The organism is Meiothermus granaticius NBRC 107808, from assembly GCF_003574355.1.
GTDB classification, from domain to species: domain Bacteria; phylum Deinococcota; class Deinococci; order Deinococcales; family Thermaceae; genus Meiothermus; species Meiothermus granaticius.
On sequence record NZ_QWLB01000008.1, the window covers coordinates 1 to 55651 of the forward strand.

Here is a 55651-nt window from a genome sequence, read left to right on the forward strand (position 1 = left end):
CCCCCGAAGAGGCCCAACCCCTGACCCCCGCCTCTCCTGTAGTCTAGGGGGAGGGCCTCGAGCCCTATTCCAAAACCATGACCTACCGTGATTTTGAAGAGTTCGACTTTCCTGCCCTAGCCCGGCTCGAGCAGCGCCTCTTGGAGGGTCAGCCCCCTCATCTCTACCGCGCAACCCCCGCCGCTTTGCGCTTTTTCTCCCGCAGCGGACACTCCTTCTTAGCCCACTTCGCGGGCGAGGTACACGGGTTTGTGCTGGCCCAGACCGTTTGGCAAGGGGACCGGGTCACCGTGCTCATTACCCGCCTCCTGGCCGATTCCGATGAAGCCTACCGGGGTCTGCTGGCCGCGGTGGTGAAATCGGCCTATGACGCCGGGGTTTACGAAGTGGCCCTCCATGTGGATGCCGGGGATGCCCCGGTCGTCCGGGCCCTGAGCGAAAATGGCTTTACCCTCGGCCCGCTTCTCCTGGCCGTACGGGTGCTGGGCAGTCGGGGGATGCGGGGGGAGACCACGGGCGTGCTGAAATAGCCCCACACCCACCGGGTAAAGCGTAGAATCAAAGGCGTGAACCGGGTGTTGCTGGGGGTGCGGGGTTTGGAGCATCCCGAACAGATCGAAAAGGTCACGGCGGCCCTGCAGCAGGTAGACGGGGTGGGCAGCGTGAAGCCAGGGGAGCCAGGGCAGCTCGAGGTCGAGTATGACCCCTTTAAACTCACCGTGATGGACTTGATCCGCAGCGTGCGCGAGCAGGGGTTTCTGGCGGGCATGCTTTAGCCCTCCAAGGGCAGCGCTAGGTCGGTGTCCGAGCCGGGCGGATACGGGTAACGCCCCATAGCCAGCATCTGGCCCTCTCCACTAAGGCGGTCTCGAGCATCCCGTCTACCTAGCGGAATTTCGCCCGTATGGCGGAGATATCTGGAAGGCTCGAGCCCCAGCCCGCGCTCCCCAATCCACACCCGGTAGCGGTCCGCAATACATAGACGAGGCGCAGATTGTCGTTCACGCGATTCTATCCAGGTCTCTTAGAAGCGGGTCAGGGTCAGCTTGAGGTATTCCTTGGGAAGGGGCTTTCGCCAAATCTCCCCCAAGCAGTCCTCCTGCCCCCCCTGCACCACCACCTTCCACATCACCATCACCTCTTCCCCATCCCATTCGGCAAAAGCCCGCAGATGCCCCTCATTGCCGTCGTATTCCAAGGTCGGGGGGCCCAGTTGCTGACTTAGGTGGGCCTTAACCCGCCCGTAGAGCTCCTCGAGGGCCTCGCCGGGCGCCCTCTGGAGGGCAAACTCAATGAGCCGCAAGCTGGGTTTGGGGGCATCGTGGGTTTCATCGCAAACGAACCTCCCGGAGATCGCGCAACTGAGCCCCCCCAGGCAGCGCATCCCGTTCCAGGTTAGGGTGTCTTTGTCTGGGCGGGCATCCTCTAAACCCAGCAGCATCCGGGCGGCCCGGTGCGAGGTATACCAGGGCAACAGGATATGGTGCTGCTCCAGGTATAGCCCCTGCTCGAGGCCAGGGGGGCCGTCTGCTGGTGGGTTCCGAGGCTCAGCCATAAGACCTATACCCCCATACTGTAATCCGCCCCCCTGGTCCTCCCCGTGACGGATAACCCTGCATCCGGGCTGGGGCTGACGGTGTAGGTATATCGTGGGCCCGCTCGGAATCTAAAGCCCAGTTTGGTGTACGCTAGAAGGTGCTTAGCGGAAGGCGCACCCTCCCAGGCACCGAAACCAGCCCCCAAAACCCAACCGGAGCCCCTCCGTTCCCAAAACCTTCGCGGCTTCAAGACGCGCGGGTACACTGGAAAAGCCCGGTCAACGCCGTGCCCGGCCCCTGGCGGGGCCTTTGTGGCTGGTTTCCCCTTCGAAAGGAGTCTTGTATGGCCTACAGAGATGAATTTGGTGCGTGCAAAACCCTCTCCACCCAGATGGGCGAGGTTCACTACTACGACATCGGGGAACTCGAGCGCCAGGGCATCGCCCAGGTCTCCAAGCTGCCCTTCAGCATCCGGGTGATGCTGGAGAGCCTGCTGCGCAGCCACGATGAGTACAAAGTCCTGCGCCAGGACGTGATCAAGCTGGCGCAGTGGCAGCCCGACCCTGGCGAGGTAGATGTGCCTCTGATGCTGGCGCGGGTGATCCTTCAGGATTTCACCGGGGTTCCGGCGGTGGTGGATCTGGCCTCGATGCGAGACGCCATCGCCAAAAACGGCGGGGATCCCGAGGCCATCAATCCGGGCGTACCGGTGGATCTGGTCATTGACCACTCGGTTCAGGTGGATTACTTCGGAACCTCTTACGCCTTTGCCCAAAATGTGGAGCTCGAGTACAAGCGCAACGAGGAGCGCTACCGCCTGATCAAGTGGGGCCAGAATGCGCTTAAGGGCTTCCGTGCGGTGCCCCCAGGAACAGGGATCGTCCACCAGGTGAACCTCGAGTACCTGGCCAGCGTGGTGATGACCCAGCGCGGCGAGGATGGCAAACTCTACGCCTTCCCCGACTCGCTGGTGGGCACCGACTCCCACACCACCATGATCAACGGCCTGGGCGTGCTGGGCTGGGGCGTGGGCGGCATCGAGGCCGAGGCGGTGATGCTGGGCCAGCCCTACTACATGCTGGCCCCTAAGGTGGTGGGGTTCAAGCTCTCGGGCGAGCTGCCCGAAGGGGCCACCGCCACCGACCTGGTGCTGCGGGTGACCGAGATGATCCGCAAACACGGCGCGGTAGGCAAGTTTGTGGAGTTCTACGGCCCCGGCGTTTCAAAGCTCCCCATCGCTGACCGGGCCACCATCGCCAACATGTCCCCAGAGTACGGGGCCACCATGGGGTTCTTCCCCATCGATGGGGAAACCCTGGCCTACCTGCGGCTTACCGGGCGCTCCGCCGAGCTTATCGATTTGGTGGAGAAGTATGCCAAGGCCACCGGGCTATGGCGGACCGACGAGGCCGCACCGGTGTACAGCGAGTACCTGGAGCTTGACTTGGGGACGGTGATCCCCTCGCTCTCCGGCCCCAAGCGCCCACAAGACCGCATCAATCTGGGCGAGGTGAAGAAAAGCTTCCTGCTCTCGCTGACCAAAGACCCCAAGGAGCGTGGGTTCGGCCTCGCTCCCAGCCAGCTCGAGGCCAAGGTCACGGTGCAGCGTGGGGGTGAGGAGTTTGAGCTCCGGCACGGCTCGGTGGTCATCGCGGCAATTACCTCCTGCACCAATACCTCCAACCCTTCGGTCATGCTAGGGGCGGGGCTCTTGGCCAAAAAAGCGGTCGAGGCCGGACTGGACACCCAGCCTTGGGTGAAATCCTCTCTGGCTCCCGGCTCCAAGGTGGTGACGGAGTACCTCAACGCGGCCGGGCTCACGCCTTTCCTCGAGGCCCTCAAGTTCCATACCGTGGGCTACGGCTGCACCACCTGCATCGGCAACTCTGGCCCCCTCCCAGAGGAAATTTCCAAGGCGGTGAAGGACGGGGACCTGGTGGTGGCTGCGGTGCTCTCGGGCAACCGTAATTTTGAGGGGCGGGTCAATCCCGATGTGCGGGCCAACTACCTGGCCTCACCGATGCTGGTGGTGGCCTATGCGCTGGCCGGTCGGATGGACATTGACTTCACCACCGAGCCGCTGGGCTACGATCCTAACGGCAAGGCGGTGTACCTGCGCGATATCTGGCCCAGCCAGGAGGAAATTCGCCAAGTGGTCCATCAGACCCTCGACCCGGAGATGTTCCGCCGCGAATACAGCAGCGTGTTCAGCGGGGATGAGCGCTGGAAGGCTCTGCCCGCTCCCACCGGCACCCTGTTCCAGTTCGACCCCAACTCCACCTATATCCAAAACCCGCCCTTCTTCCGCGACCTGCAAAATCAACGAGACCTCGGCGATATCAAGGGGGCCAAGGTCTTGCTCCTGCTGGGCGACTCCATCACCACCGATCACATCTCCCCTGCGGGCAACATCGCCAAGAACAGCCCTGCCGCCCGCTATCTGATGGAGCATGGGGTGCAGCCCGCGGATTTCAATTCCTATGGCTCGAGGCGGGGCAACCACGAGGTCATGATGCGGGGCACCTTCGCCAACATCCGTATCCGCAATCTGATGCTGGGGGGTAAGGAAGGCCCACTGGCTCTCTACAACGGGGAAGAGATGTCGGTCTACGACGCGGCCATGAAATATCAGGCCGAGGGCACCCCCCTGATCGTGATCGGCGGGGCTGAGTACGGCAACGGCTCCAGCCGCGACTGGGCGGCCAAGGGCACCTTCTTGCTCGGGGTCAAAGCCGTGATCGCCCAGAGCTTCGAGCGCATCCACCGCAGCAACCTGGTGGGGATGGGGGTGTTGCCCCTACAGTTCGAGAGCGGACAAAGTGCCACCAGCCTGGGCCTGACCGGGTTTGAACGCTACGACATCCTGGGTCTGGAGAACCTCCATCCCGGGATGGAGGTGACGGTGGTGGCGACTCGAGCCGATGGCAGCCAGCTCTCCTTCAAAACCAAAGCCCGAATCGACACCGCCGTAGAGGTGGATTACTACAAAAATGGGGGAATTTTGCACACGGTGTTGAAGAAGCTGCTCGCCGAGCAGGCCAAGGCCTGAGCCGGTTCTACCTACCGGACCCGACCCGCCCTGGGTCGGGTTTGTGTTGCGGGTTCTCGCCCCAGTTCACCGCAGGCTTTGAGCGTGTTAGACTGTTCTTCGCTTCATCGCTAGAAAAGCGCTTCCATTGACGCTGGGTCGGGTGGAAAGGAAATTCAAGTGCCGGGCAGACGCAAACCCACCATCAATGAAGTCGCCCACCTAGCCAAGGTCGGGATTGGGACCGTGAGCCGGGTGCTGAACAACCACCCCGCGGTGCGCCCAGAAACTCGAGCCCGGGTTCAGGCCGCCATGGAAAGCCTGGGCTACCGGCCCAACCCGCACGCCAGGCGGGTGGCCGGGGGCCGCAGCTATACCGTTTCGGTGATCCTGCCCTTTGTGGCCACCGAGTTCTACACTCGGCTCATCGAAGGCATCGAGCAGGTATTGCAGCAAGAGCGCTATGACCTGGCCTTGTTTCCCCTTTTGTCGCGCAGTCGCCTCGAGCGCTACCTCGAGTCCTCCACCTTTGCCTACCAAACCGATGGGCTGATCATTGCCTCCTACGATCTCACCGAGCTGTTTGGGGGGAACCTCCTCCCCACCGACCGACCGGTAACCTTGGTGGATGCCTACAACGAGCACTACGACTCCTCCTACATGGATAACCCCCTGGGAGGAGCCCTAGCTGCGGAGTACCTTGCACAGTTTCCGGGGGAGATCTTTGCCATCAAGCTCGAGGAGGACATTGACCGAGCCTTTGCCAAAACCACCTTTGGCGGTCGGCTGGCGGGGTTCCAGCATAAGCTGGCCGAGCTGGGGCGTAGCCTACCCCAGACCCACCTCTACACCACCCGTTTCTCGGCGGAAGGGGGCCAGCTGGCCCTGCGGCAGTTCATCGCCCAGAGCCCCCCACCCTATAACATCTTCGCCGGGGCCGACCTGATCGCCCTGGGGGTGCTCGAGGAGGCCGAGCGGCAGGGCCTGAAGATCGGGCACGAGGTGCGGGTGCTGGGCTACGATGGCCAGCCCTGGACCGAGGCCAGGGGCCTATCCACCTTGGCCCAGCCGGTAGAGGCTATGGGAGCCGAGGCTGCGCGGATGCTCCTGAAGCGGATCGGGGGGTATCGCGGGGCCCCGCGAGCCGTGCGCTTTACCCCCACGTTGCTCGAGCGGGCCTCTACCGCTCCACGCGCCCCTATCCCCGCCCATCCGTAAGCCAAGGAGCAAGTTCAGTTCCAGGGGGGTGTTAGGATTAAGCCTGATGCGCTGGATCCACGACCCCAAACTGTTCCCCATCGCCGAGAAGGTCGAGGCTGGGGAGCGGTTGAGCTTCGAGGAGGGGATGACCCTCTTCCACACCCCCGATTACAACACCCTGATGCGCCTGGCCAACCGGGTGCGCGAGCGCAAGCACGGCGATAAAACCTACTTCGTGCACTCCCTGCGGCTCGAGTTCACCAACATCTGCTACGTGGGCTGTACGTTCTGTGCGTTTGCGGCCAAAAAAGGTGAGGCGCGGGCCTGGGACTACAGCGTGGAGGATGTGGTGGCCAAGGTGCGCGAAAAGTGGGAGCCAGGCCTGACCGAGCTGCACATGTCCAGCGGCCACCACCCCAACCGCCCCTGGAGCTACTACCCCGAGATGGTGCGGGCCTTGAACCAAAACTTCCCCGGTATCCAGGTGAAGGCGTTCACCGCCGCCGAGATCGAGCACCTCTCCAAAATCAGCAAGAAACCCACCCTCGAGGTCTTGCGCGAGCTGAAGGAGGCCGGCCTGGTGGCCCTGCCCGGCGGCGGGGCGGAAATCTTCGCCGAGCGGGTGCGCCGCCAGATTGCTAAGAACAAGGTCAAGGCCGAGAAGTGGCTGCAAATCCACCGCGAGGCCCACAGCCTGGGAATCCGCACCAACGCCACCATGCTCTACGGGCACATCGAAACCCTGGAAGAGCGCCTCGACCACATGGATCGGCTGCGCAAGCTGCAAGACGAGACCGGGGGCTTTTACAGCTTCATCCCCCTGGCCTTCCAGCCCGACGCCAACGCCCTGGCCTTCAACCTGGGCAAAACCGAGTTCACCACCGGCCTCGACGACCTGCGCAACCTGGCCGTGGCCCGGCTCTACCTGGACAACTTCGACCACATCAAGGGCTACTGGGTGATGATCTCCTCCGACCTGGTGCAGGTAGCGCTGGACTGGGGCGTCTCTGACATTGACGGCACCATCCTCGAGGAGCACATTGCCCACGCCGCCGGGGCCACCTCGCCCCTGGGCCTCTCCCGCCAGAAGATGGTGCAGCTCATCCAGGCCGCTGGGCGCCTGCCGGTCGAGCGGGATGCCCTGTACAACGAGCTACGCATCTATACCGATAGCCAAAACCACCAGACCCCCATCCCTGCCCATCGCTAGTAGCCCCCCGCCATGAGCTATATTCTGGGTGTCCCCCGCTACGCCAACACCGCGCCGCTGTACCACTTTCTGGAGGAGGGCGAGGGCCTCGTCTTTCGCTACGGCGTGCCCACCGAGCTGAACCGCTGGCTTCTGGAGGGAGAAGTAGACCTGAGCCTGGTTTCTTCCTATTTCTACCTGAAAAACGCCGACCGCCTGCGGCCCCTGCCCGACTTTAGCGTGGCCGACCTGGGCCCGGTGTACTCGGTTAACCTGTTCCACCGCAAGCCCTGGAGCGAGCTCCGGCACATTGCCCTGACCACCGAGAGCGCCACCTCGGTGCGGCTGTTGCACTACCTGCTCGAGCGCGATGGCCTTGAGGTGCGCTACACCCACGAGCAGGGTGGGCTCGAGCTCTTGGAGCGCTACGACGGGGTGCTCCTGATCGGTGACCGGGCCCTCAGCACCTACGTGGGGCTGCTCTCGATCGTTCCGGAGTCGGTGCACCAGATTCCGGTGCAGCCGGGTGGGGTGTTTGTCAGCGACCTCTCGATGCGCTGGTTCACCCACACCCGGCTGCCTTTTGTGTTTGCGGTCTGGGCCACCCGCAGCCATGAACCCCCGCCGGCGGAGGTGGTGCGGCGACTGCGGGTGGCCCGCAGCCTGGGGCTGGGCAACCTGGCCGCTGTGGCCGGCACCGAGGCCCAGCGCCTGAACGTGCCCGAGCGGCTGATGCAACACTATCTGTGGAACTTCCGCTACCACCTCGAGGCTCCCGACCGGCTGGGCCTCGAGGCTTTTGCAAGCGCGGTGGGGCTTCGGTACCCCAATTGCTTCTGGGAAGTTTAGCTTGCGCTAGGGCATCGGGTGGGCTAAGGCCAGCATGCGCACCCGCTCGCGGAGCTCTTCGTTGGGCCCAAGGGTCAGGGCCTCATCGATCATCCCAGCGATGATGGGCATCTCCTCAGGGGTGAATGCGCGGGTGGTGATGGCCGGCGTACCGATACGAATGCCCGAGGTCACCCAGGGCTTCTCTGGGTCGTAGGGAACGGTGCTTTTGGAAACCGTGATGTTGACCTTGTCGAGGGCTGCACTGGCCTTGTTGCCCTTGATGCCCTTGTTCTGCAGGTCAATCACGAAAAGGTGGTTATCGGTTCCACCGGAGACCACCCGGTACCCACGTTCAACAAAGGCCTGGCTCATGGCCTTGGCGTTTTCGATGATCCGCTCGCAGTATCCCCGGAACCCCGGCTGTAAGGCCTCCCAAAACGCCACCGCCTTCCCCGCGATCACGTGCTCCAAGGGCCCGCCTTGGGTACCGGGGAAAATCATCTTGTCAATTTTGGCTCCCAGCTCGAGGTCATTGGAAAGGATCAGCCCCGAGCGGGGCCCCCGCAGGGTTTTGTGGGTGGTAGAGGTAACCACATGGGCATAGGGCATGGGGTCAGGGTGCAGCTTGGTGGCCACCAGTCCGGCGATGTGGGCAATGTCCGCCATCAGGTAAGCCCCCACCTCATCGGCGATCTCGCGAAACTTTGCGAAATCAATCTGCCGGCTATAGGCCGAGGCTCCGGCGATGATGAGCTTGGGCTTATGTTCCAAGGCCAGCTTGCGCACCACGTCGTAGTCGAGGTATTCAGTCTGGCGGTCTACCGGGTAGCCCACCACGTGGTAGTTAAGCCCGGAAAAGTTGACGGGCGAGCCGTGGGTCAGGTGCCCGCCCTGATCCAGGGCCATCCCCAGCACGGTGTCCCCCTTTTCCAAAAGGGCGAAATAGACTGCCAGGTTGGCCGAGGAGCCGGAGTGCGGCTGCACATTGGCCCAGGCCGCCCCGAAAAGCTGCTTGGCCCGGTCAATGGCCAGTTGCTCAACCTGGTCAATCACCTCACAGCCCCCGTAGTAGCGCTTGCCGGGGTAACCCTCCGCGTATTTGTTGGTCAACACGCTCCCCACAGCCTCTCGCACCGCCTTAGAAACAAAGTTTTCCGAGGCGATGAGCTCGAGGCCTTCGCGCTGGCGGGCTTCCTCTTTAGCGATAAGGCTAAACAGCAGCTCATCCCGAGCCGAGGTTTCAGGCGGGGTAATCACGCCTCCAAGTATACCGCTCGAGGCTCCTCCGCGACTGAGGCCTGCTGTGGGGTGGATTACGCCTCTGGGTTGGTTTGCGCTACACTGGGCTTATGCGGAGCTTTCTATCGGTGATTGGGGCATTGCTGTTGGTGGTTGCCATCATTTTGTTGGTCTACCTCTCAATAGACTATGTGCGGCTCTCAGCGGCGGCTTCCACCCTTAACCGGAGCTATCCAAACCCCATTGGCTATGTGGCGCTCACCATGATCGTCTCCTTGCTTTCGGGCCTCTTTTTCGGGCTGGGGCTGCGCTCGGGCCGACGGAACGATTCCGAGGGTGAGACCAACCCGCGCGCTTAACCGGTTGAACCGCCCGGTCACCAGGACGTAAAGTCCCAGGTGTGGGGTATCTCTATGTCCTGGTTGCCGCAACCCTGTGGGGCCTTTTGGGCTCGGTATCCAAGCTGGTCTTCGCCCAGGGGGTTTCGCCCTTAGAAGCCGCTTTCTGGCGAGCGGTGATGGGGACAGCGATCTTCGGAGTCCACGCCCTTGTCGCCCGTCAAACCCGTGTGGATCGCAAGGATTTGCCCGCGCTGGTTGGATTCGGTTTGGTGGGAATCGCCCTGTTTTACGGCAGCTATCAAAGCGCTATCGCAGCTGGGGGAGCGGCCCTAGCGGCGGTGCTCCTCTACACTGCACCGGCGATGGTAGCGGTGATGTCCTGGCTACTGCTCAAGGAATCCATGGATTTCACCAAGCTACTGGCCTTGCTCCTCACGCTGACCGGGGTCGCGGCGATCAGCCTGCAGGGAGGAGCGGTTCAAGTTACAGGAGCGGCGGTGTTTTGGGGACTGGTCGCGGCCTTTACCTACGCCACCTATTACATCTTCGGCAAGCTCTATCTGGGTCGCTATGCTGCACCCACGCTATTGCTCTACGCCCTGCCGGTAGGAGCCTTGGCCCTGGCCCCCCTGGTGCACTTTGCGCCCAAAAACCCCACAGCCTGGGCCGCAATGATTTTTCTGGCCCTGGCCTCAACCTATGCGGCGAATCTGTTCTATTATGCCGGTCTGAAGCGCCTCGAGGCCACCCGCGCCTCGGTTGTGGCCACCCTCGAGCCGGTGGTCGCGGCCCTAGTGGCCTGGGTGTGGTGGGGCGAGCGGTTCAGCCCTCTGGGTTATCTGGGCGCCCTGCTGGTCTTGTCGGGTGTGCTGCTGATGGTGTTCAAGCCCTCGAGCGCAACCCAAGCCCTCGAGGCCCCCCAGTGAAGCCCCCATTGCGCTCTTCACCGGCGGGACCACTCCTCTCGGCGGCCACGGTCCTGTCCAGGGCAAGGCTTTACAGGCGAAGAACACTCTAGCGCGGCGCCCCTTTGCTCGGCAGACCCCGCACAAACACCCCCAGCCCTTCCTCTAGCAGGGCTTCTACGCTATAGCCCGGCATGTGCTGGACGGTCATATAGGTGCCGTGAACGATGGAGACATAAATCACCGCCAGGGCTTGGCCGTGGCCGGGAACCTCCGCCTCGAGCACCCGGGCGAGCTGCTCAATTCCGCGCCGCATGGCCCCCAAGGCCAGTCCCGCGGCCCCCTGATCCCCGCCACGCCGTCCCGACTGGGCGGTCATCAGCGCGGTGAGCGGCTCAACCTGGTAGCGGTAGGCCAGGGCCACGGCCATGAGCCGGTCATAGAGCGGGCCTTTCTGGGCCAGCAGCCGCTCGGTCTCTTGGGCGGCCTCCTCGAGCAAGGCCTCGAGCAGGGCCCTCTTGGAGGGAAAGTGATGGTATACCGCGGCTTTGGTGAGGCCCAGACCCTTGGCCAGCCCCTCGAGGCTGGTTGCAGCATAACCTCGCTCCGTGAAGGCTTTTCGAGCCCTAGCCAGGAGCGCTTGGCGGGTGTCCACAAGTAGATACTAGGCTACGCCCCTAGCGCTCAGGCGGATGTGTCGCCCGCAACAGTGCAGGGGTCCCCTCCCGGGCTATAGCCCATCCTCCTGAAACCTCACCGTTTTGAGGTACAAAGACTCCGGCACGTGCAGGCTCCAGGGATGATCGGAGGGGTTGTAGGTGATGGCGTGAACCCGCAAGCGGCGGCCTTCATCTGCAGCGGCCCGGCGGGCCACCTCGAGCAGTTCATCGGTCCCGATGTAGTAGGAGCAGCTCGAGAGCCACAGCCAGCCCTCTCGAGCCAAAAGCCGCAAGGCCAAGCGCAGCAGCTCTACCAAGTGCCGCTTCATCCGGGGCAGCTCACTGGGGTGCTTAACTAAGGTGGGGGGATCCAGCAGCACGTGGGAAAAGGGCAAAACCTTGTCCACCAAGCTCTCCAGCACCGCCAGGGCCTCTCCTTGACGGATATCCACCCGCAACCCGTGCCTGGCCGCAGCCCGGTCCAGCACCGCCAGCGCTTCCAAGTCTTTATCCACCGCGAGGGCGTAGGCCCCTTTGCGGGCCGCCCGCAGGGCGAAGGTGCCCACATAGCTGTACACGTCCAGCACGCGGTCTCCCGGGGCCACGCTCTCCTCTAAAAGGCGCCGGTTTTCCCGCTGGTCTAGGTAAAATCCGGTTTTCTGGGCCAGGGCCAGCGGGATGGAAAAGGCCAGCCCATCCTCCAGCACCTCGAGCACCGCCGGAACCTGGCCGTAGATCTCCCCCACCCGCTCGGGCAAACCTTCTTGCCGGCGCGTATCGGTATCGGAGCGCTCGTAGATGCCGGTGGGCTGGGCGACCTCGAGGAGAGCCGGCAGCCACACCTCGCGTAAGGCCTCCATGGCCCGATTCCTCACCTGCAGCACCAGCACCGGACCAAAGCGGTCCACCACCAACCCAGGAACCCCATCGGCCTCAGCGTGCACCAAGCGGTAGAACCCCCCCAGGTGGCGGCGCTTTTCCTGGGCTCGAGCAAAGCGATGTCGGAAGAACTCCCTATCCAAGTTCCCGTCGTCAAAGCGGTAAACCCGCAGCGCAACCCGGCTCTGGGGATCGTAGTAGCCTACCCCCAGCCGATGGTGCTCCGCCGAGAGAACTTGAACCACCCCAGCCGCCTCCGGAACGGACTGAAGCTCATCGGCAAAGAGTCCTGGATAGAAGTTGCGTACTTTTTTGTCCTTGCCCGGTTTGGCGATGGCCCGTTGCATTCCCCTAGCATAGAGCCCCTTTCGCGGCCCCCGGCGGTGTACCCTGGGGCCATGCGCGGATTCCTTCTGCGGTTACTGCTCAACACCTTGGCCCTGTGGCTGGTAGCCCAGCTCTACGGTGGGGTCTACTTCGCCCCGGGCAGCGGACTGGGCGACTACCTGCTGGCGGGGCTCATCTTCGGCATTGCCAACGCCATCGTCCGACCAATACTGCTGTTGTTGACGCTCCCCATCAACCTGCTCAGCCTGGGGCTTTTCACCCTGGTGATCAATGCGGTGATCCTAATCCTGGTGTCCTTCTTTACCTCGCTCGAGGTGCGCGGATTTGGCGGGGCGTTTATCGGGGCCATTGTGCTCTCCATCATCGGCTTCGTGCTCAACCTGCTCTTCGAGCCCCGCCGGCGCTAGGGCTTCAGCGGGTTCGGGTCACCTTAGCCAGGTGGCGGGGGGCATCTGGATTAAAGCCCCGAGCCAGCGAGAGCTGGGCCGCGAAGGGATAAAAAGCCTGCACCAGCAGCACCGAGTCCAGCACCGGGTGAAGCCGGGTGGGCAGCGGGAGCGGGGTGTGGGCGAGCTCGAGGGCCCCGGCTTCAGAGGAGGCCACCAACAGGTGCCCCCCCTTGGTGCGCAGGTTCTCCAGCAGGCTCAGCATGCCTGGAAGCGGGCGATCGCGCGGGGCCAGCACCAACAGCGGGAACCCTTCGTCCACCAACGCCACCGGGCCATGCAGGAGCTCGGCTCCAGACATGGCCTCGGCGTGCAGGGCGGAGGTTTCCTTGAGTTTTAGGGCCAGCTCCTGCGCGGTCGCAAAGGCATATCCACGCCCCACCACCAGCGCGCTATCGGCCCCGACCAGGGCCTCGAGCCCCGCGCCCCAGTTGGTCTCCGTAGCCTTGTACAGCGACTCCGGCAAAAGGGCCAGGGCCTCCTTCAACCCCCGGTCATCGGCCCAGTAGGCCACCAACTGAGCCAGCGCGGCCAGGGTAGCCAGGTAGCTCTTGGTCGCGGCCACAGCCTCTTCAACCCCCGCCCACAGGGGAAACACCACCTCGGCAACCTGCGCCAGCGGTGAGGCTTCTTTGTTAACGAAGGCCACTGTGAGGCCCCCATCCCGCCGGGCCTGGCGGGTTACCTCGAGCAGATCCGGGCTCTCCCCCGATTGCGAGACCGCCATCACCAAAGCCTTTGGCAGCGAAAGGTGGGCCCCATAGACGGTGGTGACGGAGGGGATGGCGCTGCTACAGACCCGCCCCAACAGGCTCTCGATCAGGTATTTGCCATAGAGGGCGGCATGGTCGGAGCTACCCCGGGCCACCGTGAGGGCAAAGGGGGGCGGGTTCCTGCGCAAAAAGGCGGCCAGGGAGGCGGCTTCCCCGGCATTTTCGCGCAGGAGCCGCTCCACCACCGCAGGGGCCTGGAGAGCCTCCTGGTGCATCTTGGTCTCTTCAGGGCGGGTCATTGGGCCTCCGGACGGCGGGCTTCCAGCACCGGCTGGCCCGCGATATATACCTGTTCCACCTCGAGCTGTGGGTCCAGCACCACCAGGTCTGCCGGGGCCCCGACCTCGAGGGCTCCGGAGGACTGGCCCAGGTAGGCATGGGGCCGCGCCGAGGTCAGGGCCACCGCTTCTGTTAAGCCCAGCCCCCACCCCACCAGGTTGCGTACAGCCTGATCCAGGGTCAAAGCACTCCCGGCCAGCCCCCCATCGGCCAGAAACACACCGTTGCCCCTGCGAAACACCGCATTGCGGCCCAGTTGGTACTCCCCTTCCGGCATTCCGGCCGCAGCCACCGCGTCGGTGACGGCGTACAGGTGGGGAATGGTCTTCCACAAGGCCCGCACTGCCGCCGGATGAACGTGCAGGCCATCGCCGATCACCTCTCCCCACTCTCCCCGCTCCAGGCCCAGCCCCACCACCCCCGGCTCACGGTGGTGCAGCCCGGTCATGGCGTTGAAGAAATGGGTAAATCCCCGGGCTCCGGCCTCCAGGCCGGCCTTGGCCTGCTCGTAGCTAGCGGCGGTGTGCCCGAGCTGAACGATCACGTTCTGCTCAACCAGGTAGCGAATCAGCTCCACCGCCCCAGGCAGCTCCGGGGCCAGCGTGACCACCTTGATGGGGGCGAGCTGCAGCCAGCGGCGCATCAGCTCCAGGTTCGGGTTGAGGGTGTAGGGGGGCTGGGCCCCCAGCCGGCCTGGGTTGATGAAGGGACCTTCCAGATGAACCCCCAGCAGACGGGCCTCACCTGGGCCGGGGCGTTCAATTACCGCCTTGATCCCCCTGAGGGCGGCCTCGAGGTCTTCGATCGGTGCGGTTACGGTGGTGGCCAAAAGCGCGGTGGTGCCGTGACGGGCGTGAAAGCGAGCGGCTTGGCGCACCGCCGCCTCCCCTTCCATAAAATCCGCCCCACCCCCGCCGTGCACGTGCAGGTCTACAAAACCGGGGAGAAGATACCGCGCAGGCGCTTTGGGCAAGGGTTCCAGGCGGCGTACTTGGTCATCAAAGCCAAGTAACCCTGTGTAGCTGCGATCGGAGGAAACGAGGGTGCCGGTGAGTTCGTTCATAAAGCAGTCCTAAAGATCTCCCTTGTCTTTAGCCTAAATGGGTACGGGCCAACTGGGCCTCGAGGCCACACTCCGCCCAGGCCGCTGCCCCGATCAGCCCCGCCTCAGCGCCCAGCGCCGCCCGCACTACCGCCAAGCCCGGCCCGGTAAAGCCGCGCAAGCGCTCCAGGTAGGCTGGGGCCAACCCCAACCCCCCACCCACAATTACCCGCTCCAGGTTCAGCACCCGCTCGAGGTCCAGCAGCTTGGCCGCGAGCAACCGGGCGCTGCGGTCGAGGGCCGCAGCCGCCCCCGGATCGGTCTCGGAGCGGGCGACCACCTCCGCCGCCCCCGCCAGCCCGTGCTCCACCGCCCAGCGATCCAGCGCGGCGCCCGAGGCGGCATGCTCGAGAAACCCTCCATCCTCGAGGCGAGTAAACCCCAGCTCCGAGCCCTGATGCAGCCGCCCCTCCAGCACCAGCCCGCTGCCAATTCCGGTGGAGACGGTGACAAAGAGAAAACTGGCCACCCCCCGCCCCGCCCCAAAACAGGCCTCTCCCCAGGCTGCGGCATCAGCGTCATTGAGGACAAAGGTAGGGAGAGCGGTTGCCGCGCAAAGCCTTCCCGCCAAGTCCACTTCGGTCCAGGGCAGGGTTTCCGGGTTGGGTGCGGTCACTTTACCGGCGCGCACGGTCCCGGTCGCGGCCACCCCTAAGGCCTTGCTCCCCCCCAAGAGGGGCTCGAGCAGCTCCAGTACCACCCGAATCAGGGCTTCAGGGCTGCGGTCGGAGGGGGTAGGGATTCGCGCGGCCTCCAGTACCCGCCCCTCCTGCACCCGGGCCGCGGCCAACTTGGTCCCACCGATATCGAGCGCGGTGATCACGGCTCATCCCCTTCAGGAATCAACTTTAGCGGAAACACCCCCGTAAAGAGACGGGGCCAGGCCAGGTGGGCGGGGCGACGCTCGAGCCGAACCCCCGGCAGGTGAGGAGCAAACTGCTCCCGCCAGAGGGTTTCCACCAGAGGGGCCAGCCGGGCCTCGAGGTGCTGCTCGGCGATCTCCCTAAGCGGGCCGAGGTCGTAGGGGTTGGGGGGGGCACCGCTCTCTTGGGTCAGAACTCTGGCCACCTCAGCCCGCACCCGGCCTTGGTAGAGCCAGTCGTCCACCAGCCGGGAGAGGTTGGCCTCGGCCAGCGCCAAGGGGGACGGGCTTTCCAGGGCACAAACCCCCGAGGCGATGGCGCTGCCAAGGGTGTTTCCCGCCGTATTCCAGGCCGCGTATCCAACCAACCGAACGGGGTTCAGGGCCCTAAGCAACAGGCGGGTGAACCGCTCCTCGGCCCCATTGGCATAGGCCACATCGGCCACCGCAATGCGGCGATCGGCCCCCTGGTCTTCCCGCAGGCGATCCAGAAATTCCGGCAGGTGGCGGGCTGCAGTATCTACTTGCTCGAGGTCCGGGCGGGCTTCGCCTTGGGCCACCGCCGGAGCATTGACCGCCAGCACAAAATCGGCCTCCTCCGGGGTTTCTGCCCGCGCACACCCCGCAGCCCGCAGATGGGCCTTGACCAGCTCGCCCAAGGGGCGGTCTTCGTAGCGCATGGGGGCGGCCTCGGCCAGGGCCGAAGGGTAGCGCACCCACACCCTGGGGGTGCGCCCCCAGGTGTTCACCAGAGCCCGGGCCAACAAGGTCACCGCCCCCTCATCTGCTCCAGGGTACATATCGGCCCGCTCCCACAGGCCCAGCTCATCCAAACGGGCCTCGAGCCGCCTGCGGTCGCGGGCAGCCAGGCCGTAGGGGGCGGTGTCGTCAAGGGTCAGGCAGAGGTGCTCGAGCACCCCCTCCTGCAACAGGCCGATGGCCGCTTGGTGAAGGGCGTGGTTGCGCTCGCGGGTCGTCAGCCAGTCCTCTAAAATCTCTGCCGGCACCGCCGCCCGGGCCCGCTCGAGCTCGCCCAGATCGCCCCCGCGCTCAACCCGATCGGTCCACTCCGAAACCCGGCGCAGCGCCGCGCCCCACTGGCCGTAGTACGGCTTTTCTTCCACCGGATCATCCCCATGGGCCACCCGCACGATCACCCCATAGGCCAGAATGCGCAGCTTGGGATGCGCCTGCCGAATCCGACGCAAGGCCTCGAGCCGCCCTAGTGCCTCCTCCAGGCCCTCGCTGACCCGCCGCGCCGGGATCATCCCGCCCAGGGTGAGGGTCTCGAGGTTCACCAGGGCCAGATCCGCCTCCGGGGCCTCCTGCCACAGCCACTCGGCCATGGCCTTGGTATCCCCCGGTTCATTGAGGCGATTGAGCATCCCCAGCGGGGGCGAGCGCAGCTCCACCCCGGCCACTCGGGCCAGTTGGTGGGGCAGCTCGAGGGTCGGGGGCCGGGTGTCGCAAGGCAGAAGCAGCGCACGCATGGCTAGCCCTTCACCGCCCCCTCGAGACCCCGCATGAAGAAGCGCTGGGCCAACAAGAACACCAGTAGGATCGGCAGCATCATCACCATTGCCCCCGCCGCCACATTGAAGGGATCATAGTTAAACTGCCCTTTGAGCGTGAGCACTGCCACCGAGAGCGGATAGAGGTCCTGGTTGGTGATCAGGGCTAGCGAGGGCCAGAAGTAGGTATTCCAGATCCCCACCAGGGTAAAGATGCCCAAGGCCGTAAGTGAGGGCAGCGAGAACGCCAATGCTGCCACAACCCACAGCTTCTTCAGCATATCCACTCCTCCTAAAAAACCTGCTAACGGGGGCTAGCCCGATGTAGCCATATTCATCAGTAATTCCTGTCGGCCACAGCCGCGGCGGTCCTCGAGATGAACTCCTGGGCCTCCTTGCGGCGCAGCGCCACCAGGGTATAGAGCAGGTCCAGCACCAATAGCTGGCCCATCTTGGCCGAAACCGAGCCGCCGGTCAGCGGGCTCTCGGTCACCGAGGTCACTAGGGTCACCTCCGCAACCCGCGCAATGGGGCTTTTGAGCCGCTGGGTAAGGGCCAGGGTCTTGGCCCCTGCGCGCCGGGCGACCTCGAGGGCCTTTACGGTATCGATGGTGGTCCCCGAACGGGTGATGGCGATGGCTAAGCCCTCCCTGTCTAGGGTCGCCGCCGACATCGCCGCCAAGTGGGGGTCGGCGTAGCTTTGCACCGCGTAGCCCAGCCGCAAAAACTTATAGGCGAAGTCCTGAGCGGTCACGCCAGAGGCTCCCACCCCGTAGAGGTCAATGCGGCGGGCCGTCAGGAAAAACTCCACCGCCTGCGCTACCGCCTTCAGGTCGAGCAAGCGGCGGGTGTCCTCCAGGGCTTGCCGGGCGTGATGGGTAACGTACTCGAGCGCCTCCTCGGGGGTATGCGGATCGTCCTGGGGGGAGAGCCCAACCGGGCTTGCGGCCAGGTCCGAGGCCAGGGCCAGCTTGAAATCCTGGAATCCACTGAACCCCAGATCACGGCAGAAACGGATCACGCTGGCCTCTGAAGCCCCTGAGGCCTCGGCCACCTCCACCACGGTCTGATAGAGCAGCTTCTGCGGGTCTTGCTGCACATACTCAGCAATCTTGCGCAGGGCCGGGGTCATCCCGCTGCCCAAGCTGCGCAAGGAGACTAAAGCCCCGCTCGGCGAGCCCCTCATCCCTTCACTGCTCCGGCGACCAGCGCCCTTGCCAAATACCGATAGCCGAACATTCCCAGAACCAGGGGCGGTAAGGCCGATACCGTCATCGCCGCCGCGATCTCGCCCCAGCGTACCCCCCAGGAGGTGATGAACAGAGCCGAGCCCACCGTCACCGGGATGGCGTTCTTGGTGGTGAGGATCAGGCCGAACAGGTACTCGTTCCAGGAGTAGATGAAGCTGAGGATCGAAACCGCAACCAGCACCGGTATCGCCAGTGGCACGATAATGTGGCGGAACACCCCGAGCGTGCCTGCCCCGTCCACTCTCGCGGCCTCCTCGATCTCGGGCGGGAAGTCTTGGATGAAGCCGACCAACAAGATCAAGGCCAGCGGCACGTTGATCACGGCGGCGATGATTGCCAGCCCAGTACGCGTGTCGAGCAACCCGACCGTCTGGAACATTAAGTAAAATGGAATGGCGAATATGATGAGCGGCACAGCGCGAAGGTTGGTTATAAGCGGCAGCAAATTTCCGCGCCCCAGGCCGAACCGCACTATCGCGTAGGCGGCGGGGAGCGTGACCGCGACGGCAATCAGGGTGCCGCCGAGCGAGATGCTGATGCTGTTGAGGAGATAGCGGGGGAAGTCCAGGCTCCTGTCGGTGAAGATCTTCAGGTAGTGCTCGAGGGTCGGCGCGAACAGCCACACCTTGGCGGTGATCTGCGGGGTAGTCTTGAGCGAGGTGGCAGCAGTGAACAGCAGCGGGAAGTTAAACACCACCACCACAAGGACGAAGAATGTCCAGCGCAGCGCTTCCAACGGGGCGAAAGTCTTACGCACGGCCCCACTCCCGGAGTGCGACCCGCATCGAGATGAATAACGGTACCAGCGCCAACAGCAGCAGGAACAGCGAGGCCGCGATTGCCGTACCCAGTTCGTCGTTGCGGAAGAACTGGAGGTAGATGTAGATGCTGATGCTCGTGGTGGAAGTCCCCGGCCCGCCGCCGGTCAGCACCATAATGTGGTCAAAGACCCGGAACGAGTCAATGAAGCGGATGAGGGCGGTGATGGCGAGCGCTGGAACCAGCAGCGGCAGTGTCACGAACCGCAACTGTTGCCAACTGTTGGCCCCATCCACCTTGGCCGCCTCGTGCAGCTCGCCGGGGATGGCTTGCAGGGCAGTGTAGAGGATGAGTAGCGCGAAGGGGGTCCACTGCAACACCTCGATAGCGACCAAGGTCGGGACCACCAGCGGAGGGGTGAGGAAGTTGACGAAGAGGCCCAATCGTTGAGCCAAATCCGGCACAACTCCAATAAAGTCGTTGAGGATGAGGCGATACATCGTACCCAGCAGGGCCGGGGCCACCATCATCGGCAAGAGCAGCAGGGCCAGGAGCGGGCGGTGGCGCTCCAAGATCGGCTGGAACGCCAGTGCCATTAGGAGGCCCAGCAGTACCTCGAAAAAAGTTGCCGCCAGCGCGAACCGCAGGCTGAAGCCCAACCCCCCCCAGAACACGGGGTCGCGCAAGGCACTGGCGAAGTTGCCAAAGCCGGTCAGATCGGGGCTACGCAGGTTACGGAAGCTCAGGTCGGTGAGGCTATAGAAAAGGTTGGCGAGGAGCGGGAACCCCAGCGTGAGCAACAGGAACAGCAGCAGCGGGGCAACCAGCAGCCACACGGCGGGCTCGAGGCGCTTCCACCTGGGCCGCACTTGGGGGATTCTCTGCTCAGAGAGGCGCACTGTTACCGCCCTCCCTAACGCGCTTTGGAGATGCCTGCTTAAGCACGTCTAGGCTCCCCTCCTCCGCACAGGGGGAGAAGAGCCTGTCCGAGGTGGGCCGATGAGGGGTCATTCCAAAACGCTCACTTCTGCGTGGACAGCCGGGTCATCGCCTCGGTGGCGGCTTTGAGTGCGTCATCCACACTCTTGGTTCCCGCCCATACCGCCGAGAACTCCTGCGCCAGTGCCGTGTACACCGGAACCGCGTAGGCTGCCGTACCGCCGTTCACTACGAAACCGTACTTGTTGATGTGGTCGGCCACCAGCGGGAACTCCGGGCGTTTGCTTGCGAGCCCGCGCAGCACGCTCCCCACCGGGGGCAGCCCACCCGCCTCGGCGTAGACCTTCATCGCCGTCTCGCTACCCAGCCAGGCCATGAACTTGCCCGCCGCGGCCTTCTTCTCCGAGGCGTTGTTCATCCCGATGCCCAGGCTGTGGACGTGAGTCTTGTGACCCTGTGGCCCGGCGGGCATCGGGGCCAAGGCCACCTTGTCGTAAACCTGCGGCGACTTCTCCTTGTCGGACAGCTCGTTGAACGCCGCCGACCACTGGAGGATCGTCGCCACCTGCCCGCCCCGGAACGCCTCGTTGGCCTCGGCGTACTCGTAGTTGGTGCTCCCCGGCGGGGTAGCCCGGTTCTTGAACAACGTTGTGTAGATCGCAAGGCCCTTGCGCGCGGCGTCCGAGTCAATACTGGGCTTGCCGTCCTTGTCGAAGAGATTGCCGCCGTAGGAGACCAGGGTGCTCTGCCAGATCATAACGTTGAATAGCAGGTTCTTGGCCTGGAGCGCGGTACCGTAGACGGTAGGCGAGTCGGGGTTGAGCGACTTGGTGAAAAACAGGGCCGTCGCCATGTAGTCGTCCCAGGTCCACTGGTCGGCGGGCTTGGGGCTTAGGGCCTTGCCCAGCACGCGCTGGCTGATCTGGCGGTAGCGGGTCTGCCAGGCGGTGTCTTTAAGTAGCCGATCCACGAGGTCTTTGCGGTAGTAGGTGAAGTGGTTGGAAACGTCGGTAGGCACCCCGTACTGCTTACCCTGGAAGTTGAGCGAGCTGACCGCCGAGGGGATGAAGGCACCGAGGTTCTGTTTATTCAGATAGCTGTCAAGCGGGGCCAGGTAGGGCGCATAGCGGCCCAGGGTGTAGGTGGTGACGAGGGCCATGTCGAACTCTTTGGACCCTGCCGCCAGGTCGGTGAGTTCTTTGTCGAAGTAGCCCTCGCGCGAGAACAGTATCTGCTTCACCGACACTCCATCGGTTTTGCCCTGGCCCGAGTTGTAGGCGTCGAGGACCTTCTGCATGGCCTCGCTCTCGGGGCCGGGCCAGAACAGCAACGTGACCTCGGTGCTCTGGGCCGAAGCCAGCCCCAAGGCAGCCACCAAACCGAACAACCACTTGTACTTCTTCATAGTTTGCCTCCCTTGAACTCTGTTGCCTGAGGACGCAAGACCCTCACGAACCCCTCGGTGATGACTTCGACACGGGTCAAGGCGGTTCCTACGGTGACGGCGAAGGCCCCAGCCTCGAGCGCGGCCCGGGCCTCCTCCGGTCTGGAGATCCGCCCTTCAGCGATGACCCGCACCCCCCGCTGGGCCAGCCTTCGCACCATCTCCAGGTCTGGGCCTGGGAGCTGGGGGGAGTACTCAGTATAACCAGACAGGGTGGAGCCCACGAAATCCGCCCCTAAGCGGTGCGCCTCCAAGCCCTCCTCTACCGTGGAGCAATCGGCCATGGCCAAGCAGCCCTGCGCGTGAATCGCCTCGATCAGGGCCAGCACCGATACCGGACGGGGGCGACGGGTGGCGTCGAAAGCGATGATCTGGGCTCCTCGAGCCGCCAAGCCCTCCACGTCGGTGAGTTCCGGCGTGATGTACACCGGCGAATCCGGCACCTCGCGCTTGACCAGGCCGATGATGGGCAGGTGCGTTACCGCACGGACGGCCTCCACATCCGCCAGACCCTCGATGCGCAGGGCTACCGCCCCACCGGCGAGGGTGGCCAGAGCCAGAGCGGCAACCAAATGGGGCTGGTCTAAAGGCCCGCCCCGCACCGGCTGGCAGGAGGCGATAAGGCCCTGCCGCAGGCGTTCTGCAATCTCGGTATGGGATTCAGTCACGGGGGCTCCTTGAAGTTTTACTCTATCTAGAAAGTTATGATTTGAAGTAGTATTTTGTCAAGTATCCCTGGAGGCACCATGACCAATCCTCGACAACTCGCTGCCCGCATGATGATGGTGGATATCCCTAGCCCGGTCCTGGACCCGGAAACTCGAGCCCATCTGGAGCGCTACCGCTTTGGGGGGGTCTGCCTGTTCCGGCGCAACATTCAGCGCCCGGCTCAGGTACGGCAATTGACCGGGGAGCTGCGCAGCGTGCTGGGCCCCGAGGTGCTCATCGCCATCGATCAGGAAGGGGGCGCGGTGCAGCGGGTGCTCGAGCTGGCCCTGGCCCCCTCGGCCATGGCCCTAGGCGCCGTAGGCGACCCCAAACTGGCAGAACAGGTGGGCGCTGCGGTGGGCCGGGGGTTGATCTCCCTGGGCATTAACTGGAACTTTGCCCCCTCGCTGGATGTCAACACCAATCCAAGCAACCCGGTGATCGGGGATCGCAGCTTCGGCTCCGACCCCAAGAAGGTGGCGCGGCTGGGGCTGGCCTGGGCCAGAGGTTTGGAGGGGGCGGGGGTGATGGCCTCGGTGAAGCACTTCCCTGGGCATGGGGATACCGCGCTGGATAGCCACCTCGAGCTTCCAACGGTCAACAAACCGCTAGACGAGCTCGAGCGCACCGAGCTGTACCCATTTCGCCAAGCCGCAGCCGTCCCCGTGGCCTCGGTGATGAGTGCCCACATCGTCTTCCCCGCTTTGGATCCCGAGCACCCGGCCACCCTCTCTCGAGCGATCCTGACCGGGTGGTTGCGCCAAAAGATGGGCTATGGCGGGGTCGTCATCACCGATGCCCTAGACATGCAAGCCATCACCAAGCGGTACCCGATGGGCCAGGCCGCAGCCCAGAGCCTCAAAGCCGGGGCCGATATGATCCTGTCGCTGGGTAAGCCCGAGGTGCACCGGGTGCAGCTCGAGGCCATTGCGGAAGCCCTGGAACAAGGGGCCATCCCTACCGACCAAGCTGCAGCCAGCCTCCAGCGCCTCTCCCAGGCCGCCCAGCGCTTTCCCAGCCAACCCCGCCCCTACCCCAAAGCCCAGCTCGCCGCTGACCGGCGCCTGATGGACCAGGTGGCCCTGCGGAGCATCACCGCCTACCGCCAACCGCCACGCCCCCAGGCCGATCAAAAGGTCTTGATCGTCTCAGCAGGAAGCGCTTTTTCAGCGGGCCCCTATGGCGAAACCCTGGCTGTTTCCGAGTTTGCCAAACGCCTCAAAAAGCGCTTCCCCAAGGTCCATCTGTTTGTATATGACCCCAAAAACGCCACGGAGTACCTCGAGCCCCTAGAAGAAGCGGCTCAAAAAGCGGACTTCTTGCTGGTGGCCTCTGTAGGACGAGAACCGCTGAGCCCCGCCGAGGCCAGGCTGCTGCGCCAGGCCTTTAGGCTGGGCAAACCCGCGGTTCACCTGGCGTTGTGGAACCCCTACCACCTCCTGGCTCTGAAGCAGCCGGCTTTCATAAGCTATGGGTTTCGCGCGCCCACGCTCGAGGCCCTGGTTCGGGTACTGGCCGGAACCGAGGCCCAGGGAAAGCTGCCGTTCAAAACCCGCGGATCGGCCTCGCCGGCACAGCCTGAACGGGCCAAATCCTGACACAGAAGGACCCTCAGTAGTAGATAGGGGGACGGCTGCTCAACCATTCCTCCGGCAGAAGGCTGTACATGTACACGTCCCAGGGCTCTCCCCGAATCCAACGGTAACGGCGCAACAACCCCTCCCGCTTGAAGCCAAGCTTTTCCAGGGCCCGTTGGGAACGGGTATTGTTCACATGGGTCAGCGACTGGATGCGCTTGAGCTCCGGGGGGCCAAACATGAAATCAAACAACACCACCTTGGCCTCGGTGTTGAGCCCCTGCCCCCAGTAGGGCCGCCCAATCCAGGTCTCGGTCTCGCCCAGGCGGTTCTCCCAGTCCACGGTCATGCCGGTTACCCCAGCCGCACTCCCCCCCACCTCAATTACGAACATGGCTTCCTTGGTGGCCAGGTCCTCGAGGTAGGCGGCGGTCTCCTCCACGGTGGTATGCGGCCCCCAGTACATGAATTCGGCAATTTCCGGGTCGGAAGCGTAGGGGAACAGCTCTGCGGCATCCTCGGGCCGAGGAGGGCGCAAGAGCACATGAGGGCCGCGCAGTTCCATAGGTTAGGCCCAGTCTATCCCCCCCAAGGACTTTGGGAAATGCGCCCTAAGCTCAACCTAGCCCCCTACCGCGCCCTTCACCGGCGGGACCGCCCGCGCTTGGGTTTCGAGTTTCCCGGCAGCCACAGTTCTGTGCAGGACAAGGGTTTCTTGAAGAAGAGCGCTCTAAACCAACATGACCCCCGGATGGGGGTCATGTTGTAGCCCAATCGGTGTTTAGGGACGGGCCAGGGTGATGGTGGGTGAGGTCCAGGTCTCCCAGTCGGTGGGGATATCCGGATTGCCGGTGGGTTTGAGCACCCGCACCATGAGCTTGTACTGCCCATTGGGCACGGGCTTAAACTCCTCCGGAACCTTGTAGTTGGTGCCGTAGGCGTCCTGGGTTTTGTAGCTGGTGATGCGGGTGCCATCCCAGGGGATGGCATAGATGCCGGTCGCGCTGGAATTGCGGCTGATGAACTCGCCGTAATCGGCCTTGTTGAACTTGGGATGGATCGGCTGGCCGGTGACTGCGTTGAGGATGACGATATCGTAGAGCCGCGCTCCGTGCTCGAAGTGCACCAGCAGCACGGGCACATCGCCATTCTGCAGAGTGAAGCTGGCTCCGCTGCTCAGGTTGTCAAAGTTGGCGTTGGAGAGCCAGGGCAGACCGTAGGGGGTGGGGGTAAGCACCTTGATGGCCTGGTATCCCCCTACCATTCCCACATAGGGAACGTTCAGGGCAATCCCCGCACCCACCGGCTGGAAGAGGATATACCCCCCATACAGGCTCTTGGCTGGAAGGGCCGGGTTGGGGGTGATGGTCACGTTGAGGTTAACCTCTCCCTTGGCGGGCACGGTCACCTGTGGGGCGCTGAAGCTCACGCTGGCAAACCCGGTGACAAAGCTCGGGCTATAGACGCTGCCGGTTGCCGAGGGGCCAGGGACATGGGTGGGTTTGTAGATCAGGGGTACATTGCTGCGGTTCTTCAGGGTCAGGGTCTGGGTATAGGCACCTGCAACCCTGGCAAAGGAGATGCTGGGCGGGGTGATGGTGACGCGGTCTTGCACTGCCGCCACGATATCGATCATCCCTGCGCCTTCGCGGTAGCTGGTCTCCGGCAAGCCCGAGGTAGGAGCCAGCGAGAAGGCCCTGGGCATGGCGGTATTCTGCAGGTACTTCTTGACCTCGCTGGGGCGCTGGACCCCCCAGAAGGCCGGGTTGCCCTCCAGGAGCAGGGCGGCCGCACCCGCCACCTGCGGAGAGGACATCGAGGTTCCGCTCAGGATGGCATACCCGCCTTTGTCCAGGGGATAGGCCGAACGGATCAGCCCACCGGGGGCTCCCAGGTCGGGGCGTAGCTCGAGGTCCTGGCTCAAGCCCCAAGAGCTAAAGCTGGAGATGCGGTTGCCGGTGGGGTTAGAGGCTTGCACCAGGTCGGCTGTCCAGGTCAGGGTGGGGTTGCCAAGCGCCTTGAGAGCGGCCCCATCGGCCTTGGTGATGCAGATCCCGAAAACCGGCCCTGGAGCAATCCCACCCCCAGCAAAGAAGCCGTCCACATTGTTGGCGATTACCACGCCCACCGCTCCGGCTCCCACGGCCTTTTGATACTTCTCGTTGAAGGTACAGCTCCCCCGATCAATCAGGGCCACCTTACCGGAGGGATCCGCCAAATAGGCATCGGCAGCACAACCCCTTCCCACATACACCAACGGGGCCGAGGTTCCACTGGTAGGTGCCTCGAGGGCACCCTCTAAGGGCAGGTAGGGCAGCGCGGCTCCCCCGGGGTTGATGATGGCAGAATTGGCCGAGACCCGGATGTTATCAAAGGAGGCTACGCTGATCACCCCCTGGGTGGCCGCGGGGCCGCCGGTAGCGAACAGGCCCAGCCCACCGTCGTTGCCGGCAGAGGCCACTACCACCACCCCCCGTTTGATCATCTGGGTGATGGCTTTACCGATCGCCGACCAGCCATAAGGCGAGCCCAGGCTCATGTTCACGATGTCCATGCCATCGGTCTCAGCCCGCTCCAGTGCCGCCATCACCACCTCATCGGAGGTGGAGCCCTCACAGCCAAACACCTTGTAGGCCCCGAACTTTACCCCTGGGGCCACCCCAGTGATCTGGGAGTCCTTGCCCCCCACAATCCCTGCCACGTGGGTACCATGGCCGTTGCAATCGTCGGGATTGGGGCCGGGCACAGGGACATCGTGAGCCGGATCGCTGGCGTCGTAGGCGTTGCCCACGAAGTCATATCCGGTAATGATCCGCCCCGCAAACGCGGGGTGCTGGAGGTCTATACCGGTATCAATGATCCCCACCTTGACCCCACGACCGGTGAGCCCCAGGTCGTTTTGGGCGATATCCGCCCCGGTCATGCTGAGCGAGCTATCCACGTTGGGACTGGCATTCTGCAGCGGGGGCAGGCTCTCCGTGCGCACCGGGTAAATGGCCACCACCCCAGGCAGGGTGTAGAGCTTGTTTGGGCTGCCCTTGACCTCAACCGAGAAGCCGTTAAACAGATTGGTGTAGGTGTAGTGAATGGTCACGCCCGCCGCCTGGGCGGCCTGGCGGAACGCCGCCTGCTGGGTCTGCACACTCTGCAAGCTCACCCCATCGCTGGTGGCCCCTCCCGCGAGCTCCACAAACCAGCGGGTAGGGGTTTCATTGACCAGCTTGCCGACCCCCCCATCCGGCAAGGAAGCGAGGGTCTCGAGGCTGGGTTTTGCCCCGTTCTTGATCCCCCCACAGGCCGCTAAAAGCCCTGCCAGTGCTATCAGCCAAATCCACCGTTTCATCCAACCACCCTCCTCCTGCAGCAATCAAACCCAAAGACACACCGATCCAGCCGAGACGTGCTCTACCCTTCCCTTCAGGTTTGTATATTGCCCTCCCAATATACGCCTTGGGTTGCATATTTGGTGTTAATCCTCACGTTTCTTAGACGTTGCGTTTCTACCGGGGGTCTCGAGCCGCCCAATTCCGCCGCCTATCGGATCAATCCCATCCGCTATGATGGGTCGGTATGGCCAAGGACAAAGGCATAACTCCGCAGTCTCAGGATTTCAATGAGTGGTACAACGAGGTGATCCAGAAAGCCGAACTGGTAGATTACGGTCCCGCTCGAGGCACCATGGTGATTCGCCCCTACGGATTTGCCCTGTGGGAAGGGATCCAGCGGGCCTTGGACGAGATGTTCAAGGCCACCGGGCACACCAACGCCTATTTCCCTCTGCTGATCCCCATGAGCTTCTTCCAAAAGGAAGCCGAGCACGTCGAGGGGTTCGCGCCTGAGCTGGCCGTGGTGACCCATGCCGGTGGGGAGGAGCTCGAGGAACCCCTGGCGATTCGGCCCACCTCGGAGACCATCATCGGGCACATGTGGGCCAAGTGGATCCGCACCTACCGCGACCTGCCTCAGCTGCTCAACCAATGGGGGAACGTGGTGCGCTGGGAATTGCGCACCAAACCCTTCCTGCGTACCTCGGAGTTTTTATGGCAGGAGGGCCATACCGCCCACGCCACCGCCGAAGAAGCCGAGGCCGAGGTGCGGCAGATGCTGGGCATCTACGCCCGAATGAGCCGGGAGTGGGCCGCTGTACCGGTGTGGGAAGGGGTCAAGACCGAGAGCGAGAAGTTTGCCGGAGCCGTGTACACCACCACCATCGAGGCCATGATGCGCGATGGGAAAGCCCTGCAATCCGGAACCAGCCACTACCTAGGGCAAAACTTCGCCCGGGCCTTTGACATCCAGTTCCAGGATAAAGACCAGGCCAACAAGCATGTCCACACCACCTCCTGGGGCCTTTCCACGCGCATGGTCGGAGCGGTGATCATGACCCACGGCGATGACAAAGGCTTGATCCTACCCCCCAAGCTGGCTCCCGTGCAGGTGGTGATTGTGCCCATCTACAAATCCGAGACCCGCCCACAGGTCATGCCCGCAGCGGAGGGGCTGGCGGCGGAGCTCAAAGCCGCAGGGCTGCGGGTTGCCCTCGATGACCGCGACCAGTACAGCCCCGGCTTCAAGTTCAACGAGTGGGAGCTGAAAGGAGTGCCGCTGCGCCTAGAGCTTGGCCCACGCGACGTGGAGGCTGGAACTGCCGTCCTGGCCTCCCGTTTAGGGGGCAAAGAAACCGTTTCCCTGAGGGAGGTGGTGGCGAGCCTGCCGGGGCGGCTCGAGCAGTTCCAGCGCGACCTCTACCAACGGGCCCTGGAGTTTCGCGAGGCCCACACCTGGGAAGTAGATAGCTACGATCTGTTCAAAGAAAAGGTCGAGCAGGGCTTTGTCAAAGCCTTCCACTGTGGGGACAAGGACTGCGAACGGGAGATCAAGGCCGAGACCACCGCCACCACCCGCTGCATCCCCTATGACGAGCCCCAAGCCCACGGGAACTGCATCCGCTGCAGCAGGCCGAGCGCCTATGGCAAGCGGATTCTCTTTGCCAAGGCCTATTAGGTATGTCCAGGGTTGAGGGGCCAGATCCAAAAATCTCCTTCCCACGGGAATCGCTAAAGGCCAAGCAGGCGCGGGCCTCCAGGATCCTCGCGGTGCTGGAAACCCTGTATCCCCAAGCGGCTACCGAGCTGGCCCATACCAATCCCTTTGAATTGCTGGTGGCTACGGTGCTCTCGGCCCAAGCCACCGATGCCTCGGTGAACAAGGCCACTCCGGCCCTCTTCCAGCGCTACCCCAATGCGAAAGCCCTCGCCCAGGCTTCCCCCGAAGAGGTGGAGCCTTACATCAAAACCATTGGCCTCTACCGGGCCAAAGCCAGAAACCTGGTCATGCTGGCTCGGCAGTTGGTAGAGCGGTATGACGGGGAGGTACCGGTGGATAAGGCCAAGCTGCGTGAGCTGCCGGGGGTAGGCTGGAAAACCGCCACGGTGGTGCTGGGAGCGGCCTTTGGGGTCCCCGGTATCGCGGTGGACACCCACCTCACCCGTTTGGCCTCCCGTCTGGGGCTTTCCCCGCACAAAAACCCCGAAAAGATCGGGGCTGACCTCGAGCGGCTATTCCCCAAGGAAAAATGGGTCTTCACCCACCACGCCCTGATCCTGTTTGGGCGCTACCGCTGCACCGCGCGCAGACCCTTGTGTCAGGGCTGCCCTATTTATAGCGACTGCATCAGTAAGGGGGCCTGGTAGGGCCCCGGCGGGCCGGCAGCCTGCGCCAGCGACCGGGCCACCAGCGGGCCTCGAGACGCCGCCAGGCATAGGCCAGACTGCCCACAACCCCCGCCCCCACCGCTAAAACCCAGAACGCGGTCAGGGCCCAGAGCAGCACGAACAACCCCAGGGTGGCAGCAGCACCGAGCATCATCCAGCCCAGGGGACCACGGGGCAAGCGGAAGGTTCTCACCCCTCTAGGGTAGAGCAAGGTGGGTGAGGCGGATTAGGGTTCCAGAGTTTATGGTGATTTTTGGCCTGACTCTTTTAACCGCTCACCTATAATGCGCCTAGTATGGCCAGTTCTGACAGCCTCCCGCTGGTTTTCTCGGCGGCGCTCACCGATCCCGGTCGCAAGCGCGCCCTCAACGAGGATGCTGTCAGCCAGACCCTGATGCCCTACGGCGGCATCTTCGTGGTGGCCGATGGGATGGGGGGGCATCGCACCGGTGAGGTGGCCTCGCAGATGGCGGTCAGCCAGATTGTGGAGTTTCTCAAGCGCGAGGAACCCTCCCCGCAGGGGCTGCTCGAGGCCTTCGAGCTGGCCAACGAAGCCATCTACTTGGCCGGGCAAAAGCCGGAGTCGCGCGGGATGGGCACCACCTGCACCGCCTTATGGCTGGATCTCCCCTATGCCCTCATCGCCCACGTAGGCGACAGCCGGGCGTATTTGCTGCGCGATGGGGAGCTAACCCAGCTCACCCAAGACCACTCCTGGGTAGCCGACCGGGTGCGGCAGGGGCTTTTGAGCGAGGAAGAGGCCCGCAATCACCGCTGGCGCAACGTGATTACCAATGCCCTGGGCTCCTTTCCACAGTCCAAGGTGGATTTGGTTGGGCTCAGGGTGCAGCCGGGGGATGTTTTTCTGCTCTGCTCCGACGGGCTGAGCGGGGTGCTGGAAGACAAGGTATTGGCCGAGATGGTCAACACTAACCCTCCAGAGCCCGCGGTGGCCCAACTGGTCAAGCTGGCCAACGAGTGGGGCGGCCCGGACAACATCAGCGCGGTGGTGGTCACGGTGGGAAGCCAGTTGCCCCAGCGCACCCGTCCCTACGCCCTGCCCCTCCATACCGAGGGCGGGCCGGTCCGGCTGCAAAGCGGCACCGATCCAGAGATCCTTACCACCCAGATTGCCGAACCGGTCAAAAAGCCCACCTTCTGGGGAAGGTGGGGCAGCCTAATCCTGCTGGGGCTATGGTTTGCCTTGCTCGGTTTTGTGCTGCTCAATCAGTTTGGCCATAAAGGCACCCCCTAGAGCGCTCTTCACCCACCGAGCTCAAGAGAACGCGATAAACACAAAAGGCTCGAGGTTTCCCTCGAGCCTTCCCCAATCCTGGGGTTAGAAGTCCATGTCCCCGCCCATGCCGCCAGCCCCGCCGGGCATCGCAGGGGCCTTCTCCTTCTCGGGCTTCTCCGCCACCACCGCTTCGGTGGTGAGGATCAGCGAGCCGATGGAAGCCGCATTCTGCAGGGCGGTGCGGGTCACTTTGGCCGGGTCTACAATGCCCCACTCCATCATGTCGCCGTACTCGCCGGTCGCGGCGTTGAAACCGTAGGTGGCCTTCTTGCTGGAGAGGATCTGGTTGACCACCACGCTGCCTTCGAATCCCGCGTTAGAGGCGATCTGACGAGCGGGCTCCTCCAGGGCGCGCAGCACGATCTTGGCGCCGGTAGCCTCGTCTCCCTCGAGCCCCTTGATCAGGTTCTTGACCGCGCTGGCTGCCCGCAGCAAGGCCACCCCACCGCCAGGCACAATGCCTTCCTCGACTGCCGCGCGCGCGGTGGAGAGGGCATCCTCGTAGCGGTGCTTCTTCTCCTTGAGCTCGGTCTCGGTGGCCGCCCCGACACGGATCACCGCCACCCCACCGGCCAGCTTGGCCAGGCGCTCCTGGAGCTTCTCCTTGGCGTACTCGCTGTCGGAGGTCTCGAGCTCCTTCTTGATGCCGTTGATCCGGGCGTCAATGTCTTCCTTCTTGCCCTTGCCGGCCACCACGGTGGTCTCATCCTTGTTGATGCGCACCCGCTCGGCCCGGCCCAGCATGGAGAGGGTGGCGTTTTCCAGCTTGAAGCCCAGCTCCTCGCTGATCACGGTACCACCGGTGATAGCGGCCAGGTCCTTGAGCATCTCCTTGCGGCGGTCCCCAAAGCCCGGGGCCTTGACCGCAGCGATGTTCAAGGTGCCGCGCAGCTTGTTGACCACCAGCGTAGCCAGGGCCTCGCCCTCTACGTCCTCGGCGATCAGCAGCAGGGGCTTGCCGGTCTGGGCCACCTGCTCGAGCACCGGCAGCAGCTCCCGCACGTTGGAGATCTTCTTCTCGGTGATCAGGATGTACGGATCATCGAGGCTGGCCTCCATGGCGTCGGGGTTGTTGACGAAGTAAGGGGAGATGTAGCCCTTGTCGAACTGGTACCCCTCGACAAAGTTCAGCTCGGTGTCCAGGCTCTTGCTCTCCTCAACGGTGATCACGCCCTCGCGGCCCACCTTCTCCATCGCATCGGCAATCAGCTTGCCGATCTCGGTGTCGTTGTTGGCCGAGACGCTGGCTACCTCGTAGATGGCCTTGCGGTCATTCACCGCCACCGCCATCTTCTGCACCTCTTCCACCGCAGCGCTCACGGCTTTCTCAATGCCCCGCTTGAGCTCGAGGGGATTGGCCCCGGCCGCCACGTTGCGCAACCCTTCCCGCACAATGGCCTGGCCCAGCACGGTGGCAGTGGTGGTGCCGTCCCCGGTGATGTCGTTGGTCTTGGAGGCGATCTCGATGATCAGCTTGGCCCCGATGTTCTCCAAGTGATCCTCTAGCTCCACTTCCTTGGCGACGCTCACCCCGTCTTTGGTGATGGTGGGGGAACCGAACTTCTTCTCCAGCACCACGTTGCGCCCACGGGGGCCCAAGGTCACTTTCACCGCGTTGGCCACGGCGTTTACGCCGCGCTCCAACCCACGCCGAGAGGCTTCGTCAAACACTAGGGTTTTGGCCATAATTTTTGCTCCTTTCAGTCCTGCATTTCAGAGGCTGGCTTTACAGCACAGCCAGCAGATCGCGCTCGCTGAGCACGATGTATTCAGTGCCGTCAATCTCGACCTCGGTGCCGCCGTACTTGGCAAAGAGCACCGTGTCGCCCACCTTTACCTCCAGGGGAACCTTGGTGCCGTTATCCAGCACCCGGCCGCTGCCCACCGCGATCACTTTGCCGCGCTGGGGTTTCTCCTTAGCGCTGTCGGGCAGCACGATACCCCCCCGGGTCTTGGGCTCTTCTTCCACCCGCTGAACCAGCACACGGTCGCCTAAGGGCTTCATTTTGGTAGCGACTTCTGCCATACTCTTGCCTCCTTTGACAGTCAAGGGTTTAGAGTGTCAACCCAGCAACATAGTATTTTCCTCACTCCATCAGATTGTCAAGAGGGAAAGCTATAGAGTTGAGCGAGGTTGAGTCAAGTTTTCGCCGCATTTCTATGCGCGGTGGCTGCGCTGGCGACGGGCTTCATAGAGCAGAAGGGCTGCAGAAACCGCCACGTTCAGGCTGTCGGCCTGCCCCTGCATAGGGATTCGCACCCGGATTGAGGCCCCCTCGAGCCACCCCTCACTCAACCCCTGATGCTCCGGCCCCACCACGATGGCCACCTTTCCGCGCAGGTCGGCTTGCCAAAATAGCATTTGGGCATGCGGGGTGCTGGCCACCAGTGGGATTTTATGCTGCTGCAGCCAGGATAGGATTTCCGAGTCTGAGGCAGGGATGGTGGGCAGGGAAAAAATCGTCCCGGTGCTGTTGCGGATCACCTGGGGGCTGTAGAGGTCCACCCCGCCGGCCACCAGCACCGCATCAGCCCCGGCCGCATCTGCCGAGCGCAGCACAGACCCCAGATTGCCGGGTTTCTCCAGCCCCACCGCCACCAGGATCAGGGCGTTGGGAGGGATCACCAGGTCGGCCAGGGAGCGCTTAGGAATACGGCCCACCGCGATCAGGCCCGCCGGGTTCTCTCGGCTGCTCAAGCGCTTGAACAGGGTTTCGGGCAATTCCAGGTGCTCAACCCTCAGCCCAGACCGCACTCGAGCCTCCTCATCGCTCAAGGCTTCGGAGGCAATCGCGGCCTCGAGTTCGATCCCTGCTTTGAGCGCTCGCTCAATCTCGCGCGCCCCCTCAATTAGAAACCGCCCCTGATGCGTGCGGCCCTTGCGTTCCTTGAGTTCGGCCAGGGCCTTGAGGCGGGGGTTGTGGCTGCTGGTGATGCGCACCATTCTCCCAAATCTACAGGTCAGCGGGGCAGGATGGGGCGGAAATACCCCACCACTTCTCGATAGTCAAAGGTATGCACGGCTCCGGTAGGGTCGGTGATCTCCAGCAGGTCCTCGCCGGGATAGAGAATGCGCCGCAATAACATCAGCCCGCCAGGCTCGAGGGTTTCGACCTCGGCAGCCATGTAGGCTTCCTCCGCGGGGAAGCTGGACTCCGGGGAAAACCCCTCTTCGCTATCGGCCTCAACGGTATCGCTCGCCAGGCCCTCGGCAGAGCTGGGAGGGAAAAAGGGGTCCTGATCAGGGCCATCCTCGAGGCGGGCCATCGCCCCGGCCAGGTCAAAGGCATTCACCACCAGGCGGGTCTCGTGTCCTTCGCCCAAGTACAGCGACACCACCTCAGATTCTTCGTTTTCAGGATCGAAGCCCATGCGCAAACCAGCCGGTCTGGCCATAATCGAATCCCCCTACGAAATTGTACCGCGCTGCTCCTTCCCCCAGGCCTCGAGCGCCGCTCCAAAGGCCGTAGCCCAGCCGGAGCGTTCGGGGATGATGGGCCTGGGCTCAACCGAGTAGAACTGCCAAACCCGCTCGAAGGCGGCACGAATCGGGGCCAGATCCGGCAGGTGCCCCACAATCACAATCTGGGGCATCCCGGCGGCCTTGGCTGCATTGAGCGAGATCATCCCGATCACCTGAGCCACCAAGGTGACCAGTCCGGCGGCAATGTCCTCCCGCTTGGGGGGCTCGCTGAGGCTCAGAATGCGGCCAAAGTTCACCGCGGTAGCCGAAGCGGGCAGGTGGCCAATGCCCGAACCGATCACGTCCCAAAGGGTGGAATCTACCCCACCGGGGTCGCCTTGCTCGGCCAGCCGGGCCAGCTCGAGGGGGTCGCTGATCCCCAGCAGCAGTTTGGCCAACCCCAGCAGGGTGCCCCCACCCACCGCGCTTCCGGTGAAGTGATGGGCCGTCTGGTTTCGGGCCACCACCATGGCACTCCCGGTCCCCGCAGAGACCACCAGGGCCTGCGATAGCCCCGCCATCGCCAACCCACCGCGTCCAAGGGCCTGGGCCTCACCCACCTTGACCACCGGGATGCCCTCCAGGACCTCCGGTAGGGTGCGGTATAGCCCCCCCGTGGTGGCCAAACCCTTTAGCCCCTCGAGGCGCACCCCGCTCCACTGCACGGCCTGCCAGAGGGTCTCGAGGCGGGCCGGGCCCACCCCGTGCAAGCTCCAATGCCCCTGCAATTCTCCGTCTTGAACGAGGGCGATGTCTGTATTGCTAAGGCCGAAGTCTACTCCCAGGTACAGGTCGGACATACTCCCCATGCTAAGGGTCTAACCGCCGAGCCTCCCCCCTGGGCTATAAACCCCTCTTCAGGGAATCAACAGCACTTTGCCGGTGGTCGCCCTGGCCTGTAGCTGGCGGTGGGCCTCAGCCGCTTCCGCCAGGGGAAACTCCATCCCGATGCGCACCTTCAACCTGCCCTCAGCCACCCAGCGCATCACCTCCCCCGCCCGCCACTCGAGCTCCTCTCGCGATTGCAAGTAGTGGCCCAGGGAGGGCCGGGTCAGGAACAGCCCCCCTTTTTGGTTCAAAACCTGCGGGTCGAAGGGGGCCACCGGCCCGGAGGACTGCCCACACAGCACCAACATCCCCCGCACCCGTAAGCTGTTCAGGCTTCCCTCCCAGGTGGTCCGACCGACCGAGTCATAGACCACCTGCGCCCCCTGGCCCCCGGTCAGTCCCCGTACCGCTTCAGCGAAACCCTCGTAGGGAAGGGCGTAATCAGCCCCAGCCTCTTTGGCCAAGGCCCGCTTTTCCTCGCTGCTGGCGGTAGCGATCACCGTCGCTCCAGCCCGCTTGGCCATCTGGATCAACAGCAGCCCCAGCCCACCCGCCCCAGCATGGATGAGGCAGGTCTCGCCGGCTTTCAGAGGATAGGTACTGTGGGCGAGGTAGTGGGCGGTCATCCCCTGGAGCATCGCCGCAGCGGCCCGCTTGAAGTCGAGGGCATCGGGGATCCTGACCAGCTTTTCAGCCGGGACTACAGCGTATTCAGCGTAGGCGCCCAGGATATTGGCGTACACCACCTTATCGCCCACCTTCAGCCCACCTACCCCCTCTCCCAGGGCTTCTACCGTCCCCGAGGCCTCTTCTCCCAGGGTAAACGGCAGCGGCAGGGGGTAAAGCCCGGAGCGTTTATAGGTGTCAATGAAGTTGACCCCGATGGCCCGAATCTGGACCAAGACCTGGCCGGGGCCGGGGGTGGGAAGGGGGAGTTCCTCGAGCCCCATCACCTCAGGCCCACCGATCTGATGGACGCGAATGGCTTTCATGCAGCAAGCCTATACCTTGATAGGGGGCGTCAACAGCTAGCCCCCAAACAATTCGCGCCTACAAGCGTTCCAAAAGCGCCTCAGCGTCTTGGAAATACTGGTCCTTGGGGATCAGAACATACCCCTCTAGGGCCTTGGCCGGATGGTAAGCCAGCTCCAGCCGCAGCTGAGGCCGCGGGTTCCCCACCTGGCGGATCTGCCCCAGGATTGGGCGAGGCCGGGCTTGCAAGGCCTGCGACATCCGCTCGAGCACAAAGGAGAGGTAGGCAACCAGGCTAAGCGCTTTCACCCCTCCAGTGTAGCCAAAGCGCCCATAGGCATTGTGAAGGGCTAAACTGTGCCCCAGGAGACCCCCATGGCAACCCAAACCATCAACGGTGTGGAGGTGGAGATCAGCATCATCAGCAGTCAACCCACAGGGGATTCAAGGCTTTCCCCCAGAGAATTGTGGACGGTGGAGGCCGTAGACCAAGTGCTTCGGAAGAACCCCCAGTTCCAAGCCCGGTATCCGGGTGCGGTGCTGAGCCGGGTCGAGAGCCTGCGCGACCTTGGCGAGGGCGAAAAAGGCCGGTATTACCTGCGCTACCAGGTCGGCGAGGGCGCCACCGAGTTTTGGGGATATCTGGCCCCCAGGCCCAGGCTCGACTTTAAGCGCGGCCTGGTGGGGGTTGTTCCGAGCGATGCCCCCCCAGTCTGAGTCGAGTCAGCCCCCGGAGGCCCGGGCCCCCCATCGCTCCCGCTGCCGCTTGGCCCACCCGTCAATTACCTGGCGCGAAAGGCTGATCGGTGGGGGCAGCTCCGGCAGCTCATCCCAGCGAAACCAGCGGGCATCCTGCAGCTCCTCCTCCTCGAGCTTCAAGGCGCCGCCGACCCACTTCGCCGAGAAGGCCACCATCAGCTGGTGGGGGAAGGGCCAAGGTTGGCTGGCCAGATACCGGATCTCGCCCACCTCGAGCCCCACCTCTTCTCGAGTCTCCCGCCGCACGCACTCCTCGAGGGATTCCTGCGGGTCTACAAACCCTGCGATGATGCTATAGCGCTTGCCCCAGCCGGGTTTTTGGGCCAGCAGAACGCGGTCTTCATGGTGAATCAGCACCAAGACAGCCGGGGATACCCGGGGGTAGGTGGCTTGGCCGCAATTGGGGCAGGTCCGGGCCAAATCGCGGCCCACCGGGCCATTGGCGTGGCCACAGGTGCCACAAAACGCGCTGGTTCGGGCCCAGTAGAGGGCCTGCTGGGCATAGCCGGCCAAGCCGTACAGCGGTTCTCCCAGCGAGAAGGCCGCGCGCAAGCCCACCGAGGTCAACCCCTCGAGGCTCGCCTCAGGAGGCAGTTCAGCCGCGAGCATCGGGGTGCCCTCGAGCTGGCCAAGATGCAGGACAAGGGTGGGCTCGAGACGGCTCAGCTCCTGGGCGCTGCCCTGCACCGGCGCGCCCTCCTTCAGCAGCAGTTCGCCCCCCCTGAACAAGAACCACACCCCAGGTTCTCCGGGGATCTGGCTGGGGTTGGCTGCACGCAAAAGGCTCGGGGGCATGGGTTAGTTTCGGCTGACCTTGCGGTTGAGGAAGTCCATCAGCACATAACGCCCGATGTTGGCAGGGGTGGTCATGTAGGCCTTGCCCTTGGTGATCTGGGTGAGCTTTTTGACAAAGGCCAGCAGCTCGGGCTCCCGTGCCAGCATAAAGGTGTGGATGGGGATTCCCTCTTTGCGGGCCAGGGTGGCCTCCTTCAGGGTTTCCGCCAGAATCACCGGGTCCAGGCCCCAAGCGTTTTTGTAAATTTGCCCGCTGGGAAGTGTGAGCGCCGAGGGCTTCCCATCGGTGATCATGATGATCTGCTTCATCTCCCCGCCCATCTTTTTGAGGATCTTGCGGGCCAGCTTGAGCCCCTCAGCGGTATTGGTGTGGTAGGGCCCGACCTGCACCATAGGGAGCTTACCCAGCGGCACCTCCTCGGCGGAGTCGTGGAACACCCCGAAGCGCACTTGGTCCCCGGGGTACTGGGTGCGGATGAGGTGGGCCAGGCCCAGGGCCACGCGCTTGGCGGGGGTAAAACGATCCTCACCGTAGAGGATCATGGAGTGGGAGCAGTCCAGGAGTACCACCGTGTTCATCGAGGCGGTGTACTCGGAGAGCTCGATCACCATATCGGATTCCTCGAGGTTCTCCAGGCCCTTCATCACCACGCTCTTGAGGGTCTCACTGAGGTTGAGGTTGGGCTGGTCGCCAAACTCGTAGGGTTTGGTCTCACCGCTGGACTCCACCCCGGAGGCGTAGTGCCGGGTTGCGTGGGCCCCAGGGGCGTTTTTACCCAGCGCCCCCAGCAGGGTACGCAGGCTTTTGAGACCCAGAAAGTCTACGGTTTTGTGGGTCAGCTCGAGCCGGGTCTCCTGCGACTCCCCCTGCATTCCCTGACCCTGGGCAGGATCGGTGGGGTCTTGGCCCGGCAGCCGGATAAACCCCTCGTCCTGCAGGCGCTGCATCAGCTTTTGGATCTCCTGGTAAAGCCGGGTGTTCTCGGGGTTTCTGGCCTGGCGGGCTTCCTCGAGCCACTCCTCAGGGACGCGGTCGTTTTCCAGCAGGGCCTGCAGCAAAGCATCGAAGAGGTCTTCGGCGGTAGGGGCGCGGTCGGGGTCGGGCTGGTAACGGTTGTAGGGATCGGAAAAGCCCGAATCCATCAGGAAATCCTGGAGCATGTCCATTAGGTCAGCCCCAGAGAGGTCGTCGAAGCCGGGCTCGTATTTGGAGTATCGAACGCGCATGAGTAATCCTTTGTCGCAGGTCACAAGTCTCAGGTCGTAGACTGCTCTAGATAAGCAATCAGACTGTTGAGCTTACCTATCGGTTCACGGCTTTTGGCGTAAAGGCTTCCAGTCTGCTGGGCACAGGTGAAACCAAGATTCTCAGCAATTTGCAAAGCGCTTACGGTCTCGAGCAAAGAACCCCGGGACTGATAAAGGAACCGCAGGAAATCCTTATCCGAGTTACGGACCTTGCCCTCTGCAATGTTGAGCGCTACCGAGTTGGCTGCCCGACGAATCTGACTGGTCAGGCCAAACCTCTCTTCTGCCGGAAAAGCCTGACTCCGTTTGTAAACCTCCACAATCAGCGCCATCGCCAGGTGATACACCTCGAGCTGCTCAAAGCTGAAGCCGCCTTCTCCGGCTTTCGACATGCGACCTGAGACCTGCGACATCTCTTAGTTCCCGCTCCCCCACCGCTCACGCTCCCGCTCGATGGGGGCGCTGTAGCTCTCCTCACCCCGAGCAATCTTGCGCCGCCCCGCCAATCCCTCGAGCACAAACTCCCCTGCGGCCACCAGGGCCTCCGGCGAGGGGTCTGGCTCCAGTCGCTGGGCGGCTGCAATCAACCCTGGGACCTTTTCCATCTCCCTGAGCACACTCTTGGCCGGGCCTTCAGGTAGGCTCAGGAGCTGCCCGGAGGCAAAGTAATCGGTGATAGGGTCAGTATGCAGCCCTCGGCTACGCTCACCGTAAGCTATCCCGAAGGCTTTGAGCAGCAGGTCTCGGGCCACCCGGTCGGCGCCCTGCAGCTCGCCCTCATACTCCAGCTCCACCTTGCCGGTAATGGCCGGAAGGGCAAAGTAGAGGTCCATCGGGCGGGCCACTGCCCGGTCACCGTACTTGAGGGCCCGGCGTTCGGCATTGGAGGTCACCAGTTCGATCAGGCTGATGCTGAGGCGCTGGCTTACCCCGGAAGTCTTGTCCACCCGCTTATCCTCCCGGGCCACAAAGGCCACCGCCTCGGTGGCCTCGGCCACATAAGCCGGCATGTACAGGCCCTCTTCGCGGGCGATCCAGGCCTCCTGCTGGGTGATGCTGAGGCCCTCCTCGAGGGTCCGGGGGTAGTGGGTGCGAATCTCCGATCCGATCCGGTCTTTGAGCGGGGTGACGATCTTGCCCCGGGCGGTGTAGTCCTGGGGGTTGGCGGTAAACGCCAGCCATACATCGAGCTGAAGTCGCACCGGATACCCCCGAATCTGCACGTCGCCTTCTTGCAGGATGTTGAAGAGGGCCACCTGCACCTTGGGGGCCAGGTCGGCCACCTCGTTGATGCCGAAGATGCCCCGGTTGGCCCTGGGCAGGAGGCCGTAGTGAACGGCCTCGAGGTCGGAGAGCCCGGTGCCCCGCTTGGCCGCCTTGATGGGGTCAATATCGCCCAGGAGGTCGGCCACGGTGGTATCGGGGGTAGCGAGCTTCTCCACGTAGCGCTCATCCCGTCCAATCCAGACGATCGGGGTGGCATCCCCCATCTCCTCCAAAAGGCGAAAGGCCTCCGCGGAGAGGGGGCGCAGCGGGTTATCGCGAATTTCAGTGGGCAGGGCCGGAATGGCCTCGTCTAGCAGCTCGGTGAGCTGACGCAGAATGCGGCTTTTGGCCTGACCCCGCAACCCCAGCAGGATGAAGTTATGCCGGGCCAGAATGGCGTTGGTCAGGCTAGGGATCACCGAGTCGTCGTAGCTTTGAATACCGGGGAAGAGCCGTTCGCCTCTGCGCAGCTTGGCGATGAGATTTTCTCGCGCCTCGTCCTTGACGCTGCGGAGCAGTTTCTCCATCGGGTAGGTGCGCTTGAGTTCGCCCAAAGTACGGGCGCGGTTGCTTTCGCTCATGTGACCACTTTACGCACGAACCTCTCGAGGCATGTGTAAACCAGAGGGCATTTGGGGCTGGATGGGCTTCCAAAGCGCAAAAGAAGGCCTTTGCACAACCTTCATAAAACCCACCCTACCCCTTCACATCCCAGGTTCAGCCTAGACTCAAATGGTAACCGATACACTAACTCTTGTGGCGTTGGTGTTGGTGGTTGAAGACGAGCCGGAAATCGCCGAGATTTTGGAGAGCTACCTGCGCCGCGATGGGTACCGCACCGAGCGAGCAGGGGATGGCAAAACTGCCCTCAACCTCTACCGGGCGGCCCAGCCCGATCTGGTGCTCTTAGACCTCATGCTGCCGGAGCTGGATGGGCTCGAGGTGCTGCGCCGCATCCGCAGCGAGGGCAACACCCCGGTCATCCTGGTCACGGCCCGGGCCGAGGATCTGGACAAGCTGCTGGGGCTGGAGCTGGGGGCCGATGACTACGTGACCAAACCCTTCAGCCCGCGCGAGGTGGTGGCCCGGGTCAAGGCGGTGCTGCGGCGGAGCGGTGGGGGGGAGTCGGCCCGGGCCATCCTGCGCTGTGGGCCGCTCGAGGTGGACCCTGAAAAGGTGGTGGCCAGGGTGAACCACGAGCGCCTGGACCTGACCCCCACCGAGTTTCGACTGCTGGAAACCCTGGCCCAGGCTCCGGGCAAAGCCTTCAGCCGGGCCGAGCTGTTGGAGGCCGCCCTGCCCGAGTCGAATGCCCTGGAGCGGGTGGTGGATGTGCACCTCAAAAACCTGCGCAAAAAGCTTGAAGCCGCCGGAGCCTCCAGCCTGCTCGAGACCGTGCGGGGGGTGGGCTACCGCCTGTGGGTGGAGTAGGCCCTAAGCCTGGTTTATGAAATGGTGGAATCGGCTCGAGGTGCGCCTGACCCTGTTGATGGTCTCTGTGGCGCTCCTGACCAACTTGATCACGTATGGGGTGACCTACTACTACAACCAGCAGCGCTTCAAGGAGCTGCCCAGCGCGGTGCGTGAGTTCTTGCAGCGCGATGACCCCAAACCCCTGCCCCTCGATTTTTCAGTTCAGCTCAGCAAGCGCCTGAGCAGCGGGGAAAAGCTGGTGGTGCAGCTATTGCCGGCTGATCCTCATAGCGGCAGTCAGGTCATGCTCTTGCAGTCTTTGAGCAACCCCAACCAGCCGGTAGAGCAGGTCATCCCCGCCCCCAGGTCCTCCCGGGGGGGGAGTTTTCGATCCCGCCTGCAGCAAGGGTTATTGCTGGGGGCCGTGATCTCGGCGCTTTTGGGGATCTTGCTGGCCCTGGTCTTCGCCCGGCGCCTGGCCCGGCCCCTCGAGGCGGTTTCCAAGATCACCAACCGTCTGGCCCAGGGGGACCTCACCGCTCGCATCCCCGAGCCCCGCAGCCAGGACGAAACCGCGCTGCTGGCGCGAAACTTCAACCGTATGGCGGCTTCGCTGGAAGGCCTGGAGCAAGCCCGAAAGGCCATGATCGCCGATATCGCCCATGAGCTGCGTACCCCCCTCACAGTGATGCAGGGACGCCTCGAGGCCATCCAGGACGGGGTAGTGCCGCTCGAGATGCTCGAGATCGACCGCTTGCACCACCAGACCCAGCTGCTCTCCCGCCTGGTCGAGGATCTGCGCACCCTTTCCCTGGCCGATACCGGAAAGCTAACCCTCCTCCGCCGCCCTTTGGATCTGGGCGAGGTCCTAGGGGCCATGAGCAGTTTCCAAGCCCAGGCTCAAAGCAAGGGCATTGCCCTGGAAACCCCGCTCCCCTCCAGGCCCCTCTGGGTGAACGCCGATCCCGACCGCATGGTGCAGGTCATCTCCAACCTGCTGACCAATGCCCTAACCCATACCCCCCCGGGGGGCACCATTCGGCTTAGCGCAGGTCTGGAGGGAAATGAAGCCGTCCTGAAGGTGCAAGACAGCGGCCCCGGTATCCCCCCGGAGGCCCTGAACAAGATCTTCGACCGCTTCTACCGGGCCGAAGGCTCGCGCTCGAGGGCCACCGGGGGCAGCGGGCTGGGTCTGGCCATCGTCAAGGCCCTGGTGGAGCTGCACGGTGGGCGTGTGAACGCCTTCAACCCCGCAAGCGGCGGGGCTGAATTTCAGGTCAGGCTGCCCCTCCTCCAGCAGGAGGGGGCTCAGGAAGGGAGCCGGTAGAGGGGCGGCCTTCACCCCCCTGAGTCCCCCTCCACCGCGAGCCATACCTCGGCCCGCAGTCCATGGGGCGAATTGGGCTCCAGCCGGAGAAACCCTCCGTGGGCTTGAGCCACCTGGGCAACCACGCTCAACCCCAGCCCATTCCCCGCCACGCGGTTTCCTGGGGCCCGGAAAAATGGCTCCGGGGCCCGCTCGAGGGCCTCGGGAGACATCCCCGGCCCGGTATCGGTCACGCTCAGCAGCGCAAAGGCCCTCTTCGGATGGTCCGAAACCTTATAGGGGGGTTCGCACAGCTCGAGCCCCACCCGCACCTCTGCTCCAGGGGCGTATTTCCTGGCGTTGCTGAGCAGGTTGCTCAGGGCTTGGCGCAGCAGGAGTGGGTCTGCGCTCAGCTCGAGACGCGCCGGCCCCTCGTAGGCGGCCCCCGCTTCCCCAGCCATCGCTCGAGCCAATGCCGCCAGGTCGCAGGCGATCCGCTGTGAGCGGCCCTCCCGGGCCAAGACCAGCAAGGCCTCACTCAAACGGGTCATCCGCTCGACCTCTTCCTCCACCACCGCTAAGGTCTCCTCGGAGGTGGCCTGACCGCTGGCATAGGAATCCAGTTGCAGCCGCATGGCCGCCAGCGGGGTGCGCAGTTCGTGAGCAGCGTTGCGGGTGAATTCGGTTTCCCGCCGCAAGAACGCCGACAGCCGGTCCATCATCTGATTAAAGGTCTGGCTGAGCTGGCGCAACTCACCCCCACCGACCTCCGGCACCCGCAGGGAAAGATCGGCGGAATGGGCCACCCGGGCGGTGGTCTCGAGCAGGTGTTGCAATGGGCGCAGGGCTGGGCCGCTCAACCCAAACGCCACCCCGGCCCCCAGCAAGGAAATCAAAAGAACCGTGAACAGCACGGTGGAGCGGTAGTTGGCCAGGCTGTTCTCGACCTGCTGAGACTGGAGCGCGGCTTGCAGGTAGGTACCGGGCCCGAGGCGCAAGCTGGCCACCCGCCAGCCCGAGTACGAGCGAATCTCCATCGGGCGGTCTGATCCCGGAGGTGGGGGGGCCGGCTCCAGCAGCGGTACCGTGCTGGGAAACTCCCCCCAGGCACGCAGCACCTCCCCATCCTGGACCAGTCGGGCTCGAGCCACATACCCCTCCGGCCCCCGCCCGGCCCGCCCTCCCCGCCTCAGCCGGTCGTCCCCTTCGGAGCCCAGCCGCAAATCGGCCAGAAGCCGCCCCACATAGCTGCCTAGGTCGCGGTCGAGGTTGTAGAGCAGCAAGCGCCGAAAGCTCAGGTAACCAAACACCCCCTGGGCCAAGAGCGCCAGGGCGATGGTGACCGCGATGAACAGGGCCAGTCGGGCTCTTAGGGTCATGGGGCCTCGGTCTCCTCGAGCCCCAGCCGATACCCTCCGGGCACAGTGCGTATGACCTCGGGGCCCAGCTTATTGCGCAGGTGGTGCACATACACCTTGACCACCCCAGGATCGGAGGCCTCACTGCCCCAGACCAAGTCGGTGAGCGCTTCAGGGCTGTACACCCGGCCCGGCGAGAGGGCCATGCGCTCCAAAACCGCGTACTCGCGGCTGCTCAGATCCACCCGGACTCCCCGCCAGCGCACGGTCCGCCCAGCCAAATCCAGCTCGAGTGGCCCCCGCACGATGCGGCTGGTCTTGACCTCGCTCACCCGCCGCAGCAAGGCCCGCACCCGGGCCAGCAGCTCCGGTAGGTCAAAGGGCTTGACCACGTAGTCGTCCCCGCCCTCATCGAGGCCCATTACCCGGTCCTCGAGGGCATCCCGGGCGGTCATGAACAGAATAGGCCCCTTGTACCCAGCCGCCCTCACCTCCCGGGCCAGGATGAACCCCCCATCCTCGCTCTCCGGCACCCGCACATCCAGCACCATCAGGTCCGGCTCCCCCTCCGCCAGAAGCTCCCGCGCTTGACCCAGATCGGCGGCGTGCTGAACGGTATGCCCCTGGGCTTCCAGGGCGCGCCGCACCGGTCGAGCGATGTTGGGTTCGTCCTCGAGCAGCAAGAGGCGCATCGGCGATATCCTCCCCCCTTCAGGTTACCGCGCGGTTATAGGGTCCTCATCCTTTATACCCAGCAAAGCCGCAAACTGGGAATCTCGCCCTCCGACAACCGAATCCCCTTCCCAAGGAGCGTCTGTATGGATAACGATGATCATAGGGTAGGCCAGTTGCTCAGCCGCCGCAGCGCCCTGCGCGTGCTGGGTGGAGCCGCGCTGGGAACCGGCTGGCTGACGGGGTCGGGCTCTAAAGCCCAATCCAGCCTCCCTTCCTGCGTGGTGCGCCCAGCCCTGATGGAGGGCCCGTTCTTTGTGGACGAGAAGCTAAATCGCTCCGATGTTCGGTCGGATAGCCACAGTGGCGAGGTTAGGCCAGGGGTTCCCCTGGTCCTGACCTTTTGGGTCTCCCAGGTCCGCCCTGGGGCCTGCAGCCCGCTCCCAGGGGTGATGGTGGATATCTGGCACTGCGACGCGCTCGGAGCCTATTCCGGGGTGGAGGCCAACCGCACGGTAGGTCAGGACTTCCTGCGGGGATATCAAGTTACCGCCCAGGACGGTGGGGCCAAGTTCACCGCCATTTACCCCGGCTGGTATCCAGGCCGTGCGGTCCATATTCATTTCAAGCTGCGCTATCGAGGCACGGAATTCACCTCACAGCTGTTCTTCCCGGAAGAGGTGACCGACCAGGTCCACGCCACCCAACCCTATGCCCGCAAAGGCCCGCGCAACACCCCAAACGCCCGAGACAGCCTCTACCGCAACGGCGGCCACCAATTGCTCCTGAGCCTCCGGGGCAGCCCCAGCCAAGGCTATACGGCAGGATTCGATGTGGGCATGAACCTGGGTTGAGCCGCCAAGGCCCGAACAATCTTGTGTTTGCGGGTTTGCCTCCCGTAGACTGAAAGCCCTTGCTTGAGGAGGAAGCCATGGCCATCACCCGAAGCCGCACCGCAGAAGTGCTCGAGCGCCGCTCCAAGATCATCCCCCGGGGGGTTTCCCAGGTTCAACCCGTAGTGGTTGCCAAAGCCCTGGGAGGCAAAATTTGGGATATAGACGGCAAAGAATACCTTGACTGGATCGGTGGAATCGGCGTACTCAACGTGGGGCACAACCACCCTAAGGTTGTAAAAGCCGTGCAGGAGCAGGCTGGTCGGTTCATGCACACCTGCTTTCAGGCCGTGGCTTACGAGCCTTACATCGAGCTGGCCGAACGGCTGTGCGCCACGGCACCGGGAGCGGGTGAGAAAAAAGCCTTCTTCGTGACCACCGGGGCCGAGGCCACCGAGAACGCCATCAAAATTGCCCGGCAGTACACCGGTCGGCCCGCGGTGATCGCGTTCAAGAACAGCTTCCACGGGCGCACCCTGATGGGCATGACCCTGACCGGCAAATCAAGCTACCGCCAGAACTTTGGCCCCTTTGCCCCAGAGGTGTACCACGCCCCCTATCCCTATGCCTATCGCGGCTGGGACACCAAGGCCGCTCTGGAAGGTCTGCAGGAGCTGTTCGATACCGAAGTGGCCCCGGACCGGGTGGCGGCCATCATCCTCGAGCCCCAGCTCGGCGAGGGGGGATTCATCCCGGCCCCGGCGGCTTTCCTGCGCTCGCTGCGCAACCTGACCAAAAAACACGGCATCGTCTTCATTGACGACGAGATCCAAACCGGGATCGGGCGGACCGGGAAGTTCTGGGCCATCGGGCACGCGGGGGTAGAGCCCGACCTGATCTGCTTTGCCAAGAGCATTGGGGGTGGGGTGCCCATTGCCGGCGTGCTGGGGAAAGCCGAGATCATGGACGCCCCGGCGGTAGGGGGGCTGGGCGGAACCTTCGCGGGGAACCCGCTGGCCTGCGCAGCCGGGCTGGCGGTATTGGAGATTTTCGAGGAGGAAGGGCTTTTAGAAAAAGGGCAGCACCTGGGCGAGGTGCTGCACGAGGGGTTCCAGCGGCTCCAGGCCCGCTTCCCCCAGATTGGAGATGTGCGGGGGCTAGGGCCGATGGCGGCCATCGAGCTCGTCAAGACCCCGGAGGGCAAGGAACCCGATGGGGCCCTCACCCAGAAAGTGATTGATGCGGCCCGAGAAGGCGGGTTGCTCCTGATGAAGGCCGGGATGCACTACAACGTGATTCGCTGCCTGGTGCCCTTGGTAGCGGGCGAGGATGAGGTGCGCAGGGGCCTCGAGATCCTCGAGGGGGCCCTGGCCTCAGCGCTGGCCTGAACTCGAGGGGGCTTTTCGGGCTGGAGTGGGGGTTGATTTTCCGCTTTCAGAAAGGCAAACCCCCCATCCCCTACCCTCTGGCTGAGCGTTTCTGGTAAGCTACCCGTCAACCATGACGGTAGTTGCCGATGCGAAGCAGGTCGGCGGAACGCTCTCGGTGGAGCGCGTAGTCAAGCGCTTTGGAGAAGCCACCGCCCTGGGTGGGGTGAGCCTCGAGATCAAGGCGGGGGAGTTTTTCACCCTGCTGGGGCCCTCTGGCTGCGGCAAGACCACCCTGTTGCGGATCATCGCCGGGCTCGAGCTGCCCGACCAAGGCCGGATTGTGCTGCTGGGCAAGGATTTAACCGGTCTTCCCGCCAACCAGCGCCCGGTGAACACGGTGTTCCAGAGCTACGCCCTGTTTCCCCATCTCTCGGTGTATGAGAACATCGCTTTCGGCTTGCGCTCGCGGCGCATGGCCCCTGCCGAGGTCGAGCGGCGGGTAAAGTACGGCCTGGAGATCCTACAGCTGGAGAAGTTCGCGGCCCGCTTGCCCCACCAGCTCTCCGGCGGCCAAAAGCAGCGGGTAGCCCTGGCCCGGGCCCTGGTCAATGAACCTCAGGTTTTGCTTCTCGATGAGCCCATGAGCGCTCTGGACGCCAAACTTCGAGCCGAGGTGCAGATCCAGCTGCGCCGCTTGCAGCAGCAGCTGGGTCTGACCTTCATCCTGGTAACCCACGACCAGGACGAGGCCATGGCGGTCTCGGACCGCATCGCCCTGATGCGGGTAGGGCACCTGGAGCAGTCCGGCACGCCGGATGAGGTCTACGAGCACCCGCGCACACGGTTTGCGGCCGAGTTCCTGGGGGCCGCCAACCTGCTGCGGGGCAAGCGGGTTCCCGGGGGCCTCGAGGTCAGCTTTGGCCGGCTGATCCTGCCCCAAACCCCGGCCTGGGAGGAGGGCTCGGTCGCTATCCGGCCCGAGCGGGTGCAGTTGCGCGACACCGAGCCCCGCCAAAACGGCCTTCGGGTGAGGGTGCGCGAGGCGGTGTATCGCGGGGCCTATCAAGAAGCCTGGCTCGAGCCCTGCGATCTGCGGATTCGCACCGGGCCGCACCCCGCGCTTCGGGTCGGTCAGGAGCTTTGGGCTGAGCTTCCCCCCCAAGCCCTGGTGGTGCTCGAGGAGTAGCCATGCAGACCACTCCTTCGAGCCTTGGCCGGTTGGTGGTGTGGTTCGGCGAGCTGACCACCCCAGGCCGCTTGTACCGCCGGGGGCTGTGGTTTTTGCTCCCGGCGGTGATCTGGATCCTGGGCCTGCTGGTGATCCCCGGCCTGGCATTGGTGGCCCTCTCTTTTGCCGAGCGCGGACAGTACGGCGACGTCCTCTGGAACTGGAACCTGGAGAACTACTCGAGGCTGCTGGGCTACGGTATCTTTGGCTGGAGCCCCGACACCATCCTGATCCTGCTGCGCAGCCTCTGGGTGGCTTTTGTGACCACCGTGATCTGCGTGGTACTGGCCTATCCCCTGGCCTTCTTCATCGCCACCCAGCCCCCTCGAACCCGGTATTTGTGGCTCGCGCTGGTGATCATCCCCTTCTGGACCAATCTGGTCATCCGTACCTACGCCTGGCAAATGCTGCTCTCGCCGGAGTTCCCCTTCGCTAAAGTCGCCCAGGTTCTGGGGCTGATTCCTGCCGATGGCGCACTGTATCCCAGTGCGTTCGCGGTGTACATCGGGATGGTGACCGCCTTTCTCCCCTTCGTGGTGATGCCGCTGTTCTCCTCGGTCGAGCGCCTGGACTGGAGCCTGGTGGAAGCCGCACAAGACCTCTACAGCAGCCGGGTCCGTACCTTCTTCCAGGGCATCTGGCCGCAAACCTTGCCCGGGCTCACGGTGGGGATCATCCTGACCTTCATCCCCGCGATGGGAATGTTCGTGATCCCCGACCTGCTGGGTGGGGCCAAGTATCTGCTGGTTGGAAACCTCATTCAGCAGCAGTTCTACAGCAGCCGCGATTATCCCTACGGGGCGGCGGTTAGTCTGGGCCTGATGATCCTGACCCTGTTCGGGCTGGCGATCTACCGCCGCCGGGGACAGGGGGTGGAGTTGGTATGAGCCCCTCGAGCGCTACGGGTTGGCCCTGCCGGAGGCCGGGATGCACCGCCTGAACCCCTTGGTCCGCACTGTGGCCCTGGTCACCCTGGCCTTTCTCTACCTGCCGATGCTGGCCATCGCGATCCTCTCCTTCAACCGCACCCGCTACGGCCTGCAGTGGAATGGGTTTACCACCGACTGGTACACCCGGCTCCTGCAAAATGCCGAGATCCTCGAGGCCGCCCGCAACACCTTGGTTCTGGCCGTGGTGTCCACCCTCGTGGCCACCGTGCTGGGCACGCTTTTGGCCATTGCCCTGGAGCGCTACCCCTGGGGGCGGCGCAGCCGGGGCTGGCTCGATAACCTGCTCTATCTGCCGGTGGTTACGCCAGACATCATTCTGGCAGTAGCCCTGGTGGTGGCTTTTGGGGCCCTGCGGGCGATCTCTACCCTGTTTGAACCCGGTCTGCTGACCATGATTTTAGGCCATGTGACCTTCCAGATCGCCTTCGTGGCCCTCACCGTGCGCAGCCGCCTCAAGAGCCTGGGCCGCGACCTCGACGAGGCCGCGCGGGACCTCTACGCCGATTACAGCTACTTTGTCCGGCGGGTGTTGCTTCCGCTGCTCGCCCCGGGGATTGTGGCGGGGGCCATGCTGGCCTTCACCCTCTCCTTGGACGATTTCGTGATCAGCTTTTTCACCGCCGGCCCAACCTCACAAACCCTTCCCCTGTTCATCTATGCCTCGGTGCGAAGGGGGGTTACCCCAGAAATCCACGCGCTTTCCACCCTGATCTTCTTGGCGACGGTGCTCCTGGTGCTGGCCTCTGAGCGGCTCACCCGGCGTTGAGGGGAGGCCGGCTTCGGCTCATGAAATCTAGGCTCGATATGGGAATACTGTGAATCAACCCCTCGGGAGGAACCCCTATGAAGCGTCTGCTGGCTTTATTGGCCCTAATGGCTCTGGCGACGGCCATGGCTCAAAAAGAGATGCGGCTGTTCATCTGGTCGGAGTATATGGATCCGGCTATCATCAAAGCCTTTGAGCAGAAGTACAACCTCAAGGTGCGCATCGACCTCTACGAATCCAACGAGGACATGCTGGCCAAGCTCCAGGCCGGGGGGGTCTCACAGTACGACGTGATCGTGCCGGGCGATTACATCATCCCCACCCTGGTCCAGCTCAAGCTGGTGCAGCCGCTGGACCAGGGCAAAATTCCCAACCTGAAAAACCTCGACCCCAAGTTTGCCAACCCGCCCTTCGACCCCGGCAACCGCTACAGCGTGGCCTACCAGTGGGGCATGTCGGGCATTATGTACCGCAAAGACCGCGTGCCCACCCCCACCAGTTGGAGCGTCATTCTGGGGCCGGGGGCCGACAAGCCCTTTGTGCTGATGGACTCCATCCGCGAGATGATGGGCGGGGCGCTGCGCTATCTGGGCTATAGCATCAACACCAGGGATCCCAAACAGGTGCAAGCCGCCGGAAAGCTGCTGCTGGATGCCAAGAAGAACCCCCGCTTCCTGGGCTTTGAAGGCGGGGTGGGGGCCAAGAACCGGCTGGTCGCGGGTACGGCCACCTATGCGGTGGTCTACAACGGCGACGCCCTCAAGGCTGCCGACGAGAACAAGAACGTGGGCTTTGTGGTGCCCAAGGAGGGGGCCGCACTCTTCCTGGACAACATGGCCATTCCCGCCCGCGCCCCCAACCCCGAGGCGGCCCACCGGTTCATCAACTTTATCCTCGACCCCAAAATCGGCGCCCAGCTCTCCAACTTCAACCGCTACGCCACCCCCAACAAGGCCGCCCTGCCCTTCATCAACCCCGCCGACCGCAAGAACCCGGCGATTTACCCCAGTGCTGCAATCATGGAAAAGCTCGAGTTCGTCCTCGACCTAGGCAAGGACACCCGCCTCTACGACGAGGTCTGGACGGCGGTCAAGAGCCGCTAAGCCCCTCTCGTCTGAGTTACCTCTATTTTGGATGGACGCGCCGGATCTCCGCTCTGCTAAGCTAGAGACAAATGGACGTGCAAAAAGCCTGCATTCCACCTCCGGGGCTGGGGGTTGCTTGGCGCTGCAAGCAGTACATCCTTTTTGCGGTAGGCCGGTAATACCCGGCCCCAGACCCTAGACCCTAGACCTCCCCTGGAGGAATCTATGCCTTATATCCAACTCAAAACCCCCATCCCCGGCCCCCAAAGCCAGGCCTTGCAGGCGCGGCGGTCCGCCGCGGTCACTGCTGCCTTAGGCCAAGCCAGCCCCATCGCGGCCAAGAAAGCCCATGGCTCCCTGGTAGAAGACGTAGACGGCAACACCTTGATTGACCTCGCGGGCGGCATCGGCGTGCTGGCAGCCGGGCACACCCCTCAGGCTGTAGTGGAGGCCATCAAAGCCCAGGCCGAAGACCTGATCCACATCTGCTCCATCGTGGCCAATCATGAAAGCTATGTAGAGGTCTGCGAGATGCTCAACCGGCTCACCCCCGGTCAGTTCCCCAAAAAGACCTTTTTGGCCTCGGGCGGGGCGGAATCGGTAGAGAACGCGGTGAAGTTCGCCCGGCGCTACACCGGGCGCGACGGCATCCTCGTGTTCGAGGGAGCCTACCATGGGCGCAGCAACCTGACCATGGCCATGACCAGCAAGTGGAGCCTTTTCAAAAAGGGTTTTGGGCCATTTGCACCGGAGGTCTACCGACTGCCGATGCCCAACCTTTACCGCACCCCCAAGGGCATGACCCCGGAGGAATACCTCGAGTGGGCCTGCTGGAATTTGGACAACGCCCTCATCGCGCACATTGACCCCTCGGCCCTGGCCGCCATCGTGATCGAACCGGTTTTGGGGGAAGGAGGGTTTGTCCCGGTACCCCACAAGTTCCTGCGCAAGATTCGCGAGGTCTGTGACGCCACCGGCGCGGTGATGATCGCCGACGAGATCCAAAGCGGTTCCGGACGCACCGGGAAGCTCTGGGCCATCGAGCACAGCGGGGTCGTGCCCGATTTGATCATCTCAGCCAAGAGCCTGGGGGCGGGGATGCCCATCAGTGCGGTGACGGGCCGGGCCGAAATCATGGACTCGCCTCATGTGGGGGGGCAAGGCAGCACCTATGGCGGGAACCCGCTGGCCAGCGTGGCCGCCATCGAAGCCCTTAAATACCTCTCGAGGCCGGAGGTCCTGGCCAAGGCCGCCACTGTCGAGCGGGTCGTGCGCGAGGTATTTGAACCGCTGCAAAAGGAGATTCCGGCGATTGGGGATGTGCGGGGAATCGGGGCCATGATGGCGGTGGAGTTCGTCAAAGACCCCCAGACCAAAGAGCCCTGGCCAGAGTTCGTCCTCGAGGCCATCAAGGCGGCCTCTGCCAACGGGGTGATTCTGATTCGCGCGGGCCTCTATACCAACTGCATCCGCTTCCTGCCCGCCTTGGAAATCCCTGAGGACATGCTGCGGGAGGGGCTCGAGGTGGTAGCCGCAGCCATCCGCTCAACCCACAAGGCCTTGGCCGTAGGGGCCTGATGGCCATATGCAGACCCAGTCCATCCTCCAGGCCTACTCCCGCCTCCATCCCTACGGGCTAGAGACCCCACTGCGGCCCTCTCCGGCCTTCTCCCAAGCCTCCGGAGCCGAGGTCTGGTTCAAGCTCGAAAACTTCCAACCCACCGGCAGCTTCAAGGTACGGGGGGCGCTGAACAAACTGCTCTCGCTCTCGGCGGAAGAGCGGCAAAAAGGGGTGATCGCCGCCAGCAGCGGGAATCACGGGCTGGGGGTGGCCTGGGGACTGGCCAAGCTTGGGGGCAAAGGGGTGGTGTTTGTGCCCGAGGGCGCCTCACCCACCAAGCTCGAGGCCATTCGGCGCTATGGGGCCGAAGTGCGGGTTTACGGGCGGAGCGGCGACGACACCGAAGGGTACGCCCGGCGTTACGCTGAGGAGGCCGGCCTGACCTACATCTCACCCTACAACGACCCAGACGTGATCGCAGGGCAGGGCACCCTCGCGGTGGAGATCGCCCAGCAGTGGCCGTATCCCCTGGACGCGCTCTTTGTAACCGTGGGGGGCGGGGGCCTGATCGCAGGGATTGCCACCTACCTCAAAGCGGTGAGCCCAAACACCCAGATCATCGGCTGCCAGCCCGAAAACGACGCGGCCATGTGGGCCTCCATTCAGGCCGGGAAAATCGTGTCCATCGAGGCCAAGCCCACCCTTTCGGATGGGAGCGCGGGGGGGCTCGAGCCCGGCGCACTCACCTTCGACCTCTGCCGAAGCCTGGTGGACGCTTGGGTGACGGTGAGCGAAGCGGAGATCCGCACGGCGATGCGGGCCTTTCTCGAGCAGGAGCACGGGTTGCTCGAGGGCGCTGCCGGGGTGGCGCTGGCTGCTTTTTCCCGAACCGCCCCACAGTATCAAAACAAGCGCGTGGCCATCGTGATCTGCGGGGCCAACCTCAGCCTCAGCGCGCTCAGAACCATATTGCAGGAGGGTTGAACATGAAAAGAGTCCTGGCGCTCCTCGCCTTCACAACCCTGGCTCTGGCCCAGCCCAAAGAGCTTCGGCTTTACACCTGGACAGAGTACATCGAACCGGCCATCATCAGCGATTTCGAGAAGGCCACCGGGATCAAGGTGCGCATCAGCTACTACGAATCCAATGAAGAGCTCCTGGCCAAGCTCCAGGCCGGAGGGGATTCCCAATACGACGTGATCGTGCCCTCGGATTTCATCATCCCGGCCATGATTCAGCTTCGCCTGCTGAAGCCTCTCGACCCGGCCAAAATTCCCAACCTCAAAAACCTCGACCCCAAGTTCAAAAGCCCACCCTTTGATCCCGGCAACCAGTACACCGTGGGCTACTTGTGGGGCACAGTGGGGCTGATGTACAACACCCAGGTCTTCAAAACCCCGCCCCAGAGCTGGGCGGTGCTCTTCGACCCGGCCCAGCAAAAGGGCCGCTTCACCCTGATGGACTCGCAGCGCGAGATGTTGGGGATCGGCCTGCGCTATATCGGGCAAAGCGTCAACTCTACCGATACCGCCGCCTTGAAAAAGGTGATTGACCTTCTGCTGCAGGCAAAAAACTCCAAGAACAGCCTGGGGTTCCAGGGCGGGGTTTCGGCCACCAAGCTGCTGCTGGGGAATCAGGCCGTTGCAGCGGTGGTCTACAATCAAGACGCCCTGCGCACCGCGGGGGGGAACCCCAAGTATGGCTTCACCATCCCCAAAGAGGGCAGCACCCTCTTTCTCGACAACATGGCCATTCCCGCCCGGGCCCCCAACCCCGAGGCCGCCCACCGGTTCATCAACTTCATCCTGGACGCCAAAATTGGGGCTCGACTGGCCAACTATCAAAACTCCGCCACGCCCAATGCTGCGGCCAAGCCCCTGATGAAGCCGGAGCTGCTCAAAAATCCGGCGGTCTGGCCCACCGAGGCCCAGATGAAGGTCTTGGAATTTATCCTCCCGCAGGGGGAGAAAGACAAGCTCTACGACGAGGCTTGGACCCGGATCAAGAGCCGCTAATCGAAACACCGCCTCAAACGCTTATGAACGAGATTCTTGCGAGCCCGGATCATCGCTTTGTGGTTGTTCAGAGCGAGCCCTGGATGGCCGAGCAGCTCGAGATCATCCAGCGGCTTTCCTTTCCTAGCCTGGCCGAAGACGAGCTGACCCTGGCCCACCACTTCCGCAGCCACATGCAGCATTTCCCCCAAGGGCAACACGCCGTAATTGAGCGCGAGAGCGGCAGGGTGGTGGCCTCGAGCAGTGACCTCATCGTGCGGCTCGACCTCTCGCACATCCACCACCGCTTTGTGGAGATCTCCGGCCAGATGACCCTCTCCACTCACGACCCCCAGGGGGACTGGCTTTACGGCGCGGACATCGGGGTTCACCCTGACTACCGCGGGCAGGGGTTATCCACGCTGCTCTACACCGCCCGGCAGGGCCTGGTGCGCCGCCTGGGGCTTAAGGGGCACAGCGCCGGGGCCATGCCCAAGGGCTACGGCGCAGTACAGCAGGAGATGCCGCTGGAACGGTACTTGCTCGAGGTCATCCGGGGGGAGCGCTTCGATCCGGTGATCTCAGTACAGCTCAAGCGCGGATACGCCATCTGGGGCATCATTCCCGAGTATCTGGAAGATCCCAGTTGCGCCAACTACGGGGTTCTGATCTTGTGGCGAAACCCCGATAGGGCCAAAGACGGGTGGCTGTAAGGGGGCTTTCACCTGGGCTCCCCTATACAAGCGGGAGGGGAGCCTGGAATCCCTTGAGCCGCAGGGCATTGGAGAGCACAAAAACACTGGAAAGCCCCATCGCTGCACCCGCCAGCACCGGCGAGAGCAACCAACCGGTGAAGGGATAGAGCACCCCTGCGGCCACCGGGATCAGCAAGATGTTGTAGGCAAAGGCCCAGAACAGGCCAAGCTGAATGTTGCGCAGGGTGGCTCGGGAAAGGGCCACGGCATT

General features: G+C 63.6%; 57 protein-coding genes (1 of these 57 cut by a window edge). 26 read left to right on the plus strand and 31 right to left on the minus strand.

The window, feature by feature from the left end:
• Nucleotides 1-77: 77 nt before the first annotated feature.
• Both Mgrana_RS04020 and Mgrana_RS04025 read left to right on the plus strand, forming a co-directional pair.
• Entirely contained in the window at nt 78-530 is a 453-nt protein-coding gene (locus Mgrana_RS04020; protein ID WP_119356324.1) for a DUF1999 family protein, read from the plus strand.
• Nucleotides 531-566: 36 nt separating this feature from the next.
• On the plus strand, nt 567-776 hold the full coding sequence (locus Mgrana_RS04025; protein WP_119356325.1) for a heavy-metal-associated domain-containing protein: 210 nt from the start codon (nt 567-569) through the stop codon (nt 774-776).
• Between the two features lie 248 nt (nt 777-1024).
• Here the strand turns inward: Mgrana_RS04025 and Mgrana_RS04030 are convergent, their stop codons facing one another.
• Entirely contained in the window at nt 1025-1555 is a 531-nt protein-coding gene (locus Mgrana_RS04030; RefSeq protein ID WP_119356326.1) for a hypothetical protein, read from the minus strand.
• Nucleotides 1556-1881: 326 nt separating this feature from the next.
• Between Mgrana_RS04030 and acnA the strand changes: the two genes are divergently transcribed.
• The 4 genes from acnA to Mgrana_RS04050 all read left to right on the plus strand — a co-directional run bounded on the left by acnA (nt 1882) and on the right by Mgrana_RS04050 (nt 7804).
• Nucleotides 1882-4587 (plus strand): aconitate hydratase AcnA, encoded by a 2706-nt coding sequence (acnA, locus tag Mgrana_RS04035; RefSeq protein WP_119356327.1) that lies wholly within the window; start codon nt 1882-1884, stop codon nt 4585-4587.
• Between the two features lie 159 nt (nt 4588-4746).
• The gene (locus Mgrana_RS04040; RefSeq protein ID WP_119356328.1) at nt 4747-5784 is read left to right on the plus strand and encodes a LacI family DNA-binding transcriptional regulator; all 1038 of its coding nucleotides are present in this window, start codon (nt 4747-4749) and stop codon (nt 5782-5784) included.
• A 46-nt stretch (nt 5785-5830) separates the two neighbouring features.
• Nucleotides 5831-6976: an aminofutalosine synthase MqnE gene (mqnE, locus tag Mgrana_RS04045; RefSeq protein WP_119356329.1), complete on the plus strand. Its 1146-nt coding sequence runs from the start codon at nt 5831-5833 to the stop codon at nt 6974-6976.
• Between the two features lie 12 nt (nt 6977-6988).
• Nucleotides 6989-7804, plus strand: a complete 816-nt coding sequence (locus tag Mgrana_RS04050; RefSeq protein WP_119356330.1) for a menaquinone biosynthetic enzyme MqnA/MqnD family protein — start codon at nt 6989-6991, stop codon at nt 7802-7804.
• Between the two features lie 6 nt (nt 7805-7810).
• Here the strand turns inward: Mgrana_RS04050 and glyA are convergent, their stop codons facing one another.
• Entirely contained in the window at nt 7811-9043 is a 1233-nt protein-coding gene (glyA, locus tag Mgrana_RS04055) for a serine hydroxymethyltransferase (RefSeq protein ID WP_119356331.1), read from the minus strand.
• 92 nt (nt 9044-9135) lie between these two features.
• Here glyA and Mgrana_RS04060 point away from each other — a divergent pair, with 92 nt between their 5' ends.
• Together Mgrana_RS04060 and Mgrana_RS04065 are read left to right on the plus strand one after the other, a co-directional pair.
• The gene (locus Mgrana_RS04060; RefSeq protein ID WP_119356332.1) at nt 9136-9384 is read left to right on the plus strand and encodes a hypothetical protein; all 249 of its coding nucleotides are present in this window, start codon (nt 9136-9138) and stop codon (nt 9382-9384) included.
• A gap of 41 nt (nt 9385-9425) precedes the next feature.
• Complete coding sequence (locus Mgrana_RS04065) at nt 9426-10292, plus strand: DMT family transporter (protein WP_119356333.1); 867 nt, start codon at nt 9426-9428, stop codon at nt 10290-10292.
• Nucleotides 10293-10380: 88 nt separating this feature from the next.
• Here the strand turns inward: Mgrana_RS04065 and Mgrana_RS04070 are convergent, their stop codons facing one another.
• Complete coding sequence (locus tag Mgrana_RS04070; protein ID WP_119356334.1) at nt 10381-10926, minus strand: TetR/AcrR family transcriptional regulator; 546 nt, start codon at nt 10924-10926, stop codon at nt 10381-10383.
• Between the two features lie 75 nt (nt 10927-11001).
• On the minus strand, nt 11002-12156 hold the full coding sequence (locus tag Mgrana_RS04075; protein WP_119356335.1) for a class I SAM-dependent rRNA methyltransferase: 1155 nt from the start codon (nt 12154-12156) through the stop codon (nt 11002-11004).
• Between the two features lie 51 nt (nt 12157-12207).
• On the opposite strand from Mgrana_RS04075, the gene Mgrana_RS04080 reads away from it, so the two are divergent.
• Nucleotides 12208-12564 (plus strand): phage holin family protein, encoded by a 357-nt coding sequence (locus tag Mgrana_RS04080; protein ID WP_119356398.1) that lies wholly within the window; start codon nt 12208-12210, stop codon nt 12562-12564.
• Nucleotides 12565-12568: 4 nt separating this feature from the next.
• On the opposite strand, the gene Mgrana_RS04085 is transcribed toward Mgrana_RS04080, so the two are convergent.
• From Mgrana_RS04085 to Mgrana_RS04130, 10 genes are all read right to left on the minus strand, one after another.
• Entirely contained in the window at nt 12569-13615 is a 1047-nt protein-coding gene (locus Mgrana_RS04085; RefSeq protein ID WP_119356336.1) for an SIS domain-containing protein, read from the minus strand.
• Nucleotides 13612-14718, minus strand: coding sequence for an N-acetylglucosamine-6-phosphate deacetylase (nagA, locus tag Mgrana_RS04090; protein WP_119356337.1), 1107 nt, complete (start codon nt 14716-14718; stop codon nt 13612-13614). The genes Mgrana_RS04085 and nagA overlap by 4 nt, the downstream gene beginning before the upstream one ends.
• A 28-nt stretch (nt 14719-14746) precedes the next feature.
• On the minus strand, nt 14747-15580 hold the full coding sequence (locus Mgrana_RS04095; protein WP_119356338.1) for an ROK family protein: 834 nt from the start codon (nt 15578-15580) through the stop codon (nt 14747-14749).
• Nucleotides 15577-17109, minus strand: coding sequence for a DUF4127 family protein (locus Mgrana_RS04100; protein WP_119356339.1), 1533 nt, complete (start codon nt 17107-17109; stop codon nt 15577-15579). Before Mgrana_RS04100 ends, Mgrana_RS04095 begins: the two co-directional genes overlap by 4 nt.
• Before the next feature lie 2 nt (nt 17110-17111).
• On the minus strand, nt 17112-17411 hold the full coding sequence (locus Mgrana_RS04105; RefSeq protein WP_240631240.1) for an ABC transporter permease family protein: 300 nt from the start codon (nt 17409-17411) through the stop codon (nt 17112-17114).
• Nucleotides 17412-17467: 56 nt separating this feature from the next.
• Nucleotides 17468-18316 (minus strand): MurR/RpiR family transcriptional regulator, encoded by an 849-nt coding sequence (locus Mgrana_RS04110; RefSeq protein ID WP_119356340.1) that lies wholly within the window; start codon nt 18314-18316, stop codon nt 17468-17470.
• Complete coding sequence (locus tag Mgrana_RS04115) at nt 18313-19137, minus strand: carbohydrate ABC transporter permease (protein WP_206075046.1); 825 nt, start codon at nt 19135-19137, stop codon at nt 18313-18315. Before Mgrana_RS04115 ends, Mgrana_RS04110 begins: the two co-directional genes overlap by 4 nt.
• A complete protein-coding gene (locus Mgrana_RS04120) occupies nt 19130-20008 on the minus strand; it encodes a carbohydrate ABC transporter permease (protein ID WP_206075047.1) in 879 nt (292 codons plus the stop codon). The genes Mgrana_RS04115 and Mgrana_RS04120 overlap by 8 nt, the downstream gene beginning before the upstream one ends.
• 152 nt (nt 20009-20160) lie before the next feature.
• On the minus strand, nt 20161-21483 hold the full coding sequence (locus tag Mgrana_RS04125) for an ABC transporter substrate-binding protein (protein WP_119356341.1): 1323 nt from the start codon (nt 21481-21483) through the stop codon (nt 20161-20163).
• A complete protein-coding gene (locus Mgrana_RS04130; RefSeq protein WP_119356342.1) occupies nt 21480-22190 on the minus strand; it encodes an N-acetylmannosamine-6-phosphate 2-epimerase in 711 nt (236 codons plus the stop codon). Before Mgrana_RS04130 ends, Mgrana_RS04125 begins: the two co-directional genes overlap by 4 nt.
• 78 nt (nt 22191-22268) lie before the next feature.
• Here Mgrana_RS04130 and nagZ point away from each other — a divergent pair, with 78 nt between their 5' ends.
• A complete protein-coding gene (gene nagZ / locus Mgrana_RS04135; RefSeq protein ID WP_240631241.1) occupies nt 22269-23828 on the plus strand; it encodes a beta-N-acetylhexosaminidase in 1560 nt (519 codons plus the stop codon).
• A 13-nt stretch (nt 23829-23841) separates the two neighbouring features.
• Here the strand turns inward: nagZ and Mgrana_RS04140 are convergent, their stop codons facing one another.
• Complete coding sequence (locus Mgrana_RS04140; protein WP_119356343.1) at nt 23842-24372, minus strand: GNAT family N-acetyltransferase; 531 nt, start codon at nt 24370-24372, stop codon at nt 23842-23844.
• A gap of 216 nt (nt 24373-24588) precedes the next feature.
• Entirely contained in the window at nt 24589-27150 is a 2562-nt protein-coding gene (locus tag Mgrana_RS04145; protein ID WP_119356344.1) for a S8 family serine peptidase, read from the minus strand.
• A gap of 227 nt (nt 27151-27377) precedes the next feature.
• Here Mgrana_RS04145 and proS point away from each other — a divergent pair, with 227 nt between their 5' ends.
• Both proS and nth read left to right on the plus strand, forming a co-directional pair.
• Nucleotides 27378-28811 (plus strand): proline--tRNA ligase, encoded by a 1434-nt coding sequence (gene proS / locus Mgrana_RS04150; protein ID WP_119356345.1) that lies wholly within the window; start codon nt 27378-27380, stop codon nt 28809-28811.
• A gap of 2 nt (nt 28812-28813) precedes the next feature.
• Nucleotides 28814-29500, plus strand: a complete 687-nt coding sequence (gene nth / locus Mgrana_RS04155; RefSeq protein WP_119356346.1) for an endonuclease III — start codon at nt 28814-28816, stop codon at nt 29498-29500.
• Here nth and Mgrana_RS04160 read toward each other — a convergent pair.
• Nucleotides 29481-29714 carry a hypothetical protein gene (locus Mgrana_RS04160; RefSeq protein ID WP_240631242.1) on the minus strand — a complete coding sequence of 78 codons (234 nt, stop codon included), beginning with the start codon at nt 29712-29714 and terminating at the stop codon, nt 29481-29483. The two genes, nth and Mgrana_RS04160, sit on opposite strands and share 20 nt — an antisense overlap.
• Before the next feature lie 102 nt (nt 29715-29816).
• Here Mgrana_RS04160 and Mgrana_RS04165 point away from each other — a divergent pair, with 102 nt between their 5' ends.
• On the plus strand, nt 29817-30776 hold the full coding sequence (locus Mgrana_RS04165) for a Stp1/IreP family PP2C-type Ser/Thr phosphatase (RefSeq protein WP_119356347.1): 960 nt from the start codon (nt 29817-29819) through the stop codon (nt 30774-30776).
• A gap of 84 nt (nt 30777-30860) precedes the next feature.
• On the opposite strand, the gene groL is transcribed toward Mgrana_RS04165, so the two are convergent.
• The 7 genes from groL to Mgrana_RS04200 form a co-directional block, all read right to left on the minus strand.
• Entirely contained in the window at nt 30861-32504 is a 1644-nt protein-coding gene (groL, locus tag Mgrana_RS04170) for a chaperonin GroEL (protein WP_119356348.1), read from the minus strand.
• Between the two features lie 40 nt (nt 32505-32544).
• Nucleotides 32545-32844, minus strand: a complete 300-nt coding sequence (gene groES, locus Mgrana_RS04175; protein ID WP_119356349.1) for a co-chaperone GroES — start codon at nt 32842-32844, stop codon at nt 32545-32547.
• Between the two features lie 132 nt (nt 32845-32976).
• Nucleotides 32977-33759, minus strand: coding sequence for a TrmH family RNA methyltransferase (locus tag Mgrana_RS04180; RefSeq protein WP_119356403.1), 783 nt, complete (start codon nt 33757-33759; stop codon nt 32977-32979).
• 20 nt (nt 33760-33779) lie between these two features.
• Nucleotides 33780-34214 (minus strand): hypothetical protein, encoded by a 435-nt coding sequence (locus Mgrana_RS04185; RefSeq protein WP_119356350.1) that lies wholly within the window; start codon nt 34212-34214, stop codon nt 33780-33782.
• Nucleotides 34215-34226: 12 nt separating this feature from the next.
• Nucleotides 34227-35081, minus strand: coding sequence for an acetate and sugar kinases/Hsc70/actin family protein (locus Mgrana_RS04190; protein ID WP_119356351.1), 855 nt, complete (start codon nt 35079-35081; stop codon nt 34227-34229).
• A gap of 57 nt (nt 35082-35138) precedes the next feature.
• Nucleotides 35139-36101, minus strand: coding sequence for a quinone oxidoreductase family protein (locus tag Mgrana_RS04195; RefSeq protein WP_119356352.1), 963 nt, complete (start codon nt 36099-36101; stop codon nt 35139-35141).
• Between the two features lie 58 nt (nt 36102-36159).
• Nucleotides 36160-36390, minus strand: a complete 231-nt coding sequence (locus Mgrana_RS04200) for a hypothetical protein (RefSeq protein ID WP_240631243.1) — start codon at nt 36388-36390, stop codon at nt 36160-36162.
• A gap of 66 nt (nt 36391-36456) precedes the next feature.
• Here Mgrana_RS04200 and Mgrana_RS04205 point away from each other — a divergent pair, with 66 nt between their 5' ends.
• The gene (locus tag Mgrana_RS04205) at nt 36457-36798 is read left to right on the plus strand and encodes a hypothetical protein (RefSeq protein WP_147021130.1); all 342 of its coding nucleotides are present in this window, start codon (nt 36457-36459) and stop codon (nt 36796-36798) included.
• A gap of 6 nt (nt 36799-36804) precedes the next feature.
• Here the strand turns inward: Mgrana_RS04205 and nudC are convergent, their stop codons facing one another.
• From nudC to Mgrana_RS04225, 4 genes are read right to left on the minus strand one after another with little or no spacing between them, the layout of a single operon-like run.
• On the minus strand, nt 36805-37635 hold the full coding sequence (nudC, locus tag Mgrana_RS04210; protein ID WP_119356354.1) for an NAD(+) diphosphatase: 831 nt from the start codon (nt 37633-37635) through the stop codon (nt 36805-36807).
• A gap of 3 nt (nt 37636-37638) precedes the next feature.
• Nucleotides 37639-38862 (minus strand): vWA domain-containing protein, encoded by a 1224-nt coding sequence (locus Mgrana_RS04215; RefSeq protein WP_119356355.1) that lies wholly within the window; start codon nt 38860-38862, stop codon nt 37639-37641.
• 29 nt (nt 38863-38891) lie between these two features.
• Nucleotides 38892-39275 carry a four helix bundle protein gene (locus tag Mgrana_RS04220; RefSeq protein ID WP_119356356.1) on the minus strand — a complete coding sequence of 128 codons (384 nt, stop codon included), beginning with the start codon at nt 39273-39275 and terminating at the stop codon, nt 38892-38894.
• 24 nt (nt 39276-39299) lie between these two features.
• Nucleotides 39300-40730, minus strand: coding sequence for a sigma 54-interacting transcriptional regulator (locus tag Mgrana_RS04225; protein ID WP_119356357.1), 1431 nt, complete (start codon nt 40728-40730; stop codon nt 39300-39302).
• A 175-nt stretch (nt 40731-40905) separates the two neighbouring features.
• On the opposite strand from Mgrana_RS04225, the gene Mgrana_RS04230 reads away from it, so the two are divergent.
• Nucleotides 40906-41580 (plus strand): response regulator transcription factor, encoded by a 675-nt coding sequence (locus Mgrana_RS04230; protein WP_240631244.1) that lies wholly within the window; start codon nt 40906-40908, stop codon nt 41578-41580.
• 16 nt (nt 41581-41596) lie between these two features.
• Nucleotides 41597-42889 carry a sensor histidine kinase gene (locus Mgrana_RS04235; protein ID WP_119356359.1) on the plus strand — a complete coding sequence of 431 codons (1293 nt, stop codon included), beginning with the start codon at nt 41597-41599 and terminating at the stop codon, nt 42887-42889.
• 11 nt (nt 42890-42900) lie between these two features.
• On the opposite strand, the gene Mgrana_RS04240 is transcribed toward Mgrana_RS04235, so the two are convergent.
• Nucleotides 42901-44247, minus strand: coding sequence for a sensor histidine kinase (locus Mgrana_RS04240; RefSeq protein ID WP_119356360.1), 1347 nt, complete (start codon nt 44245-44247; stop codon nt 42901-42903).
• A complete protein-coding gene (locus Mgrana_RS04245; protein WP_119356361.1) occupies nt 44244-44918 on the minus strand; it encodes a response regulator transcription factor in 675 nt (224 codons plus the stop codon). Before Mgrana_RS04245 ends, Mgrana_RS04240 begins: the two co-directional genes overlap by 4 nt.
• 126 nt (nt 44919-45044) lie before the next feature.
• On the opposite strand from Mgrana_RS04245, the gene Mgrana_RS04250 reads away from it, so the two are divergent.
• The 10 genes from Mgrana_RS04250 (at nt 45045) to Mgrana_RS04295 (ending at nt 55398) form a co-directional block, all read left to right on the plus strand.
• Nucleotides 45045-45752: an intradiol ring-cleavage dioxygenase gene (locus Mgrana_RS04250; protein ID WP_119356362.1), complete on the plus strand. Its 708-nt coding sequence runs from the start codon at nt 45045-45047 to the stop codon at nt 45750-45752.
• Nucleotides 45753-45829: 77 nt separating this feature from the next.
• Nucleotides 45830-47119 carry a 4-aminobutyrate--2-oxoglutarate transaminase gene (gene gabT, locus Mgrana_RS04255; protein ID WP_119356363.1) on the plus strand — a complete coding sequence of 430 codons (1290 nt, stop codon included), beginning with the start codon at nt 45830-45832 and terminating at the stop codon, nt 47117-47119.
• Between the two features lie 112 nt (nt 47120-47231).
• Nucleotides 47232-48287 (plus strand): ABC transporter ATP-binding protein, encoded by a 1056-nt coding sequence (locus tag Mgrana_RS04260; RefSeq protein ID WP_119356364.1) that lies wholly within the window; start codon nt 47232-47234, stop codon nt 48285-48287.
• Between the two features lie 2 nt (nt 48288-48289).
• Nucleotides 48290-49216: an ABC transporter permease gene (locus Mgrana_RS04265; protein ID WP_119356365.1), complete on the plus strand. Its 927-nt coding sequence runs from the start codon at nt 48290-48292 to the stop codon at nt 49214-49216.
• 40 nt (nt 49217-49256) lie between these two features.
• A complete protein-coding gene (locus Mgrana_RS04270; RefSeq protein ID WP_119356405.1) occupies nt 49257-50045 on the plus strand; it encodes an ABC transporter permease in 789 nt (262 codons plus the stop codon).
• 77 nt (nt 50046-50122) lie between these two features.
• The gene (locus Mgrana_RS04275) at nt 50123-51148 is read left to right on the plus strand and encodes a polyamine ABC transporter substrate-binding protein (RefSeq protein ID WP_119356366.1); all 1026 of its coding nucleotides are present in this window, start codon (nt 50123-50125) and stop codon (nt 51146-51148) included.
• Between the two features lie 207 nt (nt 51149-51355).
• Nucleotides 51356-52708, plus strand: coding sequence for an aspartate aminotransferase family protein (locus Mgrana_RS04280; RefSeq protein ID WP_119356367.1), 1353 nt, complete (start codon nt 51356-51358; stop codon nt 52706-52708).
• Between the two features lie 7 nt (nt 52709-52715).
• Nucleotides 52716-53675, plus strand: coding sequence for a threonine/serine dehydratase (locus tag Mgrana_RS04285; RefSeq protein ID WP_119356368.1), 960 nt, complete (start codon nt 52716-52718; stop codon nt 53673-53675).
• A gap of 2 nt (nt 53676-53677) precedes the next feature.
• A complete protein-coding gene (locus Mgrana_RS04290) occupies nt 53678-54706 on the plus strand; it encodes an ABC transporter substrate-binding protein (RefSeq protein ID WP_119356369.1) in 1029 nt (342 codons plus the stop codon).
• Nucleotides 54707-54729: 23 nt separating this feature from the next.
• Nucleotides 54730-55398: a GNAT family N-acetyltransferase gene (locus Mgrana_RS04295; protein ID WP_119356370.1), complete on the plus strand. Its 669-nt coding sequence runs from the start codon at nt 54730-54732 to the stop codon at nt 55396-55398.
• A 22-nt stretch (nt 55399-55420) separates the two neighbouring features.
• On the opposite strand, the gene Mgrana_RS04300 is transcribed toward Mgrana_RS04295, so the two are convergent.
• Nucleotides 55421-55651, minus strand: partial view of a heavy metal translocating P-type ATPase gene (locus Mgrana_RS04300; RefSeq protein WP_276309144.1) — the end only. 2025 nt of this gene lie beyond the right edge of the window; 231 of the gene's 2256 nt are visible here — the last part of the coding sequence; the start codon falls outside the window, past its right edge — the gene reads right to left on this strand; the stop codon is at nt 55421-55423.

Bases quoted from the DNA above. Each gene is read 5' to 3' on its own strand.
- nudC (WP_119356354.1), bottom strand. From the start codon at position 37,635: ATGCCCCCGAGCCTTTTGCGTGCAGCCAACCCCAGCCAGATCCCCGGA.
- Mgrana_RS04105 (WP_240631240.1), bottom strand. From the start codon at position 17,411: ATGCTGAAGAAGCTGTGGGTTGTGGCAGCATTGGCGTTCTCGCTGCCC.
- nagZ (WP_240631241.1), top strand. From the start codon at position 22,269: ATGACCAATCCTCGACAACTCGCTGCCCGCATGATGATGGTGGATATC.
- Mgrana_RS04020 (WP_119356324.1), top strand. From the start codon at position 78: ATGACCTACCGTGATTTTGAAGAGTTCGACTTTCCTGCCCTAGCCCGG.
- Mgrana_RS04085 (WP_119356336.1), bottom strand. From the start codon at position 13,615: ATGACCCGCCCTGAAGAGACCAAGATGCACCAGGAGGCTCTCCAGGCC.
- Mgrana_RS04220 (WP_119356356.1), bottom strand. From the start codon at position 39,275: ATGTCGAAAGCCGGAGAAGGCGGCTTCAGCTTTGAGCAGCTCGAGGTG.
- Mgrana_RS04260 (WP_119356364.1), top strand. From the start codon at position 47,232: ATGACGGTAGTTGCCGATGCGAAGCAGGTCGGCGGAACGCTCTCGGTG.
- Mgrana_RS04080 (WP_119356398.1), top strand. From the start codon at position 12,208: ATGCGCGGATTCCTTCTGCGGTTACTGCTCAACACCTTGGCCCTGTGG.
- Mgrana_RS04060 (WP_119356332.1), top strand. From the start codon at position 9,136: ATGCGGAGCTTTCTATCGGTGATTGGGGCATTGCTGTTGGTGGTTGCC.
- nagA (WP_119356337.1), bottom strand. From the start codon at position 14,718: ATGAACGAACTCACCGGCACCCTCGTTTCCTCCGATCGCAGCTACACA.
- Mgrana_RS04290 (WP_119356369.1), top strand. From the start codon at position 53,678: ATGAAAAGAGTCCTGGCGCTCCTCGCCTTCACAACCCTGGCTCTGGCC.
- Mgrana_RS04030 (WP_119356326.1), bottom strand. From the start codon at position 1,555: ATGGCTGAGCCTCGGAACCCACCAGCAGACGGCCCCCCTGGCCTCGAG.
- groES (WP_119356349.1), bottom strand. From the start codon at position 32,844: ATGGCAGAAGTCGCTACCAAAATGAAGCCCTTAGGCGACCGTGTGCTG.
- Mgrana_RS04205 (WP_147021130.1), top strand. From the start codon at position 36,457: ATGGCAACCCAAACCATCAACGGTGTGGAGGTGGAGATCAGCATCATC.
- Mgrana_RS04280 (WP_119356367.1), top strand. From the start codon at position 51,356: ATGCCTTATATCCAACTCAAAACCCCCATCCCCGGCCCCCAAAGCCAG.
- mqnE (WP_119356329.1), top strand. From the start codon at position 5,831: ATGCGCTGGATCCACGACCCCAAACTGTTCCCCATCGCCGAGAAGGTC.
- Mgrana_RS04285 (WP_119356368.1), top strand. From the start codon at position 52,716: ATGCAGACCCAGTCCATCCTCCAGGCCTACTCCCGCCTCCATCCCTAC.
- Mgrana_RS04145 (WP_119356344.1), bottom strand. From the start codon at position 27,150: ATGAAACGGTGGATTTGGCTGATAGCACTGGCAGGGCTTTTAGCGGCC.
- Mgrana_RS04240 (WP_119356360.1), bottom strand. From the start codon at position 44,247: ATGACCCTAAGAGCCCGACTGGCCCTGTTCATCGCGGTCACCATCGCC.
- Mgrana_RS04265 (WP_119356365.1), top strand. From the start codon at position 48,290: ATGCAGACCACTCCTTCGAGCCTTGGCCGGTTGGTGGTGTGGTTCGGC.
- acnA (WP_119356327.1), top strand. From the start codon at position 1,882: ATGGCCTACAGAGATGAATTTGGTGCGTGCAAAACCCTCTCCACCCAG.
- Mgrana_RS04165 (WP_119356347.1), top strand. From the start codon at position 29,817: ATGGCCAGTTCTGACAGCCTCCCGCTGGTTTTCTCGGCGGCGCTCACC.
- Mgrana_RS04185 (WP_119356350.1), bottom strand. From the start codon at position 34,214: ATGGCCAGACCGGCTGGTTTGCGCATGGGCTTCGATCCTGAAAACGAA.
- proS (WP_119356345.1), top strand. From the start codon at position 27,378: ATGGCCAAGGACAAAGGCATAACTCCGCAGTCTCAGGATTTCAATGAG.
- Mgrana_RS04270 (WP_119356405.1), top strand. From the start codon at position 49,257: ATGCACCGCCTGAACCCCTTGGTCCGCACTGTGGCCCTGGTCACCCTG.
- groL (WP_119356348.1), bottom strand. From the start codon at position 32,504: ATGGCCAAAACCCTAGTGTTTGACGAAGCCTCTCGGCGTGGGTTGGAG.
- Mgrana_RS04190 (WP_119356351.1), bottom strand. From the start codon at position 35,081: ATGTCCGACCTGTACCTGGGAGTAGACTTCGGCCTTAGCAATACAGAC.
- Mgrana_RS04050 (WP_119356330.1), top strand. From the start codon at position 6,989: ATGAGCTATATTCTGGGTGTCCCCCGCTACGCCAACACCGCGCCGCTG.
- gabT (WP_119356363.1), top strand. From the start codon at position 45,830: ATGGCCATCACCCGAAGCCGCACCGCAGAAGTGCTCGAGCGCCGCTCC.
- Mgrana_RS04275 (WP_119356366.1), top strand. From the start codon at position 50,123: ATGAAGCGTCTGCTGGCTTTATTGGCCCTAATGGCTCTGGCGACGGCC.
- Mgrana_RS04235 (WP_119356359.1), top strand. From the start codon at position 41,597: ATGAAATGGTGGAATCGGCTCGAGGTGCGCCTGACCCTGTTGATGGTC.
- Mgrana_RS04075 (WP_119356335.1), bottom strand. From the start codon at position 12,156: ATGCAACGGGCCATCGCCAAACCGGGCAAGGACAAAAAAGTACGCAAC.
- Mgrana_RS04215 (WP_119356355.1), bottom strand. From the start codon at position 38,862: ATGCGCGTTCGATACTCCAAATACGAGCCCGGCTTCGACGACCTCTCT.
- Mgrana_RS04140 (WP_119356343.1), bottom strand. From the start codon at position 24,372: ATGGAACTGCGCGGCCCTCATGTGCTCTTGCGCCCTCCTCGGCCCGAG.
- Mgrana_RS04295 (WP_119356370.1), top strand. From the start codon at position 54,730: ATGAACGAGATTCTTGCGAGCCCGGATCATCGCTTTGTGGTTGTTCAG.
- Mgrana_RS04110 (WP_119356340.1), bottom strand. From the start codon at position 18,316: ATGAGGGGCTCGCCGAGCGGGGCTTTAGTCTCCTTGCGCAGCTTGGGC.
- Mgrana_RS04245 (WP_119356361.1), bottom strand. From the start codon at position 44,918: ATGCGCCTCTTGCTGCTCGAGGACGAACCCAACATCGCTCGACCGGTG.
- Mgrana_RS04250 (WP_119356362.1), top strand. From the start codon at position 45,045: ATGGATAACGATGATCATAGGGTAGGCCAGTTGCTCAGCCGCCGCAGC.
- Mgrana_RS04195 (WP_119356352.1), bottom strand. From the start codon at position 36,101: ATGAAAGCCATTCGCGTCCATCAGATCGGTGGGCCTGAGGTGATGGGG.
- Mgrana_RS04225 (WP_119356357.1), bottom strand. From the start codon at position 40,730: ATGAGCGAAAGCAACCGCGCCCGTACTTTGGGCGAACTCAAGCGCACC.
- Mgrana_RS04100 (WP_119356339.1), bottom strand. From the start codon at position 17,109: ATGCGTGCGCTGCTTCTGCCTTGCGACACCCGGCCCCCGACCCTCGAG.
- Mgrana_RS04125 (WP_119356341.1), bottom strand. From the start codon at position 21,483: ATGAAGAAGTACAAGTGGTTGTTCGGTTTGGTGGCTGCCTTGGGGCTG.
- nth (WP_119356346.1), top strand. From the start codon at position 28,814: ATGTCCAGGGTTGAGGGGCCAGATCCAAAAATCTCCTTCCCACGGGAA.